Origin of the sequence: Streptomyces sp. NPDC012508 (assembly GCF_042902595.1) — a bacterium.
Lineage (GTDB): Bacteria > Actinomycetota > Actinomycetes > Streptomycetales > Streptomycetaceae > Streptomyces.
The window spans coordinates 509,746-565,185 of sequence record NZ_JBIBEO010000004.1; the positions used below are offsets into that span (position 1 = coordinate 509,746).

Below are 55,440 nucleotides of genomic sequence, written 5' to 3' on the forward strand. Positions count from 1 at the left end.
GGCGTCCACGAGCTGCTGGTCGAGGTGTAGCCCGGCGTGGGCCGTCGTCCCCGCGGTGGGAGGGACGACGGCGCATGGGCGGGACGACGGCCCACGGGCCCCGTCCTCAGGACGTCGGCCCCGCCCTCAGGACGTCGTGAGGTCACGGCACCGCAGGCGCCACAGACCCGTCGCCACCAGCGCCGCCGCGACGGCCGTCAGGGTCCACACCGGCCCCCACGCCATCTCCCCGCCCGGCAGCTTCGCCAGATGGCCGAAGGGCGACACGTTCAGGACCGACTGCGGAAGGTCCAGCGCCGGGCCGATCCACCCCAGCGCCAGGCACAGTCCCGCCACGCCCCACCCGGCCACCGCCACGCTCGGGAACGCGCCCCAGAGCAGCACCACCAGTCCCGCCAGGGCCCAGATCGCGGGGAGCTGGGCCAGCGACGCGCCCAGGATCGGGCCGAGTTCACGGCCGTACGAGAGGTACAGACCGAGCCCGCCCAGGAGCATGATCAGCGCCGAACCCCCGAAGGCGATCACCAGGTGACCCGCCGCCCAGCGCACCCGCCCGACCGCGTTGGCCAGGATCGGTTCCGCCCGCTGCGAGGTCTCCTCGCCGTGCAGCCGCAGCACCGAACCGACCGCGTACAGCGCCGCGATCATCCCGAACATGCCGACCATCGTCGCGAGGAACGCGTCGGTCAGACCGCTCTGTCCGCCCATCCGCTCGAAGATCTCCCGCGCCTGCTCGTTGTCGCCGACGATGTCCGCCGCCCCCTCGACCATCCCGCCGAAGACGAGTCCGCCGAGCAGGAAGCCGAGCGACCAGCCGAGCACGGTCCCGCGCTGCAGCCGCCAGGCCAGCGCCGCGGCCGTGCCGAGCCGCCCCTCCGCCGGTCCCGGCCGGGTCGGCAGGAAGCTCATGCCCACGTCACGCCGGCCGGCCAGCTCGTACGCCACCGCCGCCTGGACGAGCACGGCCGCCGCGATCAGGAGCAGTACCCACCACCGTTCACTCGCGAAGGCGCGGACGTTCTCGGCCCAGCCGATCGGCGAGAGCCATGTCAGCACCGAAGAGCCGGAGTCGTTCCCCGCGTCGCCCGCCGCCCGCAGCACGAAGGCCAGACCGAGCACCGCCGACGTCAGGCCCTTCGCGAGCCGCGCGCTCTCCGTCAGCTGCGCGACGATCGCCGCCGTGGTGGCGAAGAGCATCCCCGTACCGCCGACCGCGAGGCCGAGCGCGAGCGCCCCGCCCGCCCCCTGCCCCGCGAGCCCGGCGGTGATCAGGAGCGCGAGGCCCGCGTTGGCGACGAGCGCGGCGAGGAGCGCGGCGGTCAGCGGCGCCCGTCGGCCCACCACGGCCGAGGAGAGCAGCTCCTGACGGCCCGTCTCCTCCTCTTCCCGTGTGTGCCGTACGACGACGATCAGGCTCATCACGGCCGCGAGCACGGCGGCGAAGGTGCCGAACCGCCAGGCCACGAGCCCGCCCAGCGAGTCGCCGAACACCGGTCCGTACAGCGAACGCATCGAGTTGTTGGCGGTCATCGACGCGGCCAGCTCGGCGCGTTGCGCCCGGGTCCCGTACAGACCCTCCAGGGAGCCGGCCCCGCCGGCGACGAGGCCGCCGGTGACGACGACCCAGATCGGCATCATCATCCGGTCGCGGCGCAGGGCGAGCCGCGCGAGCGACCCGGTCCCGGTCAGATGCACGGCGAGCGTACTCATCACGCGGTCACCTCGTCCGTACGGGCGTCGTCGGCGTAGTGCCGGAGGAAGAGCTCCTCCAGGGTGGGCGGGGTGCTCGTCAGCGAACGCACCCCCGACTCGGTCAGCGAGCGCAGCACGGCGTCGAGCTTGTCGGTGTCGACCTGGAACCGGACACGGTGGCCCTGGACGGCGAGGCCGTGCACGCCGGGGAGGCGGGCCAGTCCGTTGGGCGCGCCGGCGAGTTCGGCGGTGACGCTCGTACGGGTGAGGTGGCGCAGCTCGGCCAGCGAACCGCTCTCCACCGTCTGCCCCTTGCGGATGATGCTGACCCGGTCGCAGAGCGTCTCGACCTCGCTGAGGATGTGCGAGGACAGCAGGATCGTCCGCCCGCGCTCGCGCTCCTCGGCCACGCAGCGCTGGAAGACCTCCTCCATCAGCGGGTCGAGGCCGCTGGTGGGCTCGTCGAGGATGAGCAGGTCGACGTCGGAGGCGAAGGCGGCGACGAGGGCGACCTTCTGCCGGTTGCCCTTGGAGTACGTCCGCCCCTTCTTCGTCGGGTCGAGCTCGAACCGCTCGATCAGCTCGGCCCGCCGGGCCTTGTCCAGGCCTCCGCGGAGCCGCCCGTACAGGTCGATGACCTCGCCGCCGGAGAGGTTCCGCCAGAGCGTCACGTCACCGGGGACGTACGCGATACGGCGGTGCAGCTCGACGGCGTCGTGCCAGGGGTCCCGGCCGAGGAGCTGGGCGGCGCCGGAGTCGGCGCGCAGCAGCCCGAGGAGGACCCGGATGGTCGTCGACTTCCCGGCGCCGTTGGGGCCGAGGAAGCCGTGGACCTCGCCGGTCTCGACGGCGAGGTCGAGGCCGGCCAGAGCGCACGTGCGGCCGAACGACTTGTGCAGCCCGGCCACGGTGATTGCCTTCGTCATGCTTCAGAACGTACGCTAGTTTCACAAATTTGTGAAGTTAAGGAAGCGTATAAAGTTGGGGGATGAGCGAGATGCATGAGGGCAACGAGGAGGCCGTGTCCCGGTTCGTGGAGCGCTTCGCCGCCGAACTGACCGAGGCCGGGATGCAGCGGATGGCGGCGCGCGTCTTCGCGGCGCTGCTGGCCTCGGACTCGGCGTCCATGACCTCCGCCGAGCTCGCCGACCAGCTGCGGATCAGCCCGGCCGCCGTCTCCGGAGCCGTCCGCTACCTCAACCAGGTCGGCATGGTCAGCCGCGAACGCGACCCGGGCTCGCGCCGCGACCGCTACGTCCTGCACAACGAGGTCTGGTACGAGACGATCACCCGCCGCGACCAGATCCTGGTCCGCTGGGAGAAGGTGCTCCGGGACGGCTCCGAGACCCTCGGGCCGACCACGGCGGCGGGGCGGCGGACGGCGGAGACGGCGGAGTTCTTCGAGTTCCTCCAGGACGAGATGCTGAGCATGCTGGACCGCTGGCGGGCGCACAAGGCGGCGAAGGCGAAGGCGGAGGCGGAGGAGGAGGCCGGGGTCGCGGACGGCTGACGCTCGGCCGGCGTTTCGGACCGCCGGACCGGGACCGCCGGGGCGCCGGACCGCCGGTCAGCCGCTCGCGGTGACCTCGCCCGCCGTGTCGGAGTCGGCATCGGCCCCGATCTCCGGCCCGGGCTCGGGTCCGGTCTCGGGTCCCGGTACCCAGCGCAACAGGTCTCCCGGCTGGCAGTCGAGCACCTCGCAGAGCGCCGCGAGCGTCGTGAAGCGCACCGCCTTGGCGCGGCCGTTCTTGAGCACCGCCAGGTTGGCCGGGGTGATCCCGACGCGTTCCGCCAGCTCGCCGACGGACATCTTCCGCCTGGCCATCATCACGTCGATGTCGACGGTGATCGGCATCAGATCACCTCGTCCAGCTCGGCCCGCATCCGCGTCGCCTCGACGTCGCGCGCGACGGCCTGGGCGAGCAGCGTGCGCAGGACGAGCACGATCAGTGCGACCCCCAGGATCGCCAGGCCGACCCCGCCCATGATGACCGTGACGCCGGGGTCGTCCCGCTGGCCCGGTGCGTTGAGTGCCGTGACCGCGAACCACACGAGGGCGGCCGCCACGATCGCCCCGATCACGACGTCCACGTATCGGAAGGCGGTGTGGGAGAACACGGTTCCGCGTCGCACCATCGTCACCAGCCGCCATACGCAGACCATGACGACCTGGGCCGACACCAGGCCCAGGACCGTGATCACGCGCAGCGGGGTCAGCGGGAGCGACCCGTCCTCCGGATCACTCCCGCTGACCAACGCCCACACCATCAATGCCTGTACGCACACGGTGCCGGCGAGCACCGTCACGAGCACGGCCCGCAGGGCGAGCACCGTCAGTCTTCCCATCGTCGCTCCTTCGATCGAGTCACGATGGGAATCTATTGAAAATCGATAGGTTCGGCAAGCGGGGAGCGCCGAACCGGCACCGCCCGGCCGCTACGCCCTCGGCAGCGTCAGCCCCCACGCCCCTTCCCGTACCGTCCACGTCCGTCTCCGTACCGGCCCCGACACCACCGTGTCCGCGCGGTAGCGGAAGTCGGGCCCCGAGACGGTCAGAGTGCGGGCGTCGGTGTGGATGGGGGGCGCGGACGGGGGATGGATCGTGACGGCCGCGAGGCCCGACAGGGACGACCGCACGCTCACGCCCTCCACCGGCGCGTTCACATCGCTGAGCAGGACGCCGTCCGCCTCCACCCGCAGCCGGTGGACGCGGATCGCGGTCTGCGCCGGGGCCGGGTGGACCAGGGTGCGCACCAGGGACCGGCAGGTGTCCCAGACGGTCGGCGCGGCGGGGGCCGGCACCGACGGCGCCGCCCGTCCGGCCGGGATGCGCAGATCGCCCAGGACGACCCCGTCGCTGTCGTCGACGAGCAGGTCGAGCCGGTGCACCACTCCGTCGAGCACCGCCCGGGCGGCCGCCACCGTGCTGCGCGGCACGCCGAGCGCGTACGCCACTTCCAGGGTGTCGGGCGCGCCGATCGGAACGAGCGACAGCGCTCCGCCCGCGAGATCACGCTCACGGTGCAGCAGCGTCACCGTCCGTAGCAGCGCGCGGTCGTCGCCGACCACCACGAGGCGCCGCGAGCCCCGCCGGGCAAGGGCCCGGGAGAATTCCTCCGGGCTGTCCGGGAGACAGACTTTCGTCTCCGCTCCCGCACACAGCACATCTTTCGCGATCCGTACGGACTCGCCGTCACTTCGGCGGGCGACCGGGTCGATGACCACCAGCAGCTGGTCGTGAGCCGACACCTCGGTCCTTCCTCGGGTAGCATCTTTGTGCAAGAGCCCCTTGCGCTATTGCGCCAGGGGCTTCGTCTATTCCGGGGCACACCGGTGAGGCGGCCTCGGCCCCTGACCTTGGACATGCCCCACCCGGAAGGGGTGTACGCCTGTGCCCGCACTTGTGCTGCTCGGTGCTCAGTGGGGTGACGAGGGCAAGGGAAAGGCCACCGATCTCCTCGGTGGATCCGTTGACTATGTAGTGCGTTACCAGGGCGGCAACAACGCCGGCCACACCGTCGTCGTCGGCGACCAGAAGTACGCGCTGCATCTTCTCCCTTCCGGAATCCTCTCCCCGGGGTGCACCCCGGTGATCGGAAACGGAGTCGTCGTCGACCCGGCGGTCCTGCTCTCCGAGCTGAGCGGACTGAACGAGCGAGGCGTCGACACGTCGAAGCTCCTGATCAGCGGCAACGCGCATCTGATCACTCCGTACAACGTCACCCTCGACAAGGTGACGGAACGGTTCCTCGGGAAGCGCAAGATCGGCACGACGGGGCGCGGCATCGGCCCGACCTACGCCGACAAGATCAACCGCGTCGGTATCCGGGTCCAGGACCTGTACGACGAGTCGATCCTCACCCAGAAGGTCGAGGCGGCGCTCGAGGGCAAGAACCAGCTCCTCGCCAAGCTCTACAACCGCCGCGCCATCGACGCCGCGCAGATCGTCGAGGAGATGCTCCAGTACGCGGAGCAGATCAAGCCGTTCGTCGCGGACACCACGCTCATCCTGAACAACGCGCTCGACGAGGACAAGGTCGTGCTCTTCGAGGGCGGCCAGGGCACGCTCCTGGACGTCGACCACGGCACGTACCCCTTCGTCACCTCCTCGAACCCGACCGCGGGCGGCGCCTGCACCGGCGCCGGCGTGGGCCCGACGAAGATCAGCCGGGTCATCGGCATCCTCAAGGCGTACACGACCCGTGTGGGCGCCGGCCCGTTCCCGACGGAGCTCTTCGACGAGGACGGCGAGGCGCTGCGCCGCATCGGTGGCGAGCGCGGTGTCACCACCGGCCGTGACCGTCGCTGCGGCTGGTTCGACGCGGTCATCGCGCGGTACGCGACCCGCGTGAACGGCCTGACGGACTTCTTCCTCACCAAGCTCGACGTGCTGACCGGCTGGGAGCAGATCCCGGTCTGCGTCGCGTACGAGATCGACGGCAAGCGCGTCGAGGAGCTGCCGTACTCGCAGACCGACTTCCACCACGCGAAGCCGGTCTACGAGATGCTCCCGGGCTGGTCCGAGGACATCACCAAGGCAAAGACCTTCGCGGACCTGCCGAAGAACGCGCAGGCGTACGTGAAGGCGCTGGAGGAGATGTCGGGCGCGCCGATCTCGGCGATCGGCGTGGGCCCCGGCCGGACCGAGACGATCGAGATCAACTCGTTCCTGTAGGAGCCTCAGCGTCGTCGGGGGTGCCCCGGTGCCGGAATCACTCCGGTACCGGGGCACACCTGTCTCCCGGCGCCCCGCCCTGCGGGGCGTGCCGGTGTCACGCGTCCCACGTGGTGTCCCGGCCCGTCCCGAGGCGCTCGTCGGCGGCCTCGGCGTCTGCCTGGTGGCCGCCGGCAACGCGCCCCTGCTCACCCGGGGCGGTGTCGTCGTCCGTCCCGTCGACGGGGTTTCCCCGACCCGCTTCGCCCTGGCGTGGCGCGCGGACGACACCCGTACGCTCGTCCAGGACTACGCCCGCGCGGCGGCGACGCATCGCACCCCGCCTCCTGAAGTGCCCTGATTCAACTCCCTGGACGGCGCGCTCCCTGCCCTCCAACTCCTGGGCGGCTAGACCCGGTAGTACTCGCCCGGCTCCGCGTCCATCATCGGGAAGACCAGCAGGCGGTCCTTTCCCTTGAAGCGGTCGACCGTCAGATAGCCGGCGATGCCGTCCCGCTCGCAGTCGCGGTCCGAGGCGTCCGGGACCCCGGTCCCCGGGCCGATGATCAGGGGCGTTCCGGAGCCGGCGAGGATCGCCGTGAAGGTGCAGACGAGCGACTCGGGCGTCGGGTTGCCCTCGTCGTCGGTGCGCGGGTAGACGTGCACACGGCGGAAGACGGCGGCGCCGACGGGGCCCTGGGTGATGGTCACCTCGTCGCTGTAGCGTTCGCTGTTCCGGCCGAAGATCAGCGGGTCGTTCTTCATCCTCCACCGGCCGACGAGCCGCTCCGGAACGACGCTCGTGCCGGTCCCCGCCTTGCGGAAGGTGGCCTTCGCGGCTCCGGAGGACCACTCCAGGACGTCGGGGGAGCGCAGGGTGAGCGTCTGGTGCGCGGCGGGCGTGCAGCGCTGGGCGGGGACGCTCGTGGTGACGTCGGACTCGCCGAAGACCACCTTGTCCTCGTCGGCGGAGACGAGCCGCGAACGGCCCATGCACAGCCGCTCCTCGCTCACCTGGACGTACACGGCGGCCTTCGAGCCCACCGCTCCCTGGCCGATCTCGATCCGGGAGGTCTCCCGGGGGTGGTCGGCCGAGCCGCGCTGGACACCCTCCCAGGCGCCCAGGAACGCGGTCGGCACGATCCCCGACGGGCGGGCGGACGCGTCGCCGGCCGGGGCGCCGGCGCGGTTCTTCCGCCCGTCGTCGCCGCTGCCGTTGCCCAGGTTCGGCCAGAGAACGTACGTGAGCGTGGCCGCCGCGGCGACGACGAGGGCAGTGGCGGCGGCGATCAGGCCGCCCCGACGCCGCTTGGGCGCCTTCGGGCCCGGCGGGGGCGGCGTGGGGTCGCCAGGGCCGCCGCCCGCCGTGCTGCCCGCCGTGCCCCCGGTCGCGCCGTCGGCGAAGGTGATCGCCTCGGTCTCCAGGACCCGCGCGGCGTGCCGGCCGAGGCGGGCCAGCACCTCCGCGGGCAGCCACGGGTCGGCGACCGCGATCGTCTCCACCAGCTCGGCTGTCGAGGGGCGGTCGGCCGGGTCCTTGGCGAGGCAGGCCCGGACCAGACCGGCCAGCTCGGCCGGAAGGTCCGTCAGGTCGGGCTCGTCGTGCGCGATGCGGAACATCGTGGCGTGGACGCCGCTGTCCGCCGTACCGAACGGAGAGTGGCCCGTCGCCGCGTAGACGAGGACCGAACCCAGGCAGAAGACGTCCGAGGCCGCGGTCAGCTTCTCGCCGCGCACCTGCTCGGGCGACATGAAGCCGGGCGAGCCGACCACCGCGCCGGTGCTGGTCAGCCCGCCGTCGGTGACGGTCTCCACGGCGCGGGCGATGCCGAAGTCGATGATCCGCGGGCCGTCGACGGTGAGCAGGACGTTGGACGGCTTCAGGTCACGGTGGACGAGCCCGGCGGTGTGCACATGGGTGAGCGCCCGGGCGAGCCCGGCGGCGAGCGTGCGTACCGTCTCGGCCGGCAGCGGTCCGTACTCGTCGCCCACCACGACCCGCAGCGACGGCCCCGGGACGTAACCGACGGCCACCCAGGGGGACTCGGCCGCCGTGTCCGAACCGAGGACCGGGGCCGTGCCCGTGCCGCCGACCTGTTCCAGCGCGGCGACCTCGCGGGCGAACCGGCGCCGGAACTCGTCCTGCGCGGCCAGCTCCGCGTGCACGACCTTCACCGCGACCGTCCGGCCGCCCGCCGAGCGGGCCAGGAACACCCGGCCCATCCCGCCGGCGCCCAGCCGTCCGAGCAGACGGAACGGGCCGATGCTGACCGGGTCTTCCGCGTTCAATGGCTCCACGTCGGAAGAGAATGCCAGACGGCCTCGCAGGTGTGACGTCACCCTTCGCCGCAGATCCGCAGACCCTTGGGGGTCGCGCACGGCAGGTGCCCGTGCGTACGGATGACGTCCTGGCCGCTGCCCCGGCGCAGATACGTGAGAAAACTTGAGGTCAGCGAGTCGGCCGGGGGCTCGCCCCAGGTGTAGGCGTACTCGATCTCCCGGTACGGGTAGGTGGACTCGCCCATCTCGTCCACGTTCGCCGTTCGGCCGTCGATGGCGACCCGGTGCAGGCCCTTCGGCGCGCTCGCGGCGCGGAGTTCGCTGTAGCCGATGGCTCCCGGCAGCTTGGCGACCGTCGACAGCACCTGGTCCGTGCTGTCGAGCTCGCAGCGGACCACGAGCGCCTCCACGTCGTCCTGGTTCTGGCAGTCCCGTGAGGAGTTCGCGGGCTCGTTGCGGCCGAGGACCCGGCGCTGGAAGACCTCCCGCGTACCGGAGTTGGCGTCCCGGCTGACCAGACGCACCGGGACGTCCGGGCCGCCCGGTATCTCGCTCCAGTTGGTGATGCGCCCCTGGTAGAGGCGGCGGACCTGGTCGAGGGTGAGGTCGGTGACCGGAATCCCGTCGTTGAGGACGAGGGTGAACAGGGAGACGGCCACCATGCTTTCGCGCAGCTGCGGGTAGCCGCCGGGCTTCTGGCCGTCGGAGAGCGCGACGACGGCCGGGGCGCCCTTGCCGGCGGCGGCGCCCGCCGCCGCCAGCTCCCTTATCCCCGCCGTCGAGCCGTGGGCGTCGACCACGACGGTGGCCCCCTCGCAGTCCTTCTCGTACTTCTGCGCCAGCTCGCGCACCGCCGGGGCGAACGCGGTGGAGCCGGTGACCGTGAGGGTGCCCTGGGCACAGCCGATGGGCGGCGGTCTGTCGCTGCGGACGATGATGGTGGCGAGGGTGACCACGCAGGCGGCGAGGACGAGCGTGATGTTCCGGGCGGCAGGGCTGAACGTCGGCGCCTTGTCGTCGACGCTCATGCTCTCGTTGCGGTGGATGTCCACCACGTCACGGGTGCCGGTGATCCGGATCGCGCGCTCGGTGACGCTGCCGGAGAGCAGCACGAGCAGTTTGAAGTACTGTCCGCGCTCCAGCGACACCTTGGGCATCAGGACGGAGTCGCCGTGCTTGCGCAGCCCGCGCCCGGTCGCCATGTCGTTCCGTACCGGCTCGAACGCCCGGGGGATCGTGGCGACGACGGCCTGGACCGTCCTGTTCCCGAAGGTGATCTTCAGGCCCTCGGGTTCGCTGGACTGCGCGTAGTCCCCGTGGTTGATCTCGCGAAGGCCGTCGTTCTCGATCCGGAGCAGGACCAGGGTGGAACCGTTGGCATCGCCGAGGTCACCATCCCGCAGGGTCAGGTCGCCGACGGTCTCGTCCGCCATGTGCAGGGGCGTGTTCAGCTGCACGCGGTAGCCAAGACGCCTGCCCCGCTGCATGAAGCGCTCGTAGGCGACGACACCGGCGGAGACGAGGACACCGAGGAGCGCGGTGACCACGGCGACGACGTTCTCTGCGGTAACCCAGTCCACGAGCGAGACGGTACGGACGCGTGTGCGGTTCCGTGGGCGACGTGGGCTCCCGCCACCAGGTGTTCTCCCTTCGTTCAGGTGCGTACGGGTTGGCGGCGCATCTGTTGCCGGGGGTGAGGACCGTGGGTGTAATGGCCACGAGGGGGCCAGTCGGAGAGGAACCCCATGCGTGTCGTCGAAGTGACCGCCTACGGCGGCCCTGAGGTCCTGAGGATGGCCCGCCGGCCCGAGCCCGAGGCCGGGGACGTCCCGGGCCGTGTCCGCGTGCGCCTGAGGGCGGCCGGTGTGAACCAGGCGGACCTGCGGATCCGCGCCGGCCGGTACCCGGGTCATGTCGGCGATCTCAAGCCTCCTTTTGTGCTCGGTACGGACTTCGCGGGCACGCTGATGGACCCGGTGCCCGGCATGCCCGCCGGGACCCGCGTGGCCGGCTTCGTGCCCTGGTTCGAAGAGCTGACGGGCGAAGGGACGTACGCCGAGGTTCTGCGGGCGGCCCCGGAGTGGCTGGCCCCGATCCCGGACGACGTGGACTACACCGTGGCCGCCTCCGTCCCGCTGGCCTCCGCCACCGCCCAGCAGGGCCTCGACCGGCTCGCGCTCCCTGAGGGCTCGACGCTGCTCGTGACCGGTGCGAGCGGGGTGGTGGGCCGCCTCGCCGTCCAGTACGCCGCGGCGGCCGGTGTGCGCGTCGTGGCCGTCGCCCACGAGGGTGACGAGAGCGAGCTGAAACTGCTCGGCGCGGAGCACAGCATCGAGCGGGGCACCCCGGAGGACGTCGTCGCCAGGGTGGTGGCCGTCGTCCCGGAGCGGGTGGACGCCGTCTTCGACGGAGCGTTCCACTCGGCCCCGGCCCTCGCCGCGGTGAAGGACGGGGGCGCCTTCATCGCCCTCGCCGCCGACCGGACACCGACCGCCGAGCGGAACATCCGCGTCGAGACCGTCCGTGGCAGGCCCGACGCCGCCCGGCTCAAGGAGACCCTGGAGAAGGTGGCGGCCCGCGAGCTGATCACCCGAGTGGCCGACGTCATGCCCCTGGAGGAGGTGGCGGAGGCCCACCGCAGAGCGGAGGCGGGACACCGGCCCGGCCGCATCATCCTGATGATCTGAGGGCCCCGCCCGCAGCGCGGTCGGCGGGCTCGTCAGGCCCCGGGGAGCAGCGGCGCCGTCGACCCGCCCACAGCGCGGCCTGCGGGCTCGTCAGGCCCCCGGGAGCAGCGGCGCCGTCGCTCGGGAAGCCGGGAGGCCCAGGCCGTGGCGGTCCGCCCAGGCGGTGACCGCCGCGGCTATCTCCGTGGGGCGGTCCTCCGGTGCCTGGTGGCCGGCGGGCCCGCAGTGGACGGTCTCCAGCGCGGATATGTGCGCCTCGCACCAGGCCGCCATCGCCGGGCCGACCATCAGCGTCGGAGACCCGTCGAAGGTCAGCAGCAGCTTCGGCACCTCCGGGCTGTCCGCCAGCCATGTGCCGTACTCCTCGATGCGGGCGACGACCTCGGCCGGTTCCCCTCCCAGCGGCATCGAGCGCGGCCACTGGAGCAAGGGCCGCCGGGACTCGGGCGTCGGGTACGGCGCGCGGTAGACGTCGTGGTCGGCCTCGCTCAGGCCGGTCAGCACCGTGTGGGCGAACGCCTCCTCGACGAAGACGTTCCGCTCCAGGACCAACTCCTCACCCACGCCCGGGGTCTTGAACGCCCGGAACCGGTCCCGCGCGCCCTCCGGGTACTCCTCCCAGCTCATCGGCCGCAGGATCGTCTCCAGGAAGGCCACGCCCCGCACACTGTCCGGATGCCGGGCCGCCCGGTCGAAGGCGAGCGACCCGCCCCAGTCCGTCCCGACCAGCACGACCTCGTCGAGCCCGAGCGCATCGAACCAGGCGTCCAGATACCGCGCCTGGTCCGCGTAGGTGTAGGCGATGTCCGGCTTCCCGGAGCGCCCCATCCCGATCAGGTCCGGCGCGAGAAGCCGCCGTCCGCCCCCGACGGCTGGGAGGACGTGTCGCCAGAGGTGGGAGGAGGTCGGGTTGCCATGCAGGAAGACGAGCGGGGCGGCGGCCGCGCCGGCGCCAGACTCCTCGTAGTACATCGTCGAGTCGAGGACATTGATCGTAGGCATGGTTCATTCACCCTTCCAACGTTCGTCGCGCTAACGTTTGTGACACTAATGAAGTTATATCGTTCGGCGCACTAACGCAAGGGGTAATCTGCGGCCATGACGACGGACGACACGGGCGCCGCGAACGACGCAACCCAAGGCGCAGAGGGTGCCGAGATGGACGAGGGGCAGACCCCGGCCCGCCTCCGCGGCCTGCCCAGCCGCCTCCTGAACATGGCCGCCGCGCGGGCGGACCGCCTGGTCACCGCGAGCTTCGCGGAGCAGGACGCCCGCAAGTGGCACTACGCGGTTCTCGCCGCGCTCGACGACGGGGGCTCGACCAGCCAGGCCGGCCTGAGCCGCCGCACCGGCATCTACCGCAGCGACCTCGTCGCCGTCATCAACGAACTCGCCGAACGCGGGCATGTGGAGCGGACCCCCGACCCGGACGACCGCCGACGCAACGTCATCACCCTGACGGAGCAGGGCCGTCGGCATCTGGAGCGCCTGGACGAGGTGCTGGCCGGGGCGCAGGACGAACTGATGGACGGCCTGACGACGCTCGAACGGGAGCTGCTGACGAGCCTGTTGGAGCGCATGCTGCGGCACTGAGGGCGGCGGAGAAGCAGACCGGTCATCGTCCCAAGTGTTGGTCTAGACCTTGACAGGTCCAGACCAAAAGCGCTTCGCTGGCGTCTCCCCCACGGAAGGGCGAGCGCATGCTGCGACGTCTGATCATCTTCATGTCCGCACTCTGTACGGCCGTCGGACTGGCCGTCTTCCTTCCCGCCGCAACGGCCGGTGCGGCACCCGCCTGCGTGGGCGCCTGGAACTCCTCCAGCGTCTACACCGGCGGTATGACCGCCTCGCACAACGGCCACAACTGGTACGCCAAGTGGTGGACCCAGAACGAAACCCCTGGCACGTCGGACGTCTGGCGCGACGAGGGCGCATGCGGCGGCGGCACGACCCCGCCGCCCTCCTCCGGATTCGTCGTCTCCGAGGCTCAGTTCAACCAGATGTTCCCGAGCCGGAACTCGTTCTACACGTACAGCGGTCTCACGGCCGCCCTCAGCGCCTACCCCGCCTTCGCCACCACCGGTGGCGACACGGTGAAGAGGCAGGAGGCCGCCGCCTTCCTCGCCAACGTCCACCACGAGACCGGCGGCCTGGTCCACATCGTGGAGCAGAACACCGCCAACTACCCCCACTACTGCGACTGGAGCCAGTCCTACGGCTGCCCCGCCGGCCAGGCCGCGTACTACGGCCGCGGCCCGATCCAGCTCTCCTGGAACTTCAACTACAAGGCCGCGGGTGACGCCCTCGGCATCAACCTCCTGAACGACCCCTGGCGCGTCGAGCGCGAGTCGGCCGTCGCCTGGAAGACCGGCCTCTGGTACTGGAACACCCAGAACGGCCCCGGCACGATGACCGGCCACAACGCCATGGTCAACGGTGCGGGCTTCGGCCAGACGATCCGCTCGATCAACGGTTCGCTGGAGTGCGACGGCAAGAACCCGGCGCAGGTCCAGAGCCGGGTGACGAAGTACCAGCAGTTCGCCCAGATCCTGGGCGTGCCGACGGGCGCGAACCTGTACTGCTAGTCGTCCTCGGACGGCGCGTCCGTACGGCCGGACGGCGGGCCCACGGCAACCGTGGGCCCGCCGTCGACGTGTCGCGTGGCCCGTACGAGGTGCTGCGCGGGCGTGTACGAGACGTTGCGCAGGCCCGTACGAGGTGCTGCGCGGGCCCGCACGAGGTGCTGCGCGGGCGCGTACGAGACGTTGCGCAGGCACGTACGCACGCAACCGCCCCCGAATAGGACGGGATCTGGCCTCATTGCCTCGTACGGTCGCGCCATGAACGCGAACATCCCCGAGGGGTACACCACCGTCACGCCCTGGATCATCGGTCACGACACCGCCGGGCTCATCGACTACCTGGAGCGCGCCTTCGGCGCCGAGGACCTGGGCCGCGTGGAGATGGAGGACGGCACGATCGGCCATGCCGAACTCCGGATCGGCAACGGCCGGCTGATGGCGTTCGACAGCCCGCCGGGCTGGGACCCGACGCCCTCGTTCATCCGGTTGTACGTGGAGGACGCGGAGGCCACGCACCGTCAGGCCGTCGAAGCGGGCGGCACCTCGGTCACGGAGGTGACGCACCTCTTCTTCGGCGACAAGGTCGGTCGGGTCCGCGATCCGTTCGGGAACCTGTGGTGGATCCAGGCCCACATCGAGGACGTCGACGAGGAGGAGATGGCCCGCCGGATGACGGACCCGGTGTTCACTCGGGCGATGGAGTACGTCCAGGGGGCCATGTACCGACCGGGGGAGCAGGGTCACTCCCACTGACCGTCTCCAGCGCCCGGGAGAGCCGCTCCAGGACCCGTACGGTCTCGTCGAACTCCGCCTGGCCGCCGAGGGCGTCCGCGAGCCGGGCCGCGAGGCCGGCATGTCCGGGGTCGAGCCGCTCGACGGCCGCCACCCCCTCGGGGGTCGGCGTGAGGAGCTTGGCGCGGCGGTGCGCCGGATTGGGTTCGTACGCCGCGAGGCCACGCTCCACCAGCAGGTCCGCGATCCGCTGGACGCTCTGGCGGGTGATGCCCATGGTGCGGGCGATGCCCGCGACGGGTTGCGGGGTGCGGAGTACGGCTCCGAGGACCTGCCACCAGGCGGCGGTGAGGCCCACCGGGCGGGCCAGTTCCTCCGAGACGGCGAGGAACTGGCCGTTGAGCCGGAAGACGCCGAGCGCGGTGCGGGTGAGGGCGTCCTGCTGCTCCCGGCTCACGACGCCTCGTCGTCCGCGTTGAGCACCTCGTACGCCGCCGCGTCCGAGTCGTGGAAGAGGCGGTACCAGGCGTCCAGCCTGGCGCCGTCGAAGGCGCCCATGGTTCCGAGCACCTCGCGGGCGAACGCGACCGGCTCGGTCGGCCCGGCCGTGATGAGGTCGCCGACGCCGTCGGCGCCCTTGTCCGTGACCGCGTCGGCGTCGACGTAGTGCGCGCCGCCCCGGTAGCCGGTGGCGGCCAGGTAGAACGAGACGGCGCTGGTGTGTGCGCGGTCGTCGAGGAGGCCTTCGCGGGCCAGCCCGGCGGTTGCGCCGCAGATGGCGGCGACGGGGACGCCGGCGTCGAGGAAGCGGCGGGCGGTGGCGGCGAAGGGGGCGAGGTCGTCGCTCGTGTCCCAGAGGTCGGCGCCAGGGAGGACCAGGAGCGCGCTGTCCTCGGGCCCCAGGTCCTCGAGGGAGAGGTCGGGGAGGATCCGGGTCCCGCCGATGGTGGTGACGGGCTTGTCGGCGACGGGTCCGACGGTCGTGACCGTGAAGCCGGAGCGGGCGAGCCAGGCGGTGGCGTGGCCGGTCTCCCAGTCGGCGAGGGTGTCGTAGACGGCGAGGTGGACGGTGCGGGGCATTGCGGGCCTCCAGCGGCGGTGTCGGTTTGCCGTTCTGTTATGACAGAAGGCTGTCATGTCGACAGGATGCTGTCAATTGATTCCGCGCCCTCCTGGGCGGGCGAGGGAGGCGGGGCGCGAGCGAAGGCCGGCGGGCGAGGCAGGGCGGGGTGCGGGGCGGTCGCCCGCAGCGCGACGGGGGACGGCAACGTGTCGGGTCCGTGTCGGTCTCGGTGGACAAGATGGTCATGGCCGCTCCGACCTGCGCGTCCTTACCCTGGACGCATGACCCCTCATGTCGAACCCGATCCCCAGGCCGGCGCGGCCGTGAAGGCCGCAGACCGCGCGCACGTGTTCCACTCCTGGTCCGCCCAGGGCCTGATCGACCCGCTCGCCGTCGCCGGCGCCGAGGGTTCGTACTTCTGGGACTACGACGGCAACCGCTACCTCGACTTCACCAGCGGCCTCGTCTACACCAACATCGGCTACCAGCACCCGCGCGTGGTCGCCGCCATCCAGGAGCAGGCCGCGAAGCTCACCACCTTCGCGCCCGCCTTCGCGATCGACGTACGCTCCGAGGCCGCACGCCTCATCGCCGAGCGCACCCCCGGCGACCTGGACAAGATCTTCTTCACCAACGGCGGCGCCGAGGCCGTCGAGAACGCCGTACGGATGGCCCGTCTGCACACCGGCCGCCACAAGGTGCTCTCCGCCTTCCGCTCGTACCACGGCGCCACCTCCACCGCGATCAACCTGACCGGCGACCCGCGCCGCTGGGCCTCCGACACCGGCTCCGCGGGCGTCGTGCGCTTCTGGGCGCCGTTCCTCTACCGCTCGCCGTTCTACGCCGAGACCGAGCAGCAGGAGTGCGAGCGCGCCCTCGCCCACCTCGAGGACACCATCGCCTTCGAGGGTCCGGCCACCATCGCCGCGATCATCCTGGAGACCGTCCCCGGCACCGCCGGCATCATGACCCCGCCGCCCGGCTACCTCGCCGGTGTCCGCGAGATCTGCGACAAGTACGGCATCGTCTTCGTCCTCGACGAGGTCATGGCGGGCTTCGGCCGCACCGGAAAGTGGTTCGCCGCCGAGCACTTCGACGTCGTTCCCGACCTGATGACCTTCGCCAAGGGTGTGAACTCCGGTTACGTGCCCCTCGGCGGTGTCGCCATCAGCCAGAAGATCGCCGCGACCTTCGACAAGCGGCCCTACCCGGGCGGACTGACCTACTCCGGTCACCCGCTCGCCTGCGCCGCCGCCGTCGCCACCATCCAGGTCATGGAGGACGAGAAGGTCGTCGAGCACTCCGCCCACATCGGTGAGACCGTCCTGGGCCCCGGCCTGCGCGAGCTCGCCGAGCGTCACCCCTCCGTCGGCGAGGTCCGCGGCATGGGTACGTTCTGGGCGCTCGACCTCGTCAAGAACAAGGAGACGCGCGAGCCGCTCGTCCCGTACAACGCGACGGGCGAGGCCAACGCCCCCATGGCGGCCTTCGGCGCGGCGGCCAAGAAGCACGGCCTGTGGCCCTTCATCAACATGAACCGCACCCACGCCGTCCCCGCCTGCAACGTCTCGGAGGCGGAGGCCAAGGAGGGCCTCAGCGCCCTCGACGCGGCGCTGAGCGTGGCCGACGAGCACACATCGTAAGAATCGTCACGGAGTCGGACCCTCCGTCTGGTCTAGGGTGTCCCAGAGCCGGACGGAGGGGGCCGAACCATGCCCGCGAGCGGAGCTGTCACCCGCAACACCCTGCGGCGGCAGATCGCGGACGCGCTCCGTGACGAAGTGCTCGCCGGGCGTTTGCAACCGGGCGAGGAATTCACCGTCAAGCAGATCGCCGAGCAGTACGGCGTCTCCGCCACACCGGTACGCGAAGCCCTCGTCGACCTCTCCGCGCAGGGGCTCCTCGACTCCGACCAGCACCGCGGCTTCCGCGTGCACCAGTTCACGATCGACGACTACCGCGGGATGGTCGAGGCCCGCATGCTCGTCGTGGACGGCATCTTCCGCCGCCACGACCCGGCCGTCCACCGGCCGGGGCCCGACGTCTCACGCGGGGTCGCGCTCGTCTCCGTACGGCGCCGGGGGGAGGCGGCGGTGCGGGCGGCCCGCGCCGGTGACCTCGACATCCTCATCGGGTACGACATCCGCTACTGGCGCGAACTGGCCCGGCTGGTCTCCGCCAACGACTACATCGCCGACTTCCTGCACCGTCTGCGGGTCCAGGCGTGGGTGTTCTCCGTGCCGTACCTGCGCTCCGACCGGGACCTCCTCGGCTGGCTGTGGAGCGGGCACGTGGATCTCGTCGACGCGCTGACCCTCGGCGACGCGGACGCGGCGGTGGAGGTCGTACAGGCGTACAACCAGCAGTCGTTGGAGTGGGCGGACCGCGTGGAGCTGCAGTCACGCTGAACGGGCGGGGGCCGGACGGGTCCCGGGCGGGACCCCGGGCGGGAGCCGGCGGAATTCCGGGCGGGATGCCGGGCGGAATCCCGGGCGGCTACGGGCGACGGCGACGGCGGCGCGTGGGTGTCGGGCGGTGTGTGGAAGGGCAGGTCACCACCAGGTGTGCGGTGCGGACCGCGCCGACTACCCTGGCCGTCCCTGCAACTGACGGAGAGCGAGCCTCCCTTGGCCTGTGACCTGTGGCTGGTCCCTCTTGTCGACGTGCTGTGCCACAGCCCCGACAACCCCTTCGCCGAAGAGATCGCCGCCTACGACAAGGCCCTGACCTCGTCCGGTCTGCCCACCGTCCCCGTGTTCGCCTACATGCCGGGGCTGTCCGGCGATGTCGCGCCCGTCGCCGGGTTCGACTACGACGCCCTGCACTTCCTGCGCCGCGCCTACCTGCTGCACCTGTGCGGCCTGCCCGTCGAGCCGGTCGACGAGCTCGGCGGGGACTACGAGCAGCTCCTGGAGATGTTCGAGGCCACGGCGCAGCAGTCCCACCTCGTCTGGCACTACGACCACGCCGGCGCGTACGTTCCCGTGGACTTCCCGGCACCGCTCTCCAACGACGAACTCCTGGAAGGCGGCGGCCCGCTGGGGTCCTCGCACGGGCTGCTGCGGGAGCTGGAGTTCGTCGCGCCCGCGATCGGGATCGACCCGGCCAACCCGCCCGCCGCGCCGCTGCCGCCGGAGCGGCCGACCTCGCTGGAGGAACCGGCCGGGCCGATCGCGTACGACGACAGCCCGTTCGCCCGCGAGCGCCATGTGTGGCTCGGGCTGCACGCGGCGGCGACCCGGAGCCTCGGCCAGGGCTCGATGATCATCCTGAGCTGACGCCACGCCACCGGCCGGCCGGACAGACGAAAGGGCGCCCCCGGGTACGACGGGGGCGCCCTTCTCTCGTCTCGTACGGTCAGCGCGCCTCGGTCTCGTACGGTGCGGCTCTGTCTCGTCCGGTCAGCGCGGCTCGGGCGGCCGCTGCCTCGGCATGTTGGGGCGGGTGCCCGGTGGAAGGGGGAAGCGGCCCGAGGGGTGCCCGCCCTCGGGCCGGGACCCGCCCGCGCCCACCGCCTGCAGGGCCAGCGGCGTCGGGCCGGAGCGGAACTCGACCATCCAGTCCGCTGTCTCCGCCCGTACGAGCTCCGTCACGTCCTCCGAGAACCGGCGCAGCACGCCCAGGCACCGTTCCGCCGCCTCGCTCGCGGTCCCCTCGGTGGGTCCGAGGACCTCCCGTACGCTCTCCGACGCCCAGTCGAACTGGAGGGCCTGCAGCCTGCGCTGCACCGCCTGTGCCGTCGCCACGTCCCTTATCCAGCCCGACGTCAGCCCGAAGTACCGGTCGCACGCCAGGCACGCCGCGCCGAGCAGCAGGGACAGATACCCCCAGCCCGCCGCCCCGTCCGCCGCGCCCGTCAGATCGAGCAGCGGCAGCGCGGCGCCGGCGACCACGCCCAGCGCCGTTCCGGCCCGAAGTGCCCGCGCGCAGCGGCGCTTCCAGACGCGGTCGGACAGGTACCACTCCGCCGTGCGCAGCGCGTTGGACTCGACCCAGCGGTACAGCTCGTCCAGACGCTCCGCGGGCTCGCCCCAGTCGCCGAGCGGGAACGGTGTCCCGGTCAGATCGCGGCGCGCGGCGGACCGCCCGGGCTCTTCCGGTTGTCCCGGCTGCCCGGGCGGCGGCTGCGGCGGCTGCATCTCCGGCTGCTGGCTCACCGGGGCACTCCTCTGTTCAGCTCAGCGCTCGAGTCCTTCTGTGACGTGCGGTGCACGTGGTGCCTGCCCTTCCTACCGCCGAATGGTGGGCTGTGGGCCCGGAATCCCGGGATTTCCGCCCGCAAGAGGGTCTTGATCAGGTAGAGGAGCCCGCAGTTTCTCACTCGAAAGAGTTGTGGCGGCAGGCCGGGCATGGACCACGTAGGCTCGGCCGTACCGAACGTCAGTCGTCACATCAGTCGTCCGGATGTCATCCGTATACCGTCGAAATGCCAGGAGTGACCGTGATTCCCGGTGGTGGCCAGCCCAACATGCAGCAGCTCCTCCAGCAGGCCCAGCAGATGCAGCAGGATCTCGCGCGCGCTCAGGAGGAGCTCGCCGCGACCGAGGTCGAGGGTCAGGCGGGTGGCGGTCTGGTGACGGCGACCGTGACCGGCTCCGGCGAGCTGCGCGGCCTGGTGATCGACCCCAAGGCGGTCGACCCGGAGGACACCGAGACGCTGGCCGACCTGGTCGTGGCCGCGGTGCAGGCCGCCAACGACAACGCCCAGCAGCTCCAGCAGGCCAAGCTGGGTCCGCTGGCGCAGGGCCTGGGCGGAATGCCGGGCCTGGGCTTCTGAGCCCGAGCCCCCGGGCCTGGGCTTCTGAGCCCGAGCCGCCGAGCCCGGGCTTCCGAGGCCGGCCTTCTGGGCCCGGGCTTCCGTACCGCTTCAGGCGCCTGGGCTTCTAAGGCGCCCCGGCAGCCACTACCGTAAGAAACAAGCACTTCTGAGAAGGGCGTTCCGTTGTACGAAGGCGTGGTTCAGGACCTCATCGACGAACTGGGCAGGCTGCCCGGCGTCGGTCCCAAGAGCGCCCAGCGGATCGCCTTCCACATCCTCCAGGCCGAGCCGACCGACGTACGCCGTCTCGCGCACGCGCTCCTGGAGGTCAAGGAGAAGGTCAGGTTCTGCGCGGTCTGCGGCAACGTGGCCCAGCAGGAGCAGTGCAACATCTGCCGCGACCCGCGCCGGGACATGTCGGTGATCTGCGTGGTCGAGGAGCCGAAGGACGTCGTGGCGATCGAGCGGACGCGTGAGTTCCGCGGTCGGTACCACGTGCTCGGCGGCGCGATCAGCCCGATCGAGGGCGTCGGCCCGGACGACCTGCGCATCCGTGAGCTGCTCGCGCGGCTCGCGGACGGGACGGTCACCGAGCTGATCCTGGCGACCGACCCGAACCTGGAGGGCGAGGCCACCGCGACGTATCTGGCGCGGATGATCAAGCCCATGGGTCTCAGGGTGACGCGTCTGGCGAGCGGCCTGCCGGTCGGCGGCGATCTGGAGTACGCCGACGAGGTCACCCTGGGGCGTGCCTTCGAGGGGCGGCGACTGCTAGATGTATGACGACAGGGTTCGCGCGCCAGCGCCCGAAGGAGGCACTCGCGATGTCTGACGCCACACTGCACGCGATCACGCAGGATCCGGACGACTTCGCGGTCCAGATCGCCGACTCGATCGAGTCCTTCATCGTGGCCACCACGGAAGTGGCAAAGGGCGACGAGCCCGACAGTGCGGTGCCCTTCCTGCTCCTGGAGATCTCCCAGCTGCTGCTCGCCGGCGGCCGGCTGGGCGCGCACGAGGACATCGTCCCGGACGAGCGGTACGAGACCGACACGGGTCCTGAGCCGGACGTGGACGACCTGCGCGAGCGGTTCGCGGTGATGCTGGACCCGGTGGACGTCTTCTCGGAGGTCTTCGACCCGTACGAGCCGCGCAAGGCGCCCGTACCGGCCCGGATCTCCGACAACCTCGCCGACATCGTGACCGACCTGCGGCACGGACTGGCCCACTACCGGGCGGGGCGTACGAGCGAGGCCCTGTGGTGGTGGCAGTTCTCGTACTTCTCCAACTGGGGACCGACGGCCTCGGCGACCCTGCGGGCGCTGCAGTCCCTCGTCGCCCACGTCCGGCTCGACCAGCCCCTCGCCGCCCTGGACGGCCTCGACACGGACGAGGACCTGACGGAGGACGACCTCGCCGAGGAGGCGGGGCGCGTGATGGCGGAGGAGATCGCGGGCCCGCTGGGTCTCGGCACGCTGAAGAAGTAGGCCCGCGCCGTGGCACCTGACGGCGACGGCGGCGCCCGGCCCGGCCGGGAACGCCCGTCGGCGTCGCCGGGGACGGGCGCCGGGATCCGCGCGGTCGGCATCGTGGTCTTCCTCGTCGTCGCCGCCGACGGCCTGGGGAAGGCCGACCGGATCGCGAGCGTCACCGGGGCCTTGCTGATCGCGGCGGGGCTCGCGCTCCCGCTCCGGTCGCGTACGCGGCGGACGTCGACGCCCTCCGGGACGGGCGCCGCCGTGGTTCCGGACTCCGGCGAGCGGCCCCTCGACCCGGCCTCCTCCGGGGCACTCGACCGGGCTTCCTCGGGGCCCCTCGACCCGGCCTCCTCCGGGCGTCCCGTCGCCGCGTCCGACATGTGAGCCCGCGCACATCTCGGCCCACACCCGCGTACCCCCGGCGCTCCCGGGCAGGCACACCCACCGGGCGGTCCGGAGCCTCCGGCCGTGATCACTGACTGAGCGGGACATCTCAGGATGCGATATACGGTCGGCGATTCCGGACCGCTCGTTAAACTGAGCCGACCGCAGTAATGACTGCGGCAGATACTGACCGAGGAGCGCACGTGGGCCTTGTCGTGCAGAAGTACGGAGGCTCCTCCGTTGCCGATGCCGAAGGCATCAAGCGCGTCGCCAAGCGGATCGTGGACGCCAAGAAGAACGGCCACCAGGTGGTCGTCGTGGTTTCCGCGATGGGCGACACGACGGACGAGTTGATCGATCTCGCCGAGCAGGTATCCCCGATCCCTGCCGGGCGTGAGTTCGACATGCTGCTGACCGCCGGAGAGCGGATCTCCATGGCCCTGCTGGCCATGGCGATCAAAAACCTGGGCCACGAGGCCCAGTCGTTCACGGGCAGCCAGGCCGGTGTCATCACCGACTCGGTCCACAACAAAGCGCGCATCATCGATGTCACGCCGGGCCGGATCCGTACCGCCCTCGACGAGGGCAACATCGCCATCGTCGCCGGCTTCCAGGGCGTGTCCCAGGACAAGAAGGACATCACCACGCTCGGCCGCGGCGGCTCGGACACGACCGCCGTCGCCCTCGCCGCCGCGCTCGACGCCGAGGTCTGTGAGATCTACACCGACGTCGACGGCGTCTTCACGGCCGACCCGCGCGTGGTGAAGAAGGCGAAGAAGATCGACTGGATCTCCTTCGAGGACATGCTGGAGCTCGCCGCCTCCGGCTCCAAGGTGCTGCTGCACCGGTGCGTCGAGTACGCACGCCGTTACAACATCCCGATCCACGTCCGCTCGTCCTTCTCGGGGCTGCAGGGCACCTGGGTCAGCAACGAGCCGCAAGGGGACCGCAAGGTGGAGCAGGCCATCATCTCGGGCGTCGCCCACGACACGTCCGAGGCGAAGATCACCGTCGTCGGTGTGCCGGACAAGCCGGGCGAGGCCGCGGCCATCTTCCGCGCCGTCGCGGACGCCGAGATCAACATCGACATGATCGTGCAGAACGTGTCCGCGGCCTCCACGGGCCTGACGGACATCTCCTTCACCCTCCCCAAGGCCGAGGGCCGCAAGGCCATCGACGCCCTGGAGAAGGCGAAGGGTGCGATCGGCTTCGAATCGCTGCGCTACGACGACCAGATCGGCAAGATCTCCCTGGTCGGCGCCGGTATGAAGACGAACCCCGGCGTCACCGCCGACTTCTTCCGGGCGCTGTCCGACGCCGGTGTGAACATCGAGCTGATCTCGACCTCCGAGATCCGCATCTCGGTGGTCACCCGCGCCGACGACGTCAACGAGGCCGTGCGCGCCGTGCACAGCGCCTTCGGTCTCGACAGCGACTCCGACGAGGCCGTCGTCTACGGAGGCACCGGACGATGACCCCCAAGCCGACGCTCGCGGTCGTCGGTGCGACCGGAGCCGTCGGTGCGGTCATGCTCCAGATGCTCACGCAGCACGCGGACGTCTGGGGCGAGATCCGACTCGTCGCCTCACCGCGTTCGGCCGGCCGCAAGCTGGCCGTACGCGGCGAGGAGACCGAGGTCCTCGCACTGAGCGAGGAAGTGCTCGAGGGCGTCGACCTCGCCCTCTTCCTGGTGCCCGAGGACATCGCGGCGCGCTGGGCGCCCATCGCAGCCGCCAAGGGCGCGGTGGTCGTGGACACCTCGGCGGCGTTCCGGGCCGATCCGGACGTGCCGCTGGTGGTCCCCGAGATCAATCCGCACGCCGTACGGGTAAGGCCCCGGGGCATCGTCGCGAGCCCCGGCTGCTCCACGCTGGCGCTGATCGTCGCCGTGGGCGCGCTGCACGCCGAGTTCGGGGTCGGTGAGCTGGTGGTGACCGCCCAGCAGGCCGCGAGCGGGGGCGGGCAGGCGGGTGTCGCCGCCCTGCGCGAGCAGCTGTCGATGGTGGCCGGGACCGAGCTCGGTACGCACCCCGGTGACGTACGGCGGGCCGTCGGCGACGACACGGGCCCGTTTCCCGGGCCGGTCGCGCTCAATGTGCTGCCCTGGTCGGGGGTGCTGCGGGAGGACGGCTGGTCCTCCGAGGAGCTGCGGCTGCGCGAGGAGACCCGCAAGATCCTCGACCTTCCCGGGCTGCCCGTCGCCGCCACCTGCGTCCGCGTCCCGGTGGTGACCGCGCACTCGGTCTCCGTGCACGCGCGTTTCGAGCGCCCGGTGAGCGTCGGGCGGGCGCACGAGATCCTTGCGACCTCGCCGGGCGTGGTGCTCTTCGACGATCCGGCAGCGGGCGACTTCCCCACGCCCGCCGACGTCGTGGGCACGGATCCCGTCTGGGTGGGGCGCGTGCGCAGGTCGATGGACGACGAGCGCGCGCTGGAGTTCTTCGTGTGCGGAGACAACCTCCGCAAGGGCGCCGCGCTGAACGCCGTACAGATTGCGGAGTCGATCATTCGCCCAGAGCGTCCGGAAATCGACGACGACTGATCGTTCGACTTTGTAGGATCCGTGAACGCCCTGTGAGCAAATCGGCGTCAGATGCCCCTTGAACTGGGGTGACGGCATGTCCGACGATGCTCTTCACCCCTTACTGCAACCGGTAGTTGGGTGGGAGGCGTCTCTGTGCGCACCCATGTGGTGTGTCGCAAAACGTGCTGTGAAAACGGGGCATTGGGGAAGAACGGGTACGCATGAGGGTCATTGGTGCACCGTCAAAAACGGTGGCGTACGCGTACAACCCTGACGGGGGGAAGCGTGTCCAACAGGCGTGGCAGAGGTACTCGACATCGCAGCCGTCGTCCCGCTCCGCGGCACGGCAGTGGTCCCCGCGCGCGGGACACTCACCGTTCCCGTACGCGGCACAGCGGGCTCCGTGGTGCGCCCGCTCAGGCGACCGCGTCCGGCCGGCGGCATGCCGGTGATCGCCCCCATGCCCGCAGGGACCCGGACGTCCGGCGTGTCCGGCATCCCCTCGCCCCGCGAGAGCACTGAAGGCACCGTGTCCGCGGGCACCTCAGTCGACCATCTGACCGAGACCTACCGAGCGCACTACCGCTCGCTGCTCGGTCTCGCCGCGCTCCTCCTCGACGACACGGCCTCCTGCGAGGACGTGGTCCAGGAGGCGTTCATCCGCGTCCACTCCGCGCGCAAACGGGTGCGGGACCCGGAGAAGACCCTGGCCTATCTGCGCCAGACCGTCGTCAACCTCTCGCGCTCCGCGCTTCGCCGCCGCATCCTCGGCCTCAAGCTGCTGTCGAAGCCGATGCCGGACATGGCGAGCGCAGAGGAGGGCGCGTACGACCAGCTGGAGCGGGACGCGCTCATCAAGGCGATGCGCGGGCTGCAGCGGCGTCAGCGCGAGGTGCTGGTCCTGCGATATTTCGCGGACATGACGGAGGCCCAGGTGGCCGAGACGCTCGGCATATCCCTGGGATCGGTGAAGGCGTACGGCTCGCGTGGCATCGCGGCGCTGCGCGTCGCTATGGAGGCGACGGCATGAGCTCCGACGACACGAGGCGGGACGGTACGGGTTCGGGCGGTACGGGTTCCGGCGGCAAGGGTTCCGGCGGTACTGGTTCCGGCGATGCGAACAGCGGCGGTACGAGTGGGCTGCCCGGCGGTGACCGCGACGACATGGGACACGGGATTGTGAACGACGGGCCGGACAACGAGCGGGCCGACGGCCACGACGACCTCTTCGAAGGCGACGAACTGGCGCTGCGGAGGCTGCTCCACGGCGCCGTGGCCGACCTCCAGCCCACCGACGGCGCCCTCGACCACCTGCGCCGTGCCGTGCCCGCGCGGCGCACCCGCAAGCGCCAGGCTGTCGTCGGCTTCGCCGCGGCCGCCGTTCTGCTCGGCACCGCCGTCCCCGCCTTCGTCCACGTCGCCAACTCCGGCGGCATCACCGCCGACCAGGCCGTGAACGCCGGCCACGGCGAACAGGCGCAGGGCGGCACGGGCTCCGAGACCGGTGTCGAGACCGGCGGGAACGGCGGCGGTAAGCCACCCGGTGCTGCCACGCCGAGTCAGGGTGCCGAGGGCGGGGCCTCCGAGGACTCCACGAACGGGACCGGGGGCGGCGGCTCGAAGCCTCCGTCGGGCTCCTCGCCGGCGTGCGATGCCGCGCAGCTGGCCATCAGCTCGGTGCAGGCGGGCGGGCCGGACGCCGAGGGGAAGGTCTACGGCACGTTCCGCGTCGCCAACGTCTCCGGCACGGAGTGCGTGGTGAGCGGCGACGGCAGCATCGGCTTCCAGGCCCTCGGGGCGGCGGACCCGGCCAGGATCTCGGTCGTCGCGCACACCCCCGGGGACGCGGCGAGCGGGCTGCCCGACCCCTCGCAGGAGTCGACCACCCTGCTCCTGCGGCCGGACAACGCGTACGAGGTGAAGTTCGCCTGGGTCCCCGCGGAGACGTGCCCGACCACCGGTACGCCTCCGGACCCCGAGCCGACCCCGAGCGTGGACCCGACGCCGAGCGAGGACCCGACCCCGAGCCCGACGAAGGACGGCGAGGGCGCGACCTCGGGAGCCTCGGGCTCGACCGGCAACGGTGAGACGGTCGAGGGCGCGGCCCCTCAGTTCGTCCTGGACGGGACGCCCGCCGACGGGAGCATCGCGGTCAGCCACACGGCCGAGCCCGGTGGCCCTCAGGCGGCCACGACGATCCCCAACGCATGTGCGGGCACCATCTACCGCACGGGCGTGCTGGACGCGTCCTAGCCCCCCTCCGGGGGCACGGGCGGTCGGGGCATGGCCGCTCGGGACCGCCCCGGCCCCGAGCGGACCGGCGGGATCCGCGCGCGTCGCGGCTCGGGGCCAGGCCCAGACTCAGGCGCAGGCCGGGCCCAGGCGCAGGCACAGGCTCATGTCGAGGCCTAGGCGCAGGCCCCAGGCGGGGCCCAGCAGCAGGCCGGGGCAGAGTCAGGCTCATGTCGAGGCCTAGGCTCCTACAGTCCCGGGCCCAGGCACAGGCCTGCTGGGCTCAGGCGACGCCGGGGACCGGCCAGGCCGAGGCTCCTACAGCCCGAGCCCCAGCGCCGCGTCGCGGTGGGCTTCCACCTCGCGGCGCAGGAGGCGGAACCACATGAAGACGACGAAGCCCGCGAAGACGAACCACTCCGCCGTGTAGCCGAGGTTCTGGAACGCCTTCAGGTCCAGCGACGTGCCCGCCGCGGCCGCCGCCGGGACCGGCGTCAGCCCGGCGGGGGAGTCCGTGAGCGTGATCCACGCGTCGTAGATCTCGTCGGGGACCAGATTGACCAGCGACCCCGCGCTGATCATGCCGAGCTGGCCGTCCGGGAGCCCGCCCGCCGCGTGGACGCCCTTCGTGCCCGTGTTCTCGGACGCCTGGAGGGCGCCCACCACGGTGACCTGGCCCGACGGCGGGGCCGGCGCCTTCGCGCCGGCCGGCAGCCAGCCCCGTACGACCGGGAGCGACTTGCCGTCGTCCGTCTTCAGCAGCGTCAGGACGTACGCGCCGGTACGGCCCTCCAGCTCACGGTCCGGCACCAGGAACTGCTCCCCGTACCGCCCGCTCGCCTCCGCGGGCCGGCCCGAGGTCTCCTTGTCCACCGGCAGCAGCGCGTCCAGCGGTTCGGCCTTCAGCGTGCCCGGGTCCGGGGCCTGCTCCGCCTCCCGGTGGGAGTCGACGCGGTCCTCGAACTTGCCCATCTGCCAGGTCCCCATGAAGAGGCAGAACGGGATCGCCAACAGGACGAAGACGTTGATCCCCCACCAGCGGGGCGTTTTCAGGAACCGGTACACCCCTCCACGGTACGCAGCCGCCTCACCCCCTGACCGGCCGGGTCCCCAGGTGACGCGCGGCGAAGGCGAGCTCCAGGCGGACCTGCTTGATCCGCTCCTCCACCACCAGGGAGCCGTGCCCCGCGTCGTACCGGTACACCTCGTGGACCGCGCCCCGGGCGCCCAGCCGGTCCACGTAGTTGTCGATCTGGCGGATCGGGCAGCGCGGATCGTTGACGCCCGCCGAGATGTACACCGGGGCCGTGACCCGGTCGACGTACGTCAGCGGGGACGAGGCCTCGAACCGGTCCGGCACCTCCTCCGGCGAGCCGCCGAAGAGCGTCCGGTCCAACGCCTTCAGGGCCTCCATCTCGTCCTCGTACGCCGTCACGTAGTCCGCGACGGGGACGGCGGCGAGCCCGAGAGACCAGGCGTCCGGCTGCGTGCCCAGCCCGAGCAGCGTCAGATAGCCGCCCCACGAGCCGCCGGACAGGACCAGCTTGGCCGGGTCGGCGAGACCGGAGGCGACCGCCCACTCACGGACCGCGGCGATGTCCTCCAGCTCGATCAGGCCCACCCGGTGCTTGAGCGCGTCCGTCCACTCCCGGCCGTACCCGGTCGAACCCCGGTAGTTGACCCGGACCACCGCGTATCCGTGGTCGAGCCAGGCCGCCGGGCCCGAGGCGAAGGCGTCGCTGTCGTGCCAGGCCGGCCCGCCGTGCACCTCGAAGATGGTCGGGAAGGGCCCCTCGCCCTCCGCCGGCCGCTGGACCAGGGCGTGGATACGGCCGCCCGGGCCCTCCACCCAGACGTCCTCCACCGGCACCGACCCGGGCGCCCGCAGGCCGGGCGGGTCGAGGACGACCCCGCCGTCCGTCGAGCGCACCTGCGGCGGCTCGGCGGCCGACGACCACAGGAACTCCACGCTGCCGTCGGGGCGGGTCGTGGCCTCCGACACGGACCCGGCGGGAGTCTCGACCCGTACCAGCGCGCCCGTCGCGATGTCGTACCGCCACAGCTCACTGCGCGCCTCGAAGCTGTGCACGATCAGCAGGCCCGTGCCGTCCGCGTACCACTCCGCCGAGACGTCGCCCGGGAGCTCCAGCCGGAGATCCGTCTCCTGGCCCGTCGCCACGTCCCACAGCAGCGGCTCCCAGCGGCCCCGCCGCTGGTGCCCGACGAGCAGCCGGGTGTCCCCGTCCACCGGCGCGAAGCCCAGGACCGCGAGGCCCAGCTCCTTCGTGCCGCCCTTGGAGTCGTCCAGCTCGGCGACCACCGAGGAGTCCTCGGCACGCAGGACCCGCAGGGCCGAGTGCATGGCGTCGCCGTGCTCGGTGTGCTCGACAGCGATCAGCGAGCCGTCGTGCGACAGGTCGCCCACCCCGGCCGACTCCCGGTGCCGGTAGATCTCGACGGGCGCCGCCCCGCCCCGTACGAGATGGATCGTCGAGCCCTCCTCGTCCGTGGAGCGGCCGACGACCACCGTGCCCTCACGGCCGATCGCGAGCCCCGCCGGATACGAGGCCGCGAGCCCGGGGACGGCGGGCTCGTCCGCGCCGCCGCCGAAGGGCTGGCGCATCCACACCCCGAACTCGTCCCCGTCCTTGTCCGAGAACCACCAGATCCACCGGCCGTCCGGGGACAGCGTGCCGTCCGTCGTCCCGTTCGGCCGGTCCGTGACCTGCCGCTGCGCTCCGCTCTCCCGGTCCCAGGCGTACAGCTCGTACGTCCCCGTCGCGTTGGAGACGAACAGGGAACGGTCGGGCGCCTCCTCGGCCCACTCGGGGAGGGACACACGCGCGGCCCTGAACCGCTGCTCCCACGCGGGGATGTCGGAGGTGCCGGTGATCTCGTTGCTCTCGGTCATGGCCCCCATCATGCTCCGATCCGCCGACAATCCGTTCGCCTCGTCCGCAGCCTGTGGATAACTTCGGGCGCTATCGGCCGCGGACCCCGTCGATACGGATCACCGCGCGCCCGCCCGCCAGATCCACCGTCGAGCGGTGCGGAGGGGCGCCGTCCTCCTCGTCGTCCCGCAGGACGAGGGCGCTCCGGCGCTCCTTGAGCTCGTTCTGCTTGCCCTGCGAGAACGTGGCGTGGAGCTGCTCGAACCCGGTCGACGACACCTGCCCCGTGCGCCGGCCGCGCCCGGTCGCGCGCAGGATCTGGTCGGCGAAGGCGACGACGGTCAGCAGGATGACCAGCCCGGGCAGCGTCACGAACACGGCGAACTCCATACCGTCATTGTCCGTGGATTCCGCGAGAACGGGGGTCCCGGGGACGAGGGCGTGACGGTGACCCACAACCCCCTGCCCGGCGAGAGACTCTGACACCCCGTCCGGTCCAGCGGTTTCAGCCTTGGGAGCTGTCCGATGCCGACCCTGCCCGGGTTGCCCGCGTGGGCGATCCACCGAGCGTCTTCGACAGCCGGCTGCGGACGACGGCGGTGACGACCGCGCCCGCGACGGCCGCGCCGCCGAGGCCCAGGGCCAGCAGGGACGGGCCGGAGTCGGAGACGACTTCGGGGGGAACGGTGGCCGCCGCCTCGGCGACTGTCCGAAGGGGGTGCATGTCACCAGGGGACCGGACCGGGAGACACAGGGCCACCCGGGGGACCCCGTTCGGGTCACGGCGCGACCGTGGAGCCTCCGCGCCACGCTCGGCTCACGACAGCCAGGCCATGCCGATCAGCAGGAAGACGACGAAGGCTATGCCGCCCGCCACGGCGGCGGTCTTCCTGGGACGCCGCCGGGAAAGGGCGGCGAGGCCGCTCTCGCCACGGCGCGCCTGCCGACGGGGCGCGGCGGCCCGCGTCCGGGACTGAGGGGGCCGCTGCTGCGATCGGGGCTGGGAGCTCGGCTGAGATCCGGGCTGGGACCTCGGCTGAGATCGGGGCTGGGACCTCGGCTGGGACCGGTGCGGGGGCGACGCGCGGGGTACGGGCCGGTGCGGCGGCTGCGGGTGCTCGCGCCACGCGCCCGAGGTGAACCAGTCGGAGATCGCCTGGGCTGGGGGTCTCTGCTCCGGCTCCTTCGCCAGCAGCGTGAGGAGGTACGCCTCGAACGCGGCGGGCAGCCCCACCCCGAGCTGCCGGGGCGGCGCGGGCGGTGTGTCGATGTGCTGGTACAGCAGGGCCGTGGCGGTGTCGCCCTGGAACGGGGGCCGTCCGGTGAGCAGTTGGTACAGCACGCAGCCGAGCGAGTACACGTCGGACGCGGGCGAGGCCGGCCGTCCGAGGGCCCGCTCGGGGGCGAGGTAGAGGCCGGTGCCGACGATCTGGCCCGTGGTCGTGAGCGCGGCGGACGGGTCGTCGACGAACCGGGCGATCCCGAAGTCGGCCAGCTTCACGGTCCCGTCCCCGTCGAGCAGCAGGTTCCCGGGCTTGATGTCCCGGTGCACCACACCCTCCCGATGCGCGGCGGCGAGTCCGGCGGCGGCATGGGCGGCCACGACGGCCACGCGCTCCGCCGGCAGCACCAGGGGCGGCGCCCCGGGGTCGGGGGCGAGGCTCGATCCTTCGACCAACTCCATGACGAGGAACAGCTTTCCGTCCCACGTGCCGAAGTCGAAGACCCCGACGACATGCGGATGGCTCAGCCGTGCTGCGGTCTGCGCCTCCAGCCGGAACCGGTCGGCCGCGGAGGGATCGGTCTCGTGACCCAGCATCAACTTGACCGCGACGGACCGCCCGAGCACCTCGTCGGTGGCCTGCCACACCTCGCCCATGCCGCCACGTCCGACACACATGTGGAGCCGATATCGGTCCGCGACCAGCACCTGAGACCCAGCCTTTCGACGGTCGACAACCTGAGAGGAAGCACGCGTCGCCGTACTCCGCCGTCCGGCACCGATGCGGATATCAGGGTAGAGCCGCTTGATCGACTTCCCACACGCGCCCTGTCCCCACGGGCACCGCCCGCCCCGGGGAAAGTCACCGACAGTGGACACGTCAAAGCCTCGTGCGCCAGACGGCCCCCAAGGTCCCCGGAAACCACTCAGGGGCCTGACCCGCTCTCGCGGATCAGGCCCCTGACCTGGTGTTTCAGCTGTCGGGGTGGCGGGATTTGAACCCACGACCTCTTCGTCCCGAACGAAGCGCGCTGCCAAGCTGCGCTACACCCCGATGTCACTGCTCTGTTCTTCACGTCGCGGCGACATCGATTACTTTAGCCCACCCGCGCCCTGAGACGAAATCCGGTTTTCGCGGCCCCTCGCCGCAGGTCGGACGGGGTGCCCGGGGCCGTCAGTCGCGGGCGGTCAAGGTCAGCAGGGTCGCCTCCGGGGGGCAGGCGAAGCGGACCGGGGTGAAGCGGTTCGTGCCGCAGCCCGCCGAGACGTGCAGGAACGAGGTCCGGCCCTCCACCGTGTGGGTGGACAGGCCCTTCACCCGGTCCGTGTCCAGGTCGCAGTTGGTCACCAGCGCGCCGTAGAAGGGGACGCACAGCTGGCCGCCGTGCGTGTGGCCCGCCAGGATCAGCCCGTAGTCGTCCGCCGTGAACGCGTCGAGCGTCCGCAGGTACGGGGCGTGCACCACGGCCATCGAGAAGTCCGCCGTCAGGTCCGGGCCGCCGGCGACCCGCTCGTAGCGGTCCCGCTTGATGTGCGGGTCGTCCAGGCCGGTGAAGGCCAGGTTCAGGTCGGGCAGCTTCAGCCGGCCGCGGGTGTTGGTCAGGTTCACCCAGCCCGCCTCGTCGAAGGCGTCCCGCAGCCCTTCCCACGGGTTGTGCACCGCGCCCACCACCGGCTTGTTGCCGTTGAGGCCGTGGCGTCCCTGGGCCTTCTCCAGGAGGTATCGGGCGGGGTTGCGCAGCCGCGGTCCGTAGTAGTCGTTTGAGCCGAAGACGTACACCCCCGGGAAGTCCATCAGCGGCCCGAGCGCGTCCAGGACCTCCGGGACCGCCTCCGTGTCCGAGAGGTTGTCGCCGGTGTTGACGACGAAGTCCGGGCGCAGGCCCGCCAGCGACTGCAGCCACTTCCGCTTCTTGTGCTGGCCGCACACCATGTGGATGTCGGAGACCTGAAGGACCCGCAGATCCCGCATCCCGCGCGGGAGCACCGGGATCGTCACCCGGCGCAGCCGGAACGAGCGGGCTTCGAAGCCCGCCGCATAGACGAGTCCGGCCGCGGCCGTCGCCGTGAGACCTGCCGTGATCTTCAGGGGGATCCCGTACCGTGCGCGCATCCCCCCATCGTCGCAGACCCGATGAGCGGAAATGCGCGGGCGGGTGGAGCACGGCACCTGACACACTTGGGACATGACCACGCTCAAGGCCAAGCTTCAGGACGACCTCAACGCCGCCATCAAGGAGCGCGACGAGCTGCGCTCCTCGACGCTGCGTCTCACCCTCACCGCGATCACCAAGGAGGAGGTCTCGGGCACGACCAAGCGCGAGCTCTCCGACGACGAGGTGCAGAAGGTGATCGCCAAGGAGGCGAAGAAGCGCCGCGAGGCCGCCGAGGCCTTCGCCCAGGGCGGTCGTGCCGAGTCGGCCGAGCGCGAGAAGGCGGAGGGCGTGATCCTCGACGCGTACCTGCCGCAGCAGCTCGGCGACGACGAGCTGGAGCAGATCGTCGCCGCGGCGGTCGCCGAGGCGGCGGGCGCCGGGGCCGAGGGCCCGCGCGCGATGGGCGCCGTCATGAAGATCGTGAACCCGAAGGTCGCGGGCAGGGCCGAGGGCGGGCGTGTCGCGGCCGTCGTGAAGAAGCTCCTCGCGGGCTGACCTCACGGGCCGACCTCCCGTACGGACACAGGCTCGTCCACTGCCGTCCGTACGGAACCGCTGAGGACGAAGAACGGCCGACGGCGCCTCCCCGCACCGGGGAGGCGCCCTCCGTCATGTCCTGCCGGCCGCCCTACGGGCCGTTGCCACCGCCGTTGCCGTTGCCGCCCCGGCCGTTGCCGCCGCCGATCAGGTCCGGCGGGATGGTGATCTCCGGGAAGCCGGGCTTGTCACGCCCGGGCTTCTCGTCGTCACCCGGCTTGGGCTTGTCCCTGTCCTTCTCCTTGTCCTCGGGCTTCTCGCCACGCGGTACGGAGATGGGGGCGAAGGACGGCGTCTCGGAGGCGTTCAGCGCCCCGGTCATCGCGATCTTCCAGATCGGACCGGGGAGGCAGCCACCGCAGACCTTGTCGTAGTACTGGCCGCCGATGGTGATGTCGAACATCGACTGCTTCTCGCCGACGTCGTCACCGACCCAGACGGCCGTGGACAGGTTCGGGGTGTACCCGACGAACCAGGCGTCCTTGCGGTCGTTCGTCGTACCCGTCTTGCCGGCGTTGTCGCGGTCGCTCAGACCCGCCTTCGTACCGGTGCCGTCCTCGACGACGCCCTTCAGCATCTGGTTGATCGTGTCGGCCGTGCGCTCGCTCATCGCCCGCGAGCACTCGGTCCGGGGCACCTTCAGCTTCTCGCCGTTGGCGGTCTTGATCGACTCGATGGCGATCGGGGTGCAGTACGTGCCGCGGTTGGCGAAGGTCGCGTAGACCGCCGCCATGTCGAGCGGCGTGGCCTCGATCGCGCCGAGCGTGATCGAGGGGCTCTCCTTGACCTTCTTGCCCAGCTCCCGCTCGTACCCGACCTTCTTCGCCATCGTGACCGTCTCGCACAGGCCGGCCATCTGCTCCAGCTTGGCGAAGTAGGTGTTGATGGACTTGCCGAGCGCGCTCGTCATGTCCCAGGTGCCGGTCTCGGACTTGAGCTCGTTGCCGACCTTCCACTGGGCGTAGCCCGCCGGCTTGCCGTCGCACCGCGTGAAGGAGTTCTCCGGTACCTGGATCTCGTACCCGGAGGAGAAGCTCTGCGCCGGGCTCAGCCCCTTCTCCAGGGCCGCGGCGGCCGTGATCGGCTTGAACGTCGAGCCGACCTGGAAGCCGTAGGTCGTGCCGCCCATCTTGCTGCCGACGGCCAGGTTGAGCGTGGTCTGGTGCTGCTTCTGGTCGAGGCCGTACGGGCGCGACTGCCCCATCGAGAGGATCTTGCCGCTGCCCGGCTGGACCTGGACGACCGAGGCGGCGACCTTGTCGTCCTCGTTGATCTTCGCGACGGCCGCCTCGTTGGCCGCCTCCTGGGCACGCGGGTCGAGCGTGGTCCGGATGGTCAGACCGCCGAGGTTCCACAGCTTCTGCCGCTCCCCGACCGTCTTGCCGAAGACCGGGTCGCTGAGGATCGTCTTGCGCACGTAGTCGCAGAAGAAGCCGGCGCCGTCGACGGCGGTGATGCAGCCGTTCTTCGGGGACTTCACCTTCAGCTTGATCGGCGCGGCCTTCGCCCGGTCCGCCTCCGCCTGGCTGATGTCCTTCACGTCGGCCATCCGCTGGAGCACCACGTTGCGGCGCTTGGTGGCTTCCTGAAGGTCGTTGACCGGGTCGTAGCGGCTCGGCGACTGGACGAGGCCGGCCAGCATCGCGGCCTCCTCCACCTTGAGGTCGGCGGCGTGCTTGGAGAAGTAGCGCTGGGACGCCGCCTCGATGCCGTAGGCCTGCTGGCCGAAGAAGGTGATGTTGAGGTAGTTCTCGAGGATCTTCTTCTTCCCCAGCTCCTCCTCGACCTGGATCGCGTACTTCAGTTCGCGCACCTTGCGGCCGATGGTCTGCTGGGTGGCCTGGGCGACCTTCTCGGGGTCGTCACCGGCCTCCTCGACGAAGACGTTCTTCACGTACTGCTGGGTGAGCGTGGACGCGCCCTGGGACACGCCGCCCGACTGGGCGTTGCGGTTGATCGCGCGCAGCACGCCCTTGAGGTCGATCGCCCCGTGCTCGTAGAAGCGCGAGTCCTCGATCGCGACGATCGCCTTCTGCATGTACGGAGAGATCTTCTCCAGCGGCACGACCTTCCGGTCGCGCGAGTACACGGTGGCGAGAGTGCCGCCCTCCGAGTCGAGGATCGTGGTGCGCTGACTCAGCGGCGGGGTCTTCAGGTTGGAGGGGATCTCGTCGAACCCCTCGACCGTGCCCTTCGCCGCGAGCCCCAGTGCTCCGGCCGCGGGCAGGGCGATGCCCGCCAGCACGGCTCCGGAGAGCACGCTGACACCGAGGAACTTGGCGGCCTGCTGGGTCCCGGTCAGACCTCCGCCCGAGCGCTTCTTTGCCATAGGGGGCAGCCTAATCCGTAGTGCCCGGCGTTCCGCAGGAGCGGGGGCGTCTCGGAGCGTTCCCGTACCAGACCGTGACATCCGCGCGGTGCGCGTGAGTACGGCGCGTCGCGGAGCGGAAGCCCGTGCGTCGCGGGGGCGAGGAGCACCTGCGCCGTGTCATCGGCAGGCCGGGGGCCTACGTCTCCATTCGCCGGACACACGTATATGCCTTGGCCTAAGCTGCTCTCAACTGTCACAGCAGGGTGGTTCCGCATCACAGCCCGGGCGTGACATCGGCAGGAATTCCCTTGGACCCGAACCTGGGGAAGTCATGCCCGATTCCGCCCCGTGCGTCACTCGACGCCCCATGTGACTCCGTCCCAGCCGGGCGAACTGTACCGGTTCGCCGGTTTCGACACGCATGTCCATCGGTCACTCCCCTGGGTGATCTGCCGCGTACGCATAGTCCGTTCGGGCCATTCAAGATTGGGCCCGAAGGGGGTGTTGCGCTGTGCCCACCTTCCGTAACGTCACCAACTGGCAGCGGTGAATATGCCGCTACCGCCGTGGGGGAGCCTCGATTCGGGAGAGGACGGCGCCGGTATGGGCTGGGTAGCTGACTGGAGTGCGCAGGCGGCCTGCCGCACTACCGATCCGGATGAACTGTTCGTTCAGGGAGCGGCGCAGAACAGGGCGAAGGCGGTGTGCACCGGGTGTCCGGTGCGGACCGAGTGCCTGGCTGACGCGCTCGACAACCGCGTGGAGTTCGGCGTGTGGGGCGGCATGACGGAGCGCGAGCGCCGTGCCCTGCTGCGCCGGCGGCCGACCGTCAGCTCGTGGCGGCGCCTGCTGGAGACCGCGCGCACGGAGTACGAGCGGGGAGCGGGCCTGCTGCCCGTGGCGATCGAGGACGACGCGACGTACGAGGCGTACGCGGCGGTGGGGTGACCGGGGCTCCGGTCACGAGCCTTCCGAGAACGCGGGGCGCGGACCTGCGCGACGCGTAGTCGCGGAGTACGTGCGCACGCGACGCTCGGACGAGGACCACGGACGTACGCGAAGTCCCGCGCGGGACCCGCGCCGCTCAGGCCGACGGCATACGGCCGGCCGTGAGCCGGTCACCGATGGCCCGAAGCCCTGCCAGATCGTGTACGTCGCCGGGCAGGGCGGCCACTTCGGCGACAGCCACCTCGGGGTGGAGCGCCGTGAACCGGTCGCGCGTGCGCTGCTCGCGCGCGAGCACCTGCATCCGCTCGGCATGGAGCCGGAGCAGACCGGCGGTCAGCTGCTGAATGTCGGGTGCGTCGGCGTCGGCTGTGGGGGCAGCCTCGGCGTGCGAAGAACCTGCGGCGGCATTGCTCGGGGTCGTGCTCGTGCTGACGGTCGTGCTCGACGTCGTGCTCGTGCTGGTGGTTCCGGCGGCGGTCGCGGTGTCTGACGGCTCGGTGTCCGACGACTCAGGGGCAGTGGCCCGGGAGCCTCGCACTCCAGCCTTCCCGGCCCCCTGATCCACAATGCGCCCGTCGTCAAGATTTTCCGCCGCGGCCCGAGCCCGCTCGGCCGACAGCTCGGCCGCACCACTGCCATGGACGCGGTTGAGGACGAGCCCGGCCAGCGGCATCTCCTCGGCGGCCAGCCGCTCCACGAAGTACGCCGCCTCGCGCAGCGCGTCCCGCTCCGGCGTAGCGACCACGAGGAACGCCGTGCCCGGGGCCTGGAGCAGCTTGTACGTCGCGTCCGCCCGGGTCCGGAAGCCGCCGAACATCGTGTCCATCGCGGCCACGAAGGTCTGTACGTCCTTGAGGAACTGACCCCCGAGCAGCTTCCCCAGCGTCCCCGTCATCATCGACATGCCGACGTTGAGGAACTTCATCCCCGCCCGGCCGCCCATCTTCGCCGGAGCCATCAGCAGCCTGATGAACTTCCCGTCCAGGAACGACCCGAGCCGCTTCGGCGCGTCCAGGAAGTCGAGCGCGGAGCGCGACGGCGGGGTGTCGACCACGATCAGGTCCCACTCGTCCCGGGCCCGCAACTGCCCGAGCTTCTCCATCGCCATGTACTCCTGCGTACCGGCGAAACCGGCCGAAAGCGACTGGTAGAAGGGGTTCTCCAGGATCGCCCGGGCCCGCTCGCCGTCCGCGTGCGCCTCGACGATCTCGTCGAAGGTCCGCTTCATGTCGAGCATCATCGCGTGCAGCTGCCCGCCGTCGGATCCCTTGATCCCCTCGACCTTGCGCGGAACGTTGTCCAGCGAGTCGATCCCCATCGACTGCGCGAGCCGCCGCGCCGGGTCGATCGTCAGGACGACGACCCGGCGGCCCCGCTCCGCCGCCCGTACGCCGAGCGCCGCCGCGGTCGTGGTCTTGCCGACCCCACCCGCGCCGCAGCAGACGATGATCCGCGTGCCCAGGTCGTCGATGAGCGGATCCAGGTGCAGGACGGGTACGGACTCCAGACCGTTCGCCGCTGCGTTCACCGAACCCGTCACACGCCCACCCCTTGCTTCCGCAGCTCCTTCGCCAGCCGGTACAGGCCCGCGATGTCCGCCCCGTCCCCCAGGAACGGCAGTTCGTACGCCGGTACGCCCAGCTCCATGAGCACCGCCCGCTGCTGGCGCTCCAGCTCCACCCGCTGTGCGTGCTCGGCGGCCTGCTCCAGCAGCGGCTCCACCAGCTTCGTACCCCCGCGGACGCCCGCCGCGGCGAGGGTCCGCGCGACCGCGTCCCGGTGGTCGCCGGAGGCGGCGCGTACCGCCGCCTCGTCGAGGACGTGCGGACGGACCATGTTCACGATGACGCCGCCCACCGGCAGTTCGGCCTCGCGCAGCTCCGCGATGCCGTCCGCGGTCTCCTGGACCGGCATCTCCTCCAGCAGGGTCACCAGATGCACGGCCGTCTCCGGGGACTTCAGGACCCGCATCACGGCCTGCGCCTGATTGTGTATCGGGCCGATCCGGGCCAGCCCCGCCACCTCGTCGTTGACGTTCAGGAATCGGGTGATCCGGCCGGTCGGAGGCGCGTCCATGATCACGTGGTCGTAGGTGTAGCCGCCGTGCTTCTCGCGCCGTCGGACCGCCTCGCAGGCCTTGCCCGTCAGCAGCACGTCCCGGACCCCGGGCGCGATCGTCGTCGCGAAGTCGATCGCCCCGAGCTTCTTCAGGGCCCGGCCCGCGCTGCCCAGCTTGTAGAACATCTGGAGGTAGTCGAGCAGGGCGCGCTCGGCGTCGATGGCCAACGCGAAGACCTCGCCCCCGCCCGGGGCGACGGCGATCTTGCGTTCCTCGTACGGAAGCGCCTCCGTCTCGAAGAGCTGTGCGATGCCCTGTCTGCCTTCGACCTCGACGAGGAGGGTCCGCTTGCCCTCCGTCGCGAGGGCGAGCGCGAGGGCGGCGGCGACCGTCGTCTTACCGGTACCGCCCTTGCCGCTGACGACCTGGAGCCTGCTCACGTCTTCGAGCCTAACCACTGGAGCGCTCGCCTAAGCAGGAGGCTGCCTGTGGCAGCGGATACAGTCGGCTCCATGACCAAGTGGGAATACGCGACCGTGCCCCTTCTCGTGCACGCGACGAAGCAGATTCTGGACACCTGGGGCGAGGACGGGTGGGAGCTCGTCCAGGTCGTTCCCGGGCCGAACAACCCCGAGCAGCTCGTGGCCTACCTGAAGCGGGAGAAGTCCTGATGAGCGGCGCCGGGAACGGGACCGGGACCGTCGAGGCGAAGCTCGCCGAGCTGGGCCTGACCCTGCCGGAGGTCGTGCCGCCGCTGGCCGCCTACCAGCCGGCCGTCCAGTCCGGTGTGTACGTCTACACCTCGGGCCAGCTCCCGATCGTGGCCGGCAAGCTCCAGCTGACCGGCAAGGTCGGCGCCGAGGTCACGGCCGAGGAGGCCAAGGAGCTCGCCGCCACCTGCGCCCTGAACGCGCTCGCGGCCGTGAAGTCGGTCGCCGGTGACCTCGACCGGATCAAGCGGGTCGTGAAGGTCGTCGGCTTCGTCGCCTCGGCCTCCGACTTCGTCGGGCAGCCGGGTGTCATCAACGGCGCCAGCGAGCTCCTGGGCGCGGTCCTCGGCGACAAGGGCGTGCACGCGCGCAGCGCCGTGGGTGTGGCGGTGCTCCCGCTCGACGCCCCGGTCGAGGTCGAGGTCCAGGTGGAGCTCGTCCAGGACTGACCTCCATACGTTCGTCAAGAGCCGGTTCTCCCGTCCAGGGGGAATCGGCTCTCGTGCATCCGGGTAGTTGCGCATACCATCCGGCCATGTCGAATGGTCAGTGGTACCCACCGGAATGGCCCGACCGCATCCGCGCTCTCGCCGTGGGCGAGCTCACCCCCGCGACACCCAGGCGGGCCGCCACGGTCATGCTGCTGCGCGACGGTACGGACGGGCCGAGCGTCCACATGCTGCGCCGCCGCGCCTCCATGGCCTTCGCGGGCGGCGCGTACGCCTATCCCGGCGGCGGTGTCGATCCACGCGACGAACACCCGGTGCGCTGGGCCGGACCCTCCCTGGAGACCTGGGCCGCGCGCCTCGGCGTCACGGGTACGGAAGAGGCGCAGGCGATCGTCTGCGCGGCCGTGCGCGAGACGTACGAGGAGGCGGGCGTGCTGCTCGCCGGGGAGACCGCCGGCTCCGTGGTCGGGGACACCACCGGCGACGACTGGGAGAAGGACCGGGAGGCGATGGTCGCCCGCGAGCTGTCCTTCGCCGACTTCCTCGACCGGCGCGGACTGGTGCTGCGTTCGGACCTGCTCGGCGCGTGGGCGCGCTGGATCACGCCGGAGTTCGAGCCCCGGCGGTACGACACCTGGTTCTTCGTGGCCGCCCTGCCGGCCGGCCAGCGCACCCGTAACGCGTCGACGGAGGCCGACCGCACGGTCTGGATCCGCCCGGCGGAGGCCGCGGCCGGTTACGACCGGGGCGAGCTGACGATGATGCCGCCGACGATCTCGACCCTGCGCGGGCTGACGCACGTCGCCTCGGCCGCCGAGGCGCTGGCCGAGGCCCCGGGCCAGGACCTCACTCCCGTACTGGCGCAGGCGCGCCTGGAGGGGGACGAGCTGATCCTGAGCTGGCCGGGCCACGACGAGTTCACCAAGCACATCCCGACCGCGAGCCCGGACACGGCGGCTCCTGGCGACGCGGGCCCGGGCCCGGCTTCCGGTGGCGCGGGCCCGGACACGGCGGCTTCCGGTGGCGCGGGTACGGGACCCGTTCCGGGGCGCGGGGGTGCACGATGACCGACGCCGCCGCGCTGCCCGGACAGCCCCGGGGCGGCGCCCTCTCCGGGCCCGCGACCGCCCGCGCGGTCAACGTCCTGGCGCCGAACCCGTCGGCGATGACCCTGGACGGCACCAACACCTGGATCGTCTCCGAGCCCGACTCCGACCTCGCCGTCGTCATCGACCCCGGCCCGCTCGACGACGGTCACCTGACGCACGTCGTCGAGACCGCGGCCGAGCTCGGCAAGCGCGTCGCGCTCACCCTGCTCACGCACGGCCACCCGGACCACGCCGAGGGCGCTGGCCGGTTCGCCGAGCTGACCGGGACTCATGTGCGGGCGCTGGACCCGGCGCTGCGGCTCGGTGACGAGGGGCTTGCCGCCGGGGACGTCGTCACGGTCGGCGGTCTGGAGCTGCGGGTCGTGCCGACGCCCGGCCACACCTCCGACTCGCTCTCCTTCCATCTGCCCGCCGACCGCGCCGTCCTGACGGGCGACACGATCCTGGGGCGCGGTACGACGATCGTGGCCCACCCCGACGGGCGCCTCGGCGACTATCTGGACTCGCTGCGCCGGCTGCGCTCGCTCACGGTCGACGACGGCGTCCACACCGTGCTGCCGGGCCACGGGCCGGTCCTGGAGGACGCCCAGGGTGCGGTGGAGTTCTATCTCGCGCACCGCGCCGGCCGCCTCGCCCAGGTCGAGACGGCCGTCGAGAACGGCCACCTGACCCCGTCGGAGGTCGTCGCCCATGTCTACGCGGACGTGGACCGTTCGCTGTGGCCGGCCGCCGAACTCTCCGTACGGGCCCAGCTGGAGTACCTGCGGGAGCACGGACTGATCTGACCCCACCCTCGTAGGCTCGCGGCTTCGTGTCTTACGCTCCGCTTACTTCGCCTACCGCACGACCGTAGCCCTCGGGGGGAACGCCCATGTTCGTCATAGCCATCCTGCTGCTCATCGCAGCAGTGGTGCTCTTCTTCGTCGCCCGCTCCAACGATGCGAAGGGGCTGAAGCTCGGCGCGCTCGGCGCCGTCATCGCGGGTGCCTTCTCGCTGGTCGCGAGCATGACGTACGTGGTCAGCGCGTACGAGGTCGGCGTCCCGGTCGCGTTCGGCAAGGTGGGTGCGCCGATGACCTCGGGCATGCACGTCAAGTCGCCGTTCACCGACGTCACGACCTTCTCCACCCGCCCCGTCGACCTGAACCTCTCCGACAAGGACGTGGTCGAGGTCCGCTCCTCGCAGGGCGGCGTGATGGAGGTGGAGGTGACCGTGAAGTGGGCGGTCACGCCGGCCAAGTCGGTCGAGCTGTACCGGCTCGCGGGCAGCGAGGAGTCCATCCAGCAGCGCCTGGTCTACCCGGACAGCCGGGAGATCGTCCGCAACGTCTTCGCCCGCTACACGAGCGAGCAGGGCTACGCCACGGACCGCGAGAAGATCAACGCCGAGATCGGCACCCTCATCAAGGAGCGGCTGGCCCCGCGCGGGATCGACGTCACGGCCGTCAACCTCCGCAACGTGAAGCCCTCGAAGGCCCTTCAGGACCAGATCGACCGCAAGATCCAGCAGCAGCAGGCGACCGAGCGCGCCACGGAGGCCGCCCGCACGGCCAAGGCCGAGGCCGACCGGCGCCGTATCGAGGCCGAGGGCATCGCCCGCGCCAACAAGATCCTCAACGAGTCGCTGACCGACAAGGTCCTGATGAACCAGTGCATCGACGCGTACAAGGAGGCCGCGGCGAAGAACCCGGTGTACGCGGTTCCGTGCGGCGCCGCCGGCGGCAACCCGCTGATCGTGGACGGCACGAAGCGGTAGTCACTCCTGGCACGCGAGAAGGCCGCCCGGTCCACGACCGGGCGGCCTTTCTCGTACGTACGGAGTCGCGTGGCGCGGAGCTGCGAGGAGCGCCCCGAGCTACCGCGAGCTGCCGTGAGCTACCGCGAGCGCTTCGCGAGGCGCTCGACGTCCAGCAGGATCACGGCGCGGGCCTCCAGGCGCAGCCAGCCGCGCTGGGCGAAGTCCGCCAGGGCCTTGTTGACCGTCTCGCGGGAGGCGCCGACCAGCTGGGCCAGCTCTTCCTGGGTGAGGTCGTGGACGACGTGGATGCCCTCCTCGGACTGCACACCGAAGCGGCGCGACAGGTCGAGGAGTGCGCGGGCGACACGGCCCGGCACGTCGGAGAAGACCAGGTCGGACATCTGGTCGTTGGTCTTGCGGAGTCGGCGGGCGACCGCGCGCAGCAGGGCGGTGGCCACCTCGGGGCGGGCGTTCAGCCAGGGCTGGAGGTCGCCGTGGCCGAGACCGAGCAGTTTGACCTCGGTCAGCGCGGTCGCGGTGGCGGTGCGCGGGCCCGGGTCGAAGAGGGAGAGCTCACCGATGAGCTCGCCGGGGCCGAGGACGGCGAGCATGTTCTCGCGGCCGTCGGGGGACGTGCGGTGGAGCTTCACCTTGCCCTCGGTGACCACGTACAGGCGGTCGCCGGGGTCTCCCTCGTGGAAGAGCGCGTCGCCACGGGCGAGCGTCGCTTCACTCATCGAGGCGCGCAGCTCCGCGGCCTGCTCGTCATCGAGCGCCGCAAAGAGCGGGGCGCGCCGCAGAACGTCGTCCACGAGTTCTCTCCTATGTCGACCTGCTCAGGGGACCTTGATCCCATGATGCCGGACGCACAAAACAGTGCGATCAATCACAACAAGTTTGACGTACCGAACCGCCCGTCCGTACGTCAGGGGCCCGATTGGGTCGTGATCGGCCATGCCCAGGGCGGATGTCGGTGGTGGCGCTTAGGCTGGCCGGGTGTCCAACTCGCCGGTGAGAGCGCAGGCCAAGGGGGCTGGAAGAGTGTCGGCCAAGGGTAATTCCGCTGTGGGCGAACAGGGTGTACCGAAGCGGACAAATGCCGCGAAAGGCCCTGTGGAGGCCGCCGAGAAGCCCGCAGAGCGGCCCGCGAAACGGTCCTCCGCGAAGCCCGCGGCGAAGACCGGCCAGAGCGCGGCGGGGAAGACCGCCAGGACCACCGCGGCGAAGAAGACGGCCGCGAAGGCGGCTCCCAAGGCGGCGGCGACCACGAAAGCGGCTCCGAAGCCCGCTCCCGCGGCGGCGCCGGCGTCCCGTGCGAAGCCCGCGAAGCCGGAGTCCCGGCTCGCCATGGTCCGCCGCGCCCGGAAGATCAACCGAGATCTCGCCGACGTCTTTCCGTACGCCCATCCCGAACTGGACTTCCGGAACGCCTTCGAGCTGCTCGTCGCCACGGTCCTCTCAGCCCAGACCACCGACCTGCGGGTCAACCAGACCACCCCCGCGCTCTTCGCGAAGTACCCGACGCCCGAGGACCTGGCCGCCGCCGTCCCCGAGGAGGTCGAGGAGCTGATCAGGCCCACCGGCTTCTTCCGCGCCAAGACCAAGTCGATCATGGGCCTCGCCGCGGCCCTCCGGGACGACTTCGGCGGCGAGGTCCCCGGCCGCCTGGCCGATCTGGTCAAGCTCCCCGGCGTGGGCCGCAAGACCGCCTTCGTCGTCCTCGGCAACGCCTTCGGCGTGCCCGGCATCACCGTCGACACCCACTTCATGCGCCTCGCGCGCCGCTGGAAGTGGACCGAGAGCGACGACCCGGTCAAGATCGAGGCCGAGGTCGCCGAGATCTTCCCGAAGAGCGAGTGGACGATGCTCTCGCACCGCGTGATCTTCCACGGCCGCCGGATCTGCCACGCCCGCAAGCCCGCCTGCGGCGCCTGCCCGATCGCCCCGCTCTGCCCGGCGTACGGAGAGGGCGAGACCGACCCGGAGAAGGCGGCGAAGCTCCTGAAGTACGAGAAGGGCGGCTTCCCGGGCCAGCGCCTCAACCCGCCCCCGGACTACCCGGGCCGCCCGGCCGCCCCCGCTCCCGGTGTGGCCCCGGGGGCCGAATGAGCCGAGGCCGGAGGGAACGAACCCACGCACGGATCGCGTTGTGAAACATCGGGGGTGCCTATGACGCGCACGGAAGAAGAGACCGGGGAGACGACCCACGGCGTGGGGACCGGCGGGCTGCTCACGCGGGAAGGGCTGCCCGGCTGGCTCGCCCCTGTCGACCATGCGGCGCGCACCGTCGAGCCCGAGCAGCTCAGCCGTTTCCTGCCGCCCGCGAGCGGGGCCGGCCGCCAGTCCGCCGTCCTCATCCTCTTCGGCGAGGGGGAGCGCGGCCCCGAGCTGCTCCTCATGGAGCGCTCCGGTTCGCTGCGCTCGCACGCCGGTCAGCTCTCCTTCCCCGGCGGCGCCCTGGACCCGGAGGACGGCGATCCGTCCGACGGAGGTCTGCTGCGGGCCGCCCTGCGCGAGGCCGAGGAGGAGACCGGACTCGACCCCTCCGGCGTCCAGATCTTCGGCGTCCTGCCCCAGCTCTACATCCCGGTCAGCAGCTTCGTCGTCACGCCTGTCCTCGGCTGGTGGCGCACCCCCAGCCCGGTCGGGGTCGTCGACCCCGCCGAGACCGCCCGGGTCTTCACCGTCCCCGTGGCGGATCTCACGGACCCCGCCAACCGCGCGACCACCGTCCACCCCAGCGGCCACAAGGGCCCCGGGTTCCTCGTCGCATCCGCTCTGGTCTGGGGTTTTACGGCCGGAGTGATCGACCGGCTCCTCCACTACGCAGGCTGGGAGCAGCCGTGGGACAAGGCCAAGCAGGTCCCGCTCGACTGGCGCTCATGACAGGCTGAACCCCCGGAGCCCGGGGCGACCGAAGACGAATCTGCGAGGCTATTGACGGTGAACGTGCTGGACATCTTGTTGCTGCTCGCCGCCGTGTGGTTCGCGATCATCGGTTACCGCCAGGGATTCGTGGTCGGCATCCTGTCGGTCGTCGGCTTCCTCGGCGGCGGCCTCGTCGCCGTCCTGCTGCTCCCGGTCGTCTGGGACTGGCTGACGAACCACGCCGAGGTCTCCACCACGGCGACGGTCGTCTTCGTGGTCGTCGTGATCGTCTGCGCCTCCGTCGGCCAGGCCTTCACCACCCACCTCGGGAACAAGCTGCGCCGGCACATCACCTGGTCACCGGCGCGCGCCCTGGACGCCACCGGCGGTGCGCTGGTCAACGTGGTCGCGATGCTCCTGGTGGCCTGGCTGCTCGGCTCGGCGCTCGCCGGCACCTCGATGCCCACGCTCGGCAAGGAGGTGCGCAGCTCCAAGGTGCTGCTCGGTGTCGAGCAGGTGATGCCCGATCAGGCGTCCACCTGGTTCACCAACTTCACCTCGACGCTCGCCCAGAACGGCTTCCCGCAGGTCTTCAGTCCGTTCGCCAACGAGCCCATCACCGAAGTCAGGCCGCCCGACCCGGCGCTCGCCGGGAGCCCTGTCGCCGCCGAGGCCAAGCGCGCCATCGTCAAGGTCGTCGGTACGGCCCCGAGTTGCGGCAAGGTCCTCGAAGGCACCGGGTTCGTCTTCGACAACCGCCGGGTCATGACCAACGCCCATGTGGTCGGCGGCGTCGACGAGCCGACCGTCCAGATCGGCGGCGAGGGCAAGCTGTACGACGCGAAGGTCGTCCTCTACGACTGGCAGCGCGACATCGCCGTACTGGACGTGCCGAACCTGGACGTCAGGCCGCTGGAGTTCACCGAGCAGGACGCGCGCAGCGGCGACAGTGCGATCGTCGCGGGCTTCCCCGAGAACGGCTCGTACGACGTCCGCTCTGCGCGCGTCCGAGGCCGCATCAGCGCCAACGGCCCGGACATCTACCACCGCGGCGAGGTGCGCAGGGACGTCTACTCCCTGTACGCGACGGTCCGTCAGGGCAACTCCGGCGGCCCGCTGCTCACCGAGGACGGCAAGGTGTCCGGCGTGATCTTCGCCCGCTCGCTCGACGACAGGAACACCGGTTACGCGCTGACGGTCGACGAGATCCGGGACGACATCGTCCGGGGTCGCGCGGCGACGCAGCAGGTCGACAGCCAGGGATGCGCGCTGTAGGCGTATGCGCCACGCCGCCCCGCGGTGGTCGGCCGTCCGGTCTCGGGTGTGCCGAGACCGGGGGGCGTTCGGGTCCCGGGTGTGCGTGAGCCTGGCGGGCGTTCGGCCCCGGGTGTGGATGAGCGGGGCGGGTGTTCGGGCCCCGGCTGCGCGTCCGTTCCCGGGTGTTCCTGAGCCGGGCGCGCGCTCAGTCCCGGGTGTGCCTGAGCCGGGCCGTGACCCAGAGGGCCCGGCGGCGCAGGATGCGCGGGATGCCGATGTCCTGCACCGGATGGGAGCGACCCTGTTCCTGCGGGCCGCTCCTCTCGTGTGAGCCCGGCCCAGCGGCCGAGCGGCGGTTGCGTGCCGTGTCACCGTAGTCGTGCGTCCAGCCCATACCCCGACGTCTGCCCGTGGCCCAAGGTCGGTAACCGCCCAGGGGCCCGCCAATTGGAGTATGCGCCGGGCACATGGCCGGTTGCAGAACGGCCGTACGTCACCGGTCGGGCTCGGGGTCCTTCAGCCAGTTGATGAGCTCCGTGGAGAACGCCACCGGGTCCTCCTCGTGGGGGAAGTGCCCGAGGCCGTCGAAGAGCCGCCAGCGGTACGGCGCCTCCACGTACTCGCCCGAACCCGCCGCGCTCCGCGTCCGCATCGCCGGATCCATCGATCCGTGCAGATGCAGTGTCGGTACCCGCACCGGGCGCTTCATACGCCGGTTGAACTGGATGCCGTCGGGCCGCGCCATGGACCGCACCATCCAGCGGTACGGCTCGATCGAGCAGTGCGCCGTCGACGGGATGCACATCGCCCGCCGGTACACCGCGAGCGCCTCCTCGTCCGGCAGCCTCGGGCCCGACCAGTCCTCGATCAGCCGCCCGACCAGGGCCGCCTCGTCGGCGACGAGCTGACGCTCCGGCAGCCACGGGCGCTGGAAGCCCCATACGTACGATCCGGCGCGCGACTGGGAGAAGTCGGAGAGCATCGCCGAGCGCCAGCGGCGCGGGTGCGGCATCGAGGAGACCGCGAGCCGGCGCACCAGCTTCGGCCGCATGACCGCGGCCGTCCAGGCGAGGTAGCCGCCCAGGCCGTGGCCGACCAGCGCCGCGTCCGGCTCGCCCAGGGAGCGGACGACGCCGGTGATGTCGAGCGCCAGGTTGGCGGGGTCGTAACCCCGGGGCGTGCGGTCGCTGCCGCCCACGCCCCGCAGGTCCATCGCCACGGCCCGGAAGCCGGCGTCGGCGAGAGCAGGCAGCTGGTGGCGCCAGGTCCACCAGAACTGCGGGAAGCCGTGCAGCAGCAGGACGAGCGGCCCGTCGCCCATCTCGGCGATGTGGAAGCGCGCGCCGTTGGCGGCCACATCGCGATGGGTCCAGGGCCCGTCGATCCGTACGGGGCTGCCGACGGGGCCGCTGCCGTTGCTGCTCTCAGGGACGGTCATGTGGACGAGCGTCCCACAGCGGCGACCTTGTCCTGGACCGTGACGGGCAGTGCCGCCCGTTCGGGGCGGGGGTGCGGCTTGACGTTCTGCAGGATCGCGGCCGTCTGCTTGGCCGAGTTGATGGACTTCTCCGGAGGCTTGACCTTCTTGAACTTCGCGTAGGCCAGCAGCCCGAGCAGCCCCGCCAGCAGCACGTTCGCCGCGAAGGACAGCAGGAAGCACCAGGCGAGGTTCCAGCCGCCCTCGCCGTTGTGGCCGCCGGTCCAGGTGTTGATGCCGTAGGCGAGCGCGAAGCTCAGCATCGGCAGCGAGAAGAGGAGCACCGTGGCGGCGGCCGTGCCGGCCGCGCCGCCGATGGCGCCCCGCTTGACGTCCTGGCGGATCTCGGCCTTGGCCAGGGCGATCTCGTCGTGCACCAGCGCGGACATCTCGGCGGTCGCCGAGGCGACCAGCTGACCGAGGCTGCGCTCGGCTCCGTTGACCGGGTCGCTCATCGCTGCTCCCTCTTCTCTTCTACGGTCCGACCTCAGATCATGCCGGACTGTCGCCGTCATCGCGCGATGCCCCCGCCAGTTCGGCGCGCTCGCGGTGCTCGGCGGCCTTCCTCTCGTAGATCTCGGCCATCCGCAGGTGGTACTCCGGGTTGTCCTCCTCGTAGATGTCCGGAATGCCGTCCTCGTCCTCGTCGCGCTCCTCGTCCGCGAGCAGCGCCTCGTACTTCCGTACCCGCAGTTTGAGCAGGACCGTCGCCACGACGGCGGCCGTGAGCGAGCCGATCAGGACGGCCGCCTTGACCTCCTCGGTCAGCGTGGCATCGCCCTCGAAGGCCAGCTCGCCGATGAGGAGGGAGACGGTGAAGCCGATACCGGCGAGGGAGGCGACGGCGAAGACGTCCGGCCAGGCCAGATCGCTGTTGAGCTCCGCCTTGGTGAAGCGGGCCGCGAGCCAGGTGCCGCCGAAGATGCCGACGGTCTTGCCCACGACGAGGCCGAGGATCACACCGAGGGTGACCGGGTTGGTCGAGACCTCGGCGATGGACTTCCCGGTGATGGTCACGCCCGCCGAGAACAGCGCGAACAGCGGCACGGCCAGGCCGGCGGAGATCGGCCGGACCAGGTGCTCGATGTGCTCGCCGGGGGAGTGCTCCTCCCCTTCCCGCTTGGTGCAGCGCAGCATCAGGCCCATGGCGACACCGGCGATGGTGGCGTGCACTCCGCTGTTGTACATCAGGCCCCAGACGACCAGGGCGAGCGGGACGTAGATGTACCAGCCGCGTACGTTCATGCGCAGCAGCAGCCAGAAGACCGCGAGGCCGGCGAAGGCGCCGCCGAGCGCGGCGAAGTTCAGGTCGCTGGTGAAGAACACCGCGATGATCAGGATCGCGAACAGGTCGTCGACGACGGCGAGCGTGAGCAGGAACGCGCGGAGGGCGGACGGCAGCGAGGTGCCGATGACGGCGAGGACCGCGAGCGCGAAGGCGATGTCCGTGGCGGTGGGCACGGCCCAGCCGTCCATGGAGCCGCCGCCGATGAGGTTGGTCAGGGCGTAGACGAGGGCCGGCACGGCCATGCCGCAGAGGGCGGCGACGACGGGGAGCGCGGCGGCCTTGGGTTCGCGCAGCTCGCCCGCGACGAGTTCACGCTTGAGCTCGATGCCCGCGACGAAGAAGAAGATCGCGAGGAGGCCGTCGGCCGCCCAGTGCTGGATGGAGAGGTCCAGGCCGAGGGCGGCGGGGCCTACGTGGTAGTTCCGTACCGTGTCGTAGCTGTCGTTGAGGGGGGTGTTCGCCCAGACGAGCGCGGCGACGGCGGCCACGAGCAGGAGCACACCACCGACTGTCTCGGTGCGCAGCGCGTCGGCCACGAAGTTTCGCTCCGGCAGCGACAGACGGCCGAGGAACTTGCGGGCGGTGGGGGCGGGTGCGGGCGCGGGCACGGGCGGCGACCTCCGGTCGGTTGGGCAGCACAAAGCACATGCCGACCAGACTTCCCGGCGCACCTAGGTATTTCTGTCGCGTCTCTGACGCGATCTTTACTTTACCTAACGAGCGGGGATTGTGTCCGGTGATCGTCACTTTAGGGACAGAACCGCGCTCCGGCCCGTTGTGGACACGGAGGGCGCACACGCGGCAGCCCGCCCCACGCGACGTGGGGCGGGCTGCCGATCGGCATGGGCCTGAGGCTCAGTCCTCGCTGGACGCGCTCGGGAGCTTCGTCTGGATGAGGTCCATGACGGAGGAGTCGGTCAGCGTCGTCACGTCGCCGAGCTCGCGGTTCTCCGCCACGTCCCGCAGCAGCCGCCGCATGATCTTGCCGGAACGGGTCTTCGGCAGCTCCGCCACCGGCAGGATCCGCTTCGGCTTGGCGATCGGGCCGAGCGTCGTGCCGACGTGGTTGCGCAGCTCCGCGACGAGCCCCTCGTCCTCGCTCGCCGTACCCCGCAGGATCACGAACGCGACGATCGCCTGGCCGGTCGTCTCGTCGGCCGCGCCGACCACCGCCGCCTCGGCGACGGACGGGTGCGAGACGAGCGCCGACTCGACCTCGGTGGTGGAGATGTTGTGCCCTGAGACGAGCATGACGTCGTCGACCCGGCCGAGCAGCCAGATGTCGCCGTCCTCGTCCCTCTTCGCGCCGTCGCCGGCGAAGTACTTGCCCTCGAAGCGCGACCAGTACGTGTCCAGGAACCGCTGGTCGTCGCCCCAGATCGTGCGCAGCATCGACGGCCACGGCTCGGTGAGGACCAGGTATCCGCCGCCCCCGTTCGGGACCTCGTTCGCCTCGTCGTCGACGACGGTGGCGGAGATGCCGGGAAGCGGGCGCTGGGCGGAGCCCGGCTTGGTCTCGGTGACGCCCGGCAGCGGCGAGATCATCATCGCGCCGGTCTCGGTCTGCCACCAGGTGTCCACGATCGGGGTCTTGCCGGCGCCGATGTGCTCGCGGTACCAGACCCAGGCCTCGGGGTTGATCGGCTCGCCGACCGAGCCCAGTACACGCAGGCTCGACAGGTCGAACTTCGCGGGGATGTCGTCGCCCCACTTCATGAACGTACGGATCGCGGTCGGCGCCGTGTAGAGGATCGTGACGCCGTACTTCTGGACGATCTCCCAGAAGCGGCCCTGGTGCGGGGTGTCCGGGGTGCCCTCGTACATGACCTGCGTCGCGCCGTTGGCCAGCGGACCGTACGTGATGTACGAGTGTCCGGTCACCCAGCCGATGTCGGCGGTGCACCAATAGACGTCGGTCTCCGGCTTGAGGTCGAAGACGGCGTGGTGGGTGTACGCCGCCTGGGTGAGGTAGCCGCCGGAGGTGTGCAGGATGCCCTTGGGCTTACCTGTCGTACCGGAGGTGTAGAGGATGAAGAGCGGGTGCTCGGCCTCGAACGCCTCGGGGGTGTGCTCGGTGGACTGGCGGGCGACGACGTCGTGCCACCACACGTCGCGGCCCTCGGTCCATGCCACGTCCTGGCCGGTGCGGCGGACGACGAGGACGTTGCCCACCTTGTCGGTGCGGGTGAGGGCCTCGTCCACGGCGGGCTTGAGGGCGCTCGGCTTGCCGCGGCGGTAGCCGCCGTCGGCGGTGATGACGAGCTTGGCGTCGGCGTCCTCGACGCGCGTGGCGATGGCGTCTGCGGAGAAACCGCCGAAGACCACGGAGTGCGCGGCCCCGATGCGGGCGCAGGCCAGCATCGAGACGACGGCCTCGGGGATCATCGGGAGGTAGATCGCGACCCGGTCGCCCTTGGTGACGCCCAGCTCGGTCAGGGCGTTGGCGGCCCTGGAGACCTCGTCCTTGAGCTCGGCGTAGGTGATGGCCCGGCTGTCACCCGGCTCGCCCTCGAAGTGGATGGCGACGCGGTCGCCGTTGCCCGCCTCGACATGGCGGTCGACGCAGTTGTACGCCACGTTGAGCGTGCCGTCGGCGAACCACTTGGCGAACGGCGGGTTCGACCAGTCGAGGGTCTCCGTCGGCGCGGTGGCCCACGTGAGCCGCTTCGCCTGCTCGGCCCAGAAGCCAAGCCTGTCCGCCGCGGCCTGCTCGTACGCCTCCGCCGTCACGTTGGCGTGCGCGGCCAGCTCGGCCGGCGGCGCGAACCGCCGCTCTTCCTTCAAGAGGTTGGCCAGGCTTTCGTTGCTCACGACATCTCCCTTTCCCAGGGCGTCCTATGTGCCTATGTGTCCCGCGTCATAGCTCATCAGTCAGATGCCCGGGTGACAAGAGTCTCCAGGAAATTGGTTTAGACCTATGAGGTGGCGGGCGTGCGGTGGCCCCTCCCTCCCGAGCGGTGGGAAGAAGGGGCCATCCAGTCTCACGGACGGGAGGGAAGGAAGGTTCAGGACGCGCGGGCCGCCGACCGTTCCTTGATCACGGATGTCGAGATCCGCTCGCGGGGTGGCGTGTCCTGGCCGACGGGCGGGCATTCCCGGTCCTCGGGCGGGACGGCCCGGCCGTCGGACGGGGTGGTGCCTCGGTCGTCGGGCGGGGTGCCCCGGCCGTCGGAGGGCGTGTTCTTGTCGTGGGAGGGGCGTGAGGGGCCGGACGGGCGAGACTGCTCGGGCGATGTCGACGGTTCGGGCGATGTCGACGGCTCGGACGGTGCCGACGGCTCGGACGGTGCCGACGGTTCGGGCGATGTCGACGGCTCGGACGGTGCGACCCTGTCGAAGACGTCCTCGGTGCGGTGCTGCTCGTCCGGCCCGGCCAGCAGGTACGCCTGGGCCTCGCCCACGTGGAAGTACATCCCGTGCAGCGTCAGCGTGCCCTCGGCGAGTCGCCGCGCCACCGGCTCGTACGCCCGCAGGTGCTCCAACTGCTGGACCACGTTGGTCAGGCAGAGTTGCTCCACCGCGTCGGCCGGCAGTCGCCCGGAGATCCGGGCCCAGGCGTGGCTACGGCTGGCCATCCGCTCGAGGCTGGGCAGCCCGTGGCGCAGCCACCGCCGCAGCGGGGTCGGCGGCGCGTCCGGTGTGCTGGTCAGGAGGGCCTGCATCGCGCCGCAGCCGGAGTGTCCGCAGACGGTGATCGACTGAACCCGCAGCACCTCCACCGCGTACTCGATCGCCGCCGCCACCGAGTCGTCACCGCTCTCCTCGCCGGGCAGCGGTACGAGGTTGCCCACGTTCCGCACGGTGAAGAGGTCGCCCGGTCCGCTGGAGGTGATCATGCTCGTGACCAGCCGGGAGTCGGCACAGGTCAGGAAGAGCTGTGAGGGGCGCTGGCCCTCGCGGGCGAGGCGCGCGAGCTCGTCCCGTACCAGAGGAGCCGTGTTGCGCTGGAACTTGCCGATGCCGTTCGCCAGTTGATGCCCGGTCGTCCGGATCCGCGTCTCGCCGGTGGGCGTGTGGTGCTCGCCGCAGTGGTTGCGCCAGGGGGTCCAGGGGCGGCAGCAGGCGTGCGAGGCCGTGTCGTGTTCGGCGATACGCGCCCCGGTCGGGCCGCTCATCTCGACCGCGCCACCGTGCCGCACATGGCTCGCCTGCCAGTCGTGCAGGGTCTCGTAGGCGGCATGGTCCATGAAGGACCCGTCCAGTTCGACGACCACCCGGGCTCCTTGGGGTAGTTGGTGCAGGGCCCGGCTCAGCCGGGGCACGGCGAGGAAGGTCAGTTGCCCGCGGATGCGCACGAGATGGCGGCCGTCCCGCTCCTCGCGGGTGATGCGGGTCTTGGTGAGACGGTGCATGGCGACGGCCGTGGCCACCGCGATGCCGAGCGCGACACCTTCGAGGATGCCGATGAGGACGACTCCGCTGAGCGTCACCGCGTACACGAGGACCTCGCGATGCCGGGTGACGCTGCGGATGTGGGTGATGCTCACCATCTGGATGCCCACGACCATGACGAGCGCGGCCAGCGCGGGCAGCGGGATCAGGTCGAGGACGGGGACGAGGAAGAGCGCCGCCAGAACGATCCACAGGCCGTGCAGCATCGTGGAGTTCCGGCTCACGGCACCCGCGGAGACGTTGGCGACGCTCCGCACCGCGACCCCGGCGACCGGGAGACCGCCGAGTGCCCCGGAGACGACGTTCGCCGCTCCCTGGCCTGCCAGCTCGCGGTCGAGCCGGGACCGGGGCACGCCGTGGCCGTGGTCGGCGCGGGCGGCGATCAGCTTGTCCACGGCGACGGCCGAGAGCAGCGACTGCACGCTGGTCACCAGCGTGATGGTGAGGACGCCGGCCGCGATGCCGAGGACGGGGCCCTCGGGCAGTCCGGGCAGGGCGTGGCTGCTCCAGGAGGGCAGGTCGACGCGGGGGACGGCGAGCCCGGCGAGCGTGGCGGCGACGGTCGCGGCGGCCACGGCGGCCAGGGCGCCCGGAACCTTCCGTAGCAGCCGTCCCGGACGACCGGGCAGGCGCGGCCACAGGAGGAGCAGGCCGACGGTGAGGGCGCTGATGGCCAGTGCCGCGGGATGGACGTCGGCCAACTGGGCGGGGAGTCCGAGGACGTTGTCCACGGCGGAGCTCTGGGGGGTGCCGCCGAGCACGATGTGCAGCTGCGCGAGGGCGATGGTCACACCGATGCCGGCCAGCATGCCGTGCACGATCGCGGGGGAGACCGCGAGGGCGGAGCGGGCCACCCGCAGGGCGGAGAGGCCCAGTTGGGCGAGACCGGCGAGGACGGTGATGGCGCAGGTGGTGCGCCAGCCGTAGATCTGGATCAGTTCGGCGGTGACCACCGTGAGGC

At 71.2% G+C, this 55,440-nt stretch carries 56 protein-coding genes, 1 tRNA gene and 1 pseudogene (2 of these 58 cut by a window edge); 29 read left to right on the plus strand and 29 right to left on the minus strand.

Features of this window, described 5'->3' with window-relative positions; all coding sequences use genetic code 11:
- On the plus strand, positions 1-30 hold the final stretch of the coding sequence (locus ACFY8U_RS16660; RefSeq protein WP_389570575.1) for a cytochrome P450. It extends 1,173 nt beyond the left edge of the window; the window shows 30 of its 1,203 coding nt (coding positions 1,174-1,203); its start codon lies off the left edge, out of view; it ends in the stop codon at positions 28-30.
- A 96-nt stretch (positions 31-126) separates the two neighbouring features.
- Here ACFY8U_RS16660 and ACFY8U_RS16665 read toward each other — a convergent pair whose 3' ends face one another.
- Together ACFY8U_RS16665 and ACFY8U_RS16670 are read right to left on the minus strand one after the other, a co-directional pair.
- Positions 127-1,710 (minus strand): ABC transporter permease, encoded by a 1,584-nt coding sequence (locus ACFY8U_RS16665; RefSeq protein WP_389570577.1) that lies wholly within the window; start codon positions 1,708-1,710, stop codon positions 127-129.
- Positions 1,710-2,618, minus strand: coding sequence for an ATP-binding cassette domain-containing protein (locus tag ACFY8U_RS16670; protein WP_389570580.1), 909 nt, complete (start codon positions 2,616-2,618; stop codon positions 1,710-1,712). The genes ACFY8U_RS16665 and ACFY8U_RS16670 overlap by 1 nt, the downstream gene beginning before the upstream one ends.
- A gap of 62 nt (positions 2,619-2,680) precedes the next feature.
- Here ACFY8U_RS16670 and ACFY8U_RS16675 point away from each other — a divergent pair, with 62 nt between their 5' ends.
- On the plus strand, positions 2,681-3,202 hold the full coding sequence (locus ACFY8U_RS16675) for a GbsR/MarR family transcriptional regulator (protein WP_389570582.1): 522 nt from the start codon (positions 2,681-2,683) through the stop codon (positions 3,200-3,202).
- A gap of 57 nt (positions 3,203-3,259) precedes the next feature.
- Here the strand turns inward: ACFY8U_RS16675 and ACFY8U_RS16680 are convergent, their stop codons facing one another.
- The 3 genes from ACFY8U_RS16680 to ACFY8U_RS16690 all read right to left on the minus strand — a co-directional run bounded on the left by ACFY8U_RS16680 (position 3,260) and on the right by ACFY8U_RS16690 (position 4,941).
- The gene (locus ACFY8U_RS16680) at positions 3,260-3,547 is read right to left on the minus strand and encodes a helix-turn-helix domain-containing protein (RefSeq protein ID WP_389570585.1); all 288 of its coding nucleotides are present in this window, start codon (positions 3,545-3,547) and stop codon (positions 3,260-3,262) included.
- Positions 3,547-4,038: a DUF2975 domain-containing protein gene (locus tag ACFY8U_RS16685; protein WP_361441967.1), complete on the minus strand. Its 492-nt coding sequence runs from the start codon at positions 4,036-4,038 to the stop codon at positions 3,547-3,549. The genes ACFY8U_RS16680 and ACFY8U_RS16685 overlap by 1 nt, the downstream gene beginning before the upstream one ends.
- A 90-nt stretch (positions 4,039-4,128) precedes the next feature.
- Positions 4,129-4,941: a diacylglycerol kinase gene (locus ACFY8U_RS16690; RefSeq protein WP_389570588.1), complete on the minus strand. Its 813-nt coding sequence runs from the start codon at positions 4,939-4,941 to the stop codon at positions 4,129-4,131.
- Between the two features lie 142 nt (positions 4,942-5,083).
- Between ACFY8U_RS16690 and ACFY8U_RS16695 the strand changes: the two genes are divergently transcribed.
- On the plus strand, positions 5,084-6,367 hold the full coding sequence (locus tag ACFY8U_RS16695) for an adenylosuccinate synthase (protein ID WP_361441973.1): 1,284 nt from the start codon (positions 5,084-5,086) through the stop codon (positions 6,365-6,367).
- A 130-nt stretch (positions 6,368-6,497) separates the two neighbouring features.
- Positions 6,498-6,707, plus strand: a pseudogene (locus tag ACFY8U_RS16700) (hypothetical protein); the annotation flags it as partial.
- Between the two features lie 47 nt (positions 6,708-6,754).
- Here the strand turns inward: ACFY8U_RS16700 and ACFY8U_RS16705 are convergent.
- Positions 6,755-8,644, minus strand: a complete 1,890-nt coding sequence (locus ACFY8U_RS16705; RefSeq protein WP_389570591.1) for a serine/threonine-protein kinase — start codon at positions 8,642-8,644, stop codon at positions 6,755-6,757.
- Positions 8,645-8,682: 38 nt separating this feature from the next.
- Positions 8,683-10,206, minus strand: a complete 1,524-nt coding sequence (locus tag ACFY8U_RS16710; protein ID WP_389570593.1) for a substrate-binding domain-containing protein — start codon at positions 10,204-10,206, stop codon at positions 8,683-8,685.
- Between the two features lie 165 nt (positions 10,207-10,371).
- Here ACFY8U_RS16710 and ACFY8U_RS16715 point away from each other — a divergent pair, with 165 nt between their 5' ends.
- Positions 10,372-11,313: an NADP-dependent oxidoreductase gene (locus ACFY8U_RS16715; RefSeq protein WP_361755495.1), complete on the plus strand. Its 942-nt coding sequence runs from the start codon at positions 10,372-10,374 to the stop codon at positions 11,311-11,313.
- Positions 11,314-11,403: 90 nt separating this feature from the next.
- Here ACFY8U_RS16715 and ACFY8U_RS16720 read toward each other — a convergent pair whose 3' ends face one another.
- Complete coding sequence (locus ACFY8U_RS16720) at positions 11,404-12,315, minus strand: haloalkane dehalogenase (RefSeq protein ID WP_389570596.1); 912 nt, start codon at positions 12,313-12,315, stop codon at positions 11,404-11,406.
- A gap of 96 nt (positions 12,316-12,411) precedes the next feature.
- On the opposite strand from ACFY8U_RS16720, the gene ACFY8U_RS16725 reads away from it, so the two are divergent.
- Entirely contained in the window at positions 12,412-12,906 is a 495-nt protein-coding gene (locus tag ACFY8U_RS16725; protein ID WP_389570599.1) for a MarR family winged helix-turn-helix transcriptional regulator, read from the plus strand.
- 107 nt (positions 12,907-13,013) lie between these two features.
- Positions 13,014-13,898, plus strand: coding sequence for a glycoside hydrolase family 19 protein (locus ACFY8U_RS16730; protein WP_389570602.1), 885 nt, complete (start codon positions 13,014-13,016; stop codon positions 13,896-13,898).
- On the opposite strand, the gene ACFY8U_RS16735 is transcribed toward ACFY8U_RS16730, so the two are convergent.
- Complete coding sequence (locus ACFY8U_RS16735; protein ID WP_389570605.1) at positions 13,895-14,098, minus strand: hypothetical protein; 204 nt, start codon at positions 14,096-14,098, stop codon at positions 13,895-13,897. The genes ACFY8U_RS16730 and ACFY8U_RS16735 overlap by 4 nt on opposite strands.
- A gap of 55 nt (positions 14,099-14,153) precedes the next feature.
- On the opposite strand from ACFY8U_RS16735, the gene ACFY8U_RS16740 reads away from it, so the two are divergent.
- Positions 14,154-14,648 (plus strand): VOC family protein, encoded by a 495-nt coding sequence (locus tag ACFY8U_RS16740; RefSeq protein ID WP_389570607.1) that lies wholly within the window; start codon positions 14,154-14,156, stop codon positions 14,646-14,648.
- On the opposite strand, the gene ACFY8U_RS16745 is transcribed toward ACFY8U_RS16740, so the two are convergent.
- Together ACFY8U_RS16745 and ACFY8U_RS16750 are read right to left on the minus strand one after the other, a co-directional pair.
- A complete protein-coding gene (locus ACFY8U_RS16745) occupies positions 14,581-15,084 on the minus strand; it encodes a MarR family winged helix-turn-helix transcriptional regulator (RefSeq protein ID WP_361442002.1) in 504 nt (167 codons plus the stop codon). The two genes, ACFY8U_RS16740 and ACFY8U_RS16745, sit on opposite strands and share 68 nt — an antisense overlap.
- A complete protein-coding gene (locus ACFY8U_RS16750; protein ID WP_389570610.1) occupies positions 15,081-15,707 on the minus strand; it encodes a DJ-1/PfpI family protein in 627 nt (208 codons plus the stop codon). The genes ACFY8U_RS16745 and ACFY8U_RS16750 overlap by 4 nt, the downstream gene beginning before the upstream one ends.
- A 264-nt stretch (positions 15,708-15,971) precedes the next feature.
- On the opposite strand from ACFY8U_RS16750, the gene ACFY8U_RS16755 reads away from it, so the two are divergent.
- From ACFY8U_RS16755 to ACFY8U_RS16765, 3 genes are all read left to right on the plus strand, one after another.
- Positions 15,972-17,333 (plus strand): aspartate aminotransferase family protein, encoded by a 1,362-nt coding sequence (locus ACFY8U_RS16755; RefSeq protein WP_361604890.1) that lies wholly within the window; start codon positions 15,972-15,974, stop codon positions 17,331-17,333.
- Positions 17,334-17,402: 69 nt separating this feature from the next.
- Complete coding sequence (locus tag ACFY8U_RS16760) at positions 17,403-18,098, plus strand: GntR family transcriptional regulator (RefSeq protein WP_389570613.1); 696 nt, start codon at positions 17,403-17,405, stop codon at positions 18,096-18,098.
- A gap of 219 nt (positions 18,099-18,317) precedes the next feature.
- Positions 18,318-18,968, plus strand: coding sequence for a hypothetical protein (locus ACFY8U_RS16765; protein WP_361442014.1), 651 nt, complete (start codon positions 18,318-18,320; stop codon positions 18,966-18,968).
- Positions 18,969-19,091: 123 nt separating this feature from the next.
- On the opposite strand, the gene ACFY8U_RS16770 is transcribed toward ACFY8U_RS16765, so the two are convergent.
- Positions 19,092-19,829 (minus strand): SLATT domain-containing protein, encoded by a 738-nt coding sequence (locus ACFY8U_RS16770; protein WP_389570947.1) that lies wholly within the window; start codon positions 19,827-19,829, stop codon positions 19,092-19,094.
- 302 nt (positions 19,830-20,131) lie between these two features.
- Here ACFY8U_RS16770 and ACFY8U_RS16775 point away from each other — a divergent pair, with 302 nt between their 5' ends.
- The 8 genes from ACFY8U_RS16775 (at position 20,132) to ACFY8U_RS16810 (ending at position 27,088) form a co-directional block, all read left to right on the plus strand.
- The gene (locus tag ACFY8U_RS16775) at positions 20,132-20,467 is read left to right on the plus strand and encodes a YbaB/EbfC family nucleoid-associated protein (RefSeq protein WP_361605000.1); all 336 of its coding nucleotides are present in this window, start codon (positions 20,132-20,134) and stop codon (positions 20,465-20,467) included.
- A 165-nt stretch (positions 20,468-20,632) separates the two neighbouring features.
- The gene (gene recR / locus ACFY8U_RS16780) at positions 20,633-21,232 is read left to right on the plus strand and encodes a recombination mediator RecR (protein WP_361442020.1); all 600 of its coding nucleotides are present in this window, start codon (positions 20,633-20,635) and stop codon (positions 21,230-21,232) included.
- 41 nt (positions 21,233-21,273) lie between these two features.
- Complete coding sequence (locus tag ACFY8U_RS16785; protein ID WP_389570616.1) at positions 21,274-21,936, plus strand: DUF5063 domain-containing protein; 663 nt, start codon at positions 21,274-21,276, stop codon at positions 21,934-21,936.
- 9 nt (positions 21,937-21,945) lie between these two features.
- A complete protein-coding gene (locus ACFY8U_RS16790) occupies positions 21,946-22,311 on the plus strand; it encodes a hypothetical protein (protein ID WP_389570619.1) in 366 nt (121 codons plus the stop codon).
- Positions 22,312-22,514: 203 nt separating this feature from the next.
- Positions 22,515-23,786: an aspartate kinase gene (locus ACFY8U_RS16795; protein WP_361442026.1), complete on the plus strand. Its 1,272-nt coding sequence runs from the start codon at positions 22,515-22,517 to the stop codon at positions 23,784-23,786.
- Entirely contained in the window at positions 23,783-24,853 is a 1,071-nt protein-coding gene (locus tag ACFY8U_RS16800) for an aspartate-semialdehyde dehydrogenase (RefSeq protein ID WP_389570622.1), read from the plus strand. The genes ACFY8U_RS16795 and ACFY8U_RS16800 overlap by 4 nt, the downstream gene beginning before the upstream one ends.
- A gap of 424 nt (positions 24,854-25,277) precedes the next feature.
- Positions 25,278-25,865 carry a SigE family RNA polymerase sigma factor gene (locus tag ACFY8U_RS16805; protein ID WP_361442450.1) on the plus strand — a complete coding sequence of 196 codons (588 nt, stop codon included), beginning with the start codon at positions 25,278-25,280 and terminating at the stop codon, positions 25,863-25,865.
- Positions 25,862-27,088 carry a hypothetical protein gene (locus ACFY8U_RS16810; protein WP_389570625.1) on the plus strand — a complete coding sequence of 409 codons (1,227 nt, stop codon included), beginning with the start codon at positions 25,862-25,864 and terminating at the stop codon, positions 27,086-27,088. The genes ACFY8U_RS16805 and ACFY8U_RS16810 overlap by 4 nt, the downstream gene beginning before the upstream one ends.
- 297 nt (positions 27,089-27,385) lie before the next feature.
- Here the strand turns inward: ACFY8U_RS16810 and ACFY8U_RS16815 are convergent, their stop codons facing one another.
- The 7 genes from ACFY8U_RS16815 to ACFY8U_RS16845 all read right to left on the minus strand — a co-directional run bounded on the left by ACFY8U_RS16815 (position 27,386) and on the right by ACFY8U_RS16845 (position 33,293).
- Positions 27,386-28,132: an SURF1 family protein gene (locus tag ACFY8U_RS16815; protein ID WP_361442035.1), complete on the minus strand. Its 747-nt coding sequence runs from the start codon at positions 28,130-28,132 to the stop codon at positions 27,386-27,388.
- 22 nt (positions 28,133-28,154) lie between these two features.
- Complete coding sequence (locus ACFY8U_RS16820; RefSeq protein ID WP_389570951.1) at positions 28,155-29,987, minus strand: S9 family peptidase; 1,833 nt, start codon at positions 29,985-29,987, stop codon at positions 28,155-28,157.
- A gap of 61 nt (positions 29,988-30,048) precedes the next feature.
- Positions 30,049-30,348 (minus strand): DUF6191 domain-containing protein, encoded by a 300-nt coding sequence (locus tag ACFY8U_RS16825; RefSeq protein WP_389570628.1) that lies wholly within the window; start codon positions 30,346-30,348, stop codon positions 30,049-30,051.
- A 115-nt stretch (positions 30,349-30,463) separates the two neighbouring features.
- Entirely contained in the window at positions 30,464-30,682 is a 219-nt protein-coding gene (locus ACFY8U_RS16830; protein ID WP_361604860.1) for a hypothetical protein, read from the minus strand.
- A gap of 93 nt (positions 30,683-30,775) precedes the next feature.
- Positions 30,776-31,858 carry a protein kinase gene (locus ACFY8U_RS16835; protein WP_389570632.1) on the minus strand — a complete coding sequence of 361 codons (1,083 nt, stop codon included), beginning with the start codon at positions 31,856-31,858 and terminating at the stop codon, positions 30,776-30,778.
- A gap of 302 nt (positions 31,859-32,160) precedes the next feature.
- Positions 32,161-32,234 (minus strand) — tRNA-Pro (locus tag ACFY8U_RS16840).
- Between the two features lie 120 nt (positions 32,235-32,354).
- Complete coding sequence (locus tag ACFY8U_RS16845) at positions 32,355-33,293, minus strand: metallophosphoesterase (RefSeq protein ID WP_389570635.1); 939 nt, start codon at positions 33,291-33,293, stop codon at positions 32,355-32,357.
- Positions 33,294-33,366: 73 nt separating this feature from the next.
- Between ACFY8U_RS16845 and ACFY8U_RS16850 the strand changes: the two genes are divergently transcribed.
- Complete coding sequence (locus ACFY8U_RS16850; protein ID WP_361442053.1) at positions 33,367-33,831, plus strand: GatB/YqeY domain-containing protein; 465 nt, start codon at positions 33,367-33,369, stop codon at positions 33,829-33,831.
- A gap of 133 nt (positions 33,832-33,964) precedes the next feature.
- Here the strand turns inward: ACFY8U_RS16850 and ACFY8U_RS16855 are convergent, their stop codons facing one another.
- Entirely contained in the window at positions 33,965-36,202 is a 2,238-nt protein-coding gene (locus tag ACFY8U_RS16855; protein ID WP_389570638.1) for a transglycosylase domain-containing protein, read from the minus strand.
- A gap of 585 nt (positions 36,203-36,787) precedes the next feature.
- Here ACFY8U_RS16855 and ACFY8U_RS16860 point away from each other — a divergent pair.
- Positions 36,788-37,132 carry a WhiB family transcriptional regulator gene (locus ACFY8U_RS16860; RefSeq protein WP_389570640.1) on the plus strand — a complete coding sequence of 115 codons (345 nt, stop codon included), beginning with the start codon at positions 36,788-36,790 and terminating at the stop codon, positions 37,130-37,132.
- Between the two features lie 136 nt (positions 37,133-37,268).
- Here ACFY8U_RS16860 and ACFY8U_RS16865 read toward each other — a convergent pair whose 3' ends face one another.
- Positions 37,269-38,672 carry an ArsA family ATPase gene (locus ACFY8U_RS16865; RefSeq protein WP_389570643.1) on the minus strand — a complete coding sequence of 468 codons (1,404 nt, stop codon included), beginning with the start codon at positions 38,670-38,672 and terminating at the stop codon, positions 37,269-37,271.
- A complete protein-coding gene (locus ACFY8U_RS16870; RefSeq protein WP_389570646.1) occupies positions 38,669-39,631 on the minus strand; it encodes an ArsA family ATPase in 963 nt (320 codons plus the stop codon). The genes ACFY8U_RS16865 and ACFY8U_RS16870 overlap by 4 nt, the downstream gene beginning before the upstream one ends.
- Positions 39,632-39,703: 72 nt before the next feature.
- Here ACFY8U_RS16870 and ACFY8U_RS16875 point away from each other — a divergent pair, with 72 nt between their 5' ends.
- From ACFY8U_RS16875 to ACFY8U_RS16895, 5 genes are all read left to right on the plus strand, one after another.
- Positions 39,704-39,862 (plus strand): DUF4177 domain-containing protein, encoded by a 159-nt coding sequence (locus ACFY8U_RS16875; protein ID WP_017947820.1) that lies wholly within the window; start codon positions 39,704-39,706, stop codon positions 39,860-39,862.
- Positions 39,862-40,350 (plus strand): RidA family protein, encoded by a 489-nt coding sequence (locus ACFY8U_RS16880; protein ID WP_361677129.1) that lies wholly within the window; start codon positions 39,862-39,864, stop codon positions 40,348-40,350. The genes ACFY8U_RS16875 and ACFY8U_RS16880 overlap by 1 nt, the downstream gene beginning before the upstream one ends.
- Before the next feature lie 86 nt (positions 40,351-40,436).
- Positions 40,437-41,417 (plus strand): NUDIX hydrolase, encoded by a 981-nt coding sequence (locus tag ACFY8U_RS16885; protein WP_389570649.1) that lies wholly within the window; start codon positions 40,437-40,439, stop codon positions 41,415-41,417.
- On the plus strand, positions 41,414-42,244 hold the full coding sequence (locus ACFY8U_RS16890; protein ID WP_389570652.1) for an MBL fold metallo-hydrolase: 831 nt from the start codon (positions 41,414-41,416) through the stop codon (positions 42,242-42,244). Before ACFY8U_RS16885 ends, ACFY8U_RS16890 begins: the two co-directional genes overlap by 4 nt.
- A gap of 86 nt (positions 42,245-42,330) precedes the next feature.
- Positions 42,331-43,215 (plus strand): prohibitin family protein, encoded by an 885-nt coding sequence (locus ACFY8U_RS16895; protein WP_361442074.1) that lies wholly within the window; start codon positions 42,331-42,333, stop codon positions 43,213-43,215.
- Positions 43,216-43,334: 119 nt separating this feature from the next.
- On the opposite strand, the gene ACFY8U_RS16900 is transcribed toward ACFY8U_RS16895, so the two are convergent.
- Positions 43,335-44,009, minus strand: a complete 675-nt coding sequence (locus ACFY8U_RS16900; RefSeq protein ID WP_015034542.1) for a Crp/Fnr family transcriptional regulator — start codon at positions 44,007-44,009, stop codon at positions 43,335-43,337.
- A gap of 253 nt (positions 44,010-44,262) precedes the next feature.
- Here ACFY8U_RS16900 and nth point away from each other — a divergent pair, with 253 nt between their 5' ends.
- From nth to ACFY8U_RS16915, 3 genes are read left to right on the plus strand one after another with little or no spacing between them, the layout of a single operon-like run.
- Positions 44,263-45,306 (plus strand): endonuclease III, encoded by a 1,044-nt coding sequence (gene nth / locus ACFY8U_RS16905; RefSeq protein WP_389570655.1) that lies wholly within the window; start codon positions 44,263-44,265, stop codon positions 45,304-45,306.
- A 60-nt stretch (positions 45,307-45,366) separates the two neighbouring features.
- Complete coding sequence (locus ACFY8U_RS16910; RefSeq protein ID WP_389570657.1) at positions 45,367-46,083, plus strand: NUDIX hydrolase; 717 nt, start codon at positions 45,367-45,369, stop codon at positions 46,081-46,083.
- 57 nt (positions 46,084-46,140) lie between these two features.
- Positions 46,141-47,340: a MarP family serine protease gene (locus ACFY8U_RS16915; RefSeq protein ID WP_361755426.1), complete on the plus strand. Its 1,200-nt coding sequence runs from the start codon at positions 46,141-46,143 to the stop codon at positions 47,338-47,340.
- 187 nt (positions 47,341-47,527) lie between these two features.
- Here the strand turns inward: ACFY8U_RS16915 and ACFY8U_RS16920 are convergent, their stop codons facing one another.
- The 6 genes from ACFY8U_RS16920 to ACFY8U_RS16945 all read right to left on the minus strand — a co-directional run.
- Positions 47,528-47,716, minus strand: a complete 189-nt coding sequence (locus tag ACFY8U_RS16920; RefSeq protein WP_361604827.1) for a hypothetical protein — start codon at positions 47,714-47,716, stop codon at positions 47,528-47,530.
- 99 nt (positions 47,717-47,815) lie between these two features.
- Positions 47,816-48,760: an alpha/beta hydrolase gene (locus tag ACFY8U_RS16925; RefSeq protein ID WP_361604824.1), complete on the minus strand. Its 945-nt coding sequence runs from the start codon at positions 48,758-48,760 to the stop codon at positions 47,816-47,818.
- Complete coding sequence (locus ACFY8U_RS16930) at positions 48,757-49,254, minus strand: phage holin family protein (protein ID WP_389570662.1); 498 nt, start codon at positions 49,252-49,254, stop codon at positions 48,757-48,759. Before ACFY8U_RS16930 ends, ACFY8U_RS16925 begins: the two co-directional genes overlap by 4 nt.
- Before the next feature lie 37 nt (positions 49,255-49,291).
- Positions 49,292-50,695 (minus strand): Na+/H+ antiporter NhaA, encoded by a 1,404-nt coding sequence (gene nhaA / locus ACFY8U_RS16935; protein WP_389570665.1) that lies wholly within the window; start codon positions 50,693-50,695, stop codon positions 49,292-49,294.
- A gap of 247 nt (positions 50,696-50,942) precedes the next feature.
- Positions 50,943-52,898, minus strand: a complete 1,956-nt coding sequence (gene acs, locus ACFY8U_RS16940; protein ID WP_389570668.1) for an acetate--CoA ligase — start codon at positions 52,896-52,898, stop codon at positions 50,943-50,945.
- Positions 52,899-53,092: 194 nt separating this feature from the next.
- Positions 53,093-55,440, minus strand: the 3' portion of a protein-coding gene (locus tag ACFY8U_RS16945) for a SulP family inorganic anion transporter (RefSeq protein ID WP_389570671.1). It continues 262 nt past the right edge of the window; the window shows 2,348 of its 2,610 coding nt (coding positions 263-2,610); the start codon falls outside the window, past its right edge; its stop codon occupies positions 53,093-53,095.

Bases quoted from the DNA above. Each gene is read 5' to 3' on its own strand.
- ACFY8U_RS16665 (WP_389570577.1), bottom strand. From the start codon at position 1,710: ATGAGTACGCTCGCCGTGCATCTGACCGGGACCGGGTCGCTCGCGCGG.
- ACFY8U_RS16890 (WP_389570652.1), top strand. From the start codon at position 41,414: ATGACCGACGCCGCCGCGCTGCCCGGACAGCCCCGGGGCGGCGCCCTC.
- ACFY8U_RS16825 (WP_389570628.1), bottom strand. From the start codon at position 30,348: ATGGAGTTCGCCGTGTTCGTGACGCTGCCCGGGCTGGTCATCCTGCTG.
- ACFY8U_RS16855 (WP_389570638.1), bottom strand. From the start codon at position 36,202: ATGGCAAAGAAGCGCTCGGGCGGAGGTCTGACCGGGACCCAGCAGGCC.
- ACFY8U_RS16860 (WP_389570640.1), top strand. From the start codon at position 36,788: ATGGGCTGGGTAGCTGACTGGAGTGCGCAGGCGGCCTGCCGCACTACC.
- ACFY8U_RS16800 (WP_389570622.1), top strand. From the start codon at position 23,783: ATGACCCCCAAGCCGACGCTCGCGGTCGTCGGTGCGACCGGAGCCGTC.
- ACFY8U_RS16910 (WP_389570657.1), top strand. From the start codon at position 45,367: ATGACGCGCACGGAAGAAGAGACCGGGGAGACGACCCACGGCGTGGGG.
- ACFY8U_RS16895 (WP_361442074.1), top strand. From the start codon at position 42,331: ATGTTCGTCATAGCCATCCTGCTGCTCATCGCAGCAGTGGTGCTCTTC.
- ACFY8U_RS16920 (WP_361604827.1), bottom strand. From the start codon at position 47,716: ATGGGCTGGACGCACGACTACGGTGACACGGCACGCAACCGCCGCTCG.
- ACFY8U_RS16850 (WP_361442053.1), top strand. From the start codon at position 33,367: ATGACCACGCTCAAGGCCAAGCTTCAGGACGACCTCAACGCCGCCATC.
- ACFY8U_RS16785 (WP_389570616.1), top strand. From the start codon at position 21,274: ATGTCTGACGCCACACTGCACGCGATCACGCAGGATCCGGACGACTTC.
- ACFY8U_RS16830 (WP_361604860.1), bottom strand. From the start codon at position 30,682: ATGCACCCCCTTCGGACAGTCGCCGAGGCGGCGGCCACCGTTCCCCCC.
- ACFY8U_RS16670 (WP_389570580.1), bottom strand. From the start codon at position 2,618: ATGACGAAGGCAATCACCGTGGCCGGGCTGCACAAGTCGTTCGGCCGC.
- ACFY8U_RS16730 (WP_389570602.1), top strand. From the start codon at position 13,014: ATGCTGCGACGTCTGATCATCTTCATGTCCGCACTCTGTACGGCCGTC.
- ACFY8U_RS16675 (WP_389570582.1), top strand. From the start codon at position 2,681: ATGAGCGAGATGCATGAGGGCAACGAGGAGGCCGTGTCCCGGTTCGTG.
- ACFY8U_RS16680 (WP_389570585.1), bottom strand. From the start codon at position 3,547: ATGCCGATCACCGTCGACATCGACGTGATGATGGCCAGGCGGAAGATG.
- ACFY8U_RS16725 (WP_389570599.1), top strand. From the start codon at position 12,412: ATGACGACGGACGACACGGGCGCCGCGAACGACGCAACCCAAGGCGCA.
- ACFY8U_RS16810 (WP_389570625.1), top strand. From the start codon at position 25,862: ATGAGCTCCGACGACACGAGGCGGGACGGTACGGGTTCGGGCGGTACG.
- ACFY8U_RS16930 (WP_389570662.1), bottom strand. From the start codon at position 49,254: ATGAGCGACCCGGTCAACGGAGCCGAGCGCAGCCTCGGTCAGCTGGTC.
- ACFY8U_RS16820 (WP_389570951.1), bottom strand. From the start codon at position 29,987: ATGGGGGCCATGACCGAGAGCAACGAGATCACCGGCACCTCCGACATC.
- ACFY8U_RS16720 (WP_389570596.1), bottom strand. From the start codon at position 12,315: ATGCCTACGATCAATGTCCTCGACTCGACGATGTACTACGAGGAGTCT.
- ACFY8U_RS16770 (WP_389570947.1), bottom strand. From the start codon at position 19,829: ATGCAGCCGCCGCAGCCGCCGCCCGGGCAGCCGGGACAACCGGAAGAG.
- ACFY8U_RS16880 (WP_361677129.1), top strand. From the start codon at position 39,862: ATGAGCGGCGCCGGGAACGGGACCGGGACCGTCGAGGCGAAGCTCGCC.
- ACFY8U_RS16925 (WP_361604824.1), bottom strand. From the start codon at position 48,760: ATGACCGTCCCTGAGAGCAGCAACGGCAGCGGCCCCGTCGGCAGCCCC.
- ACFY8U_RS16885 (WP_389570649.1), top strand. From the start codon at position 40,437: ATGTCGAATGGTCAGTGGTACCCACCGGAATGGCCCGACCGCATCCGC.
- ACFY8U_RS16760 (WP_389570613.1), top strand. From the start codon at position 17,403: ATGCCCGCGAGCGGAGCTGTCACCCGCAACACCCTGCGGCGGCAGATC.
- ACFY8U_RS16740 (WP_389570607.1), top strand. From the start codon at position 14,154: ATGAACGCGAACATCCCCGAGGGGTACACCACCGTCACGCCCTGGATC.
- ACFY8U_RS16715 (WP_361755495.1), top strand. From the start codon at position 10,372: ATGCGTGTCGTCGAAGTGACCGCCTACGGCGGCCCTGAGGTCCTGAGG.
- ACFY8U_RS16845 (WP_389570635.1), bottom strand. From the start codon at position 33,293: ATGCGCGCACGGTACGGGATCCCCCTGAAGATCACGGCAGGTCTCACG.
- ACFY8U_RS16835 (WP_389570632.1), bottom strand. From the start codon at position 31,858: ATGTGTGTCGGACGTGGCGGCATGGGCGAGGTGTGGCAGGCCACCGAC.
- ACFY8U_RS16685 (WP_361441967.1), bottom strand. From the start codon at position 4,038: ATGGGAAGACTGACGGTGCTCGCCCTGCGGGCCGTGCTCGTGACGGTG.
- ACFY8U_RS16875 (WP_017947820.1), top strand. From the start codon at position 39,704: ATGACCAAGTGGGAATACGCGACCGTGCCCCTTCTCGTGCACGCGACG.
- ACFY8U_RS16750 (WP_389570610.1), bottom strand. From the start codon at position 15,707: ATGCCCCGCACCGTCCACCTCGCCGTCTACGACACCCTCGCCGACTGG.
- ACFY8U_RS16805 (WP_361442450.1), top strand. From the start codon at position 25,278: ATGCCGGTGATCGCCCCCATGCCCGCAGGGACCCGGACGTCCGGCGTG.
- ACFY8U_RS16755 (WP_361604890.1), top strand. From the start codon at position 15,972: ATGACCCCTCATGTCGAACCCGATCCCCAGGCCGGCGCGGCCGTGAAG.